The sequence below is a fragment of the Paenibacillus sp. DCT19 genome (genome assembly GCF_003268635.1).
GTDB lineage: Bacteria > Bacillota > Bacilli > Paenibacillales > Paenibacillaceae > Paenibacillus.
Genome location: NZ_CP029639.1, coordinates 4911711 through 4969381 on the forward strand (window position 1 = coordinate 4911711; position 57671 = coordinate 4969381).

The window sequence follows — 57671 nt, forward strand, 5'->3', positions numbered from 1 at the left end:
TAGATGTAGGTCCAGAAAAACTATAAAAATTCGAGTCTTTTAATTGTTCAAACAACTGATATTGTGAATCAGTAAAAAATTGATCCTCAACACCTGGAATCCTCTGTATTTCTTTTTTCACAACTTTTTCTATCTCCCTTACAAAAGGAAGCTCTACATTATGTTGCAAATTTTTTATAGCTGGGAAATTTCCTAACTTGGTCAAAATAGCGGTAGAATATGTTTTAAAGATAGGGGTATCTTTATAAGATGTACTTAAAGATGCAACTATCCTATAAGCAATATTCCTATTACTATTAGAAGTAGAGTTTGATAGTATATCACTAAACCTTAATAAGTGAACTAATTGCTTTTCATCTATAGGAGAAGGGTTGTCAATTAATAATTCTGTCGATACAATATTTTTCAATAAAATTTTATATAACTGATTAAAATAATCATCTAATAATACGTCTTTAGAGAGATCATCAAAAATCATTGTTGGCCTCCATTAAGTTTTTTATAATTCTCTTTCTAGTATCGCTTATTCCGACAAATGGGAACGCATAAACATAAAACGATATCCCATGTAAGTTATACTCCTTAATTTTCTTTTGTATATATCCATATTGACTTTCTACCTCAGATTTTATTTTTGAACGTACCAACTTTCTAAATTCTGAATTACTTAATTTTCGGGACTCTTCATCAATAGAAACCTCGAATCCCACAAATATGCCAAAAGCATTATCCTTAAATATTTCTTCTTCTCTAGCACTTGGGAATATGATCTTTTTTAAAATTTCATATAAATTTGGTGAGATACTCTCTCTTTCCAAATGTGTATTTAGTAATTTTATTTCATCACGAATATTATTTGTGCCTCTATTCAGAAAATCATTTATGGAACCAAATGCATCATACAGTGCTCTTTGTAGGGATTTTTCAAGTTTAGATTCGCCAAAGATCAATTGATATTTATTATGATCTATTTGTAAAATATGAACTCCATCAGATCCTTTTACATAGTCATTAGGGGACGTTTTTAGCTCCATTTTTGTAAATATTTTCGGAGCACGTAGATGGGACTCCAAGAAACAGTAAAGCAAAACTTCTCCTAACTCGCCGTCATTATTTTCCCATTTACGCAATTTCTGAATTGCTTTAACGTATATACCTTTATTATTTTTATATACTTCTAGTTCCTTTCTAGATAAGCAATATGTCACAATACAATCAAACAATTTGTCCACTAGTTCTGAATAAACAAAAGTATTATTTTCAATTTTCAGAGTATGAAGATTCACTTTGGTATTCAAGCCGTCCAATTCGAAACTTTTAATTTCATGATAGAATAAGTCTAAGAAGTTATCATCAATATAAGGATTGAAATCATTTAGCAATTATAATTACCTCCACAGTGCCTCTGTAGGAATTTTGATTAAATAGTCCTATTTTCAGAATGACTATTTTACAACATTCGCCAAATATATCCACATCCCTCCTTTGTACCCATTTTTCTAATGAAAATTCTTTCTCAAAAAATCTCTTTTAATCCTATTTATTTTATGGATAATCCCTAAGTCTAGCATTATTACAAAACATATATAGGTGTTACAGTGAAGCATTTTAAGCATGTTCTATTAGAAACAAAGGTACAATAATTTATGCCAAGGTTCGGGATTAAGTTTTTTTGAAATCTTCTTGTTTCACAAAAAAATGGACAAGCTCTCATTTATCACAGTAGGAAAAATGAGCTACTTATCCAAATTAAAACATAACAATTAATTAATAAACTAGAAGTAATCCATACAAATTTCATTTTTTATTTGTAGCCTACTTCCCCACTCCACTACCCACCCGCACCTTGATACCTATTCACACTCGACATCCATATCCGATAACCAAGGAAATAACATAGCGGGCCCATTATAGGTACAAGCCACATCGTCCACGACGATAGAAGCGCGGTCTCCTTCGTCAGCAGAAATGCAGCCGGATAGAAATTGATAAATGCAAAAGGAATGACAAACGTTAACAGCACTTGGATGAAGGTACCGAATACCGGAAGTGGGTACGATACGAACTCCTTAAATTTGAAAAATAAGGTGAACAGGAAGTTTGTTTTGACCCATACAAAGGATACAGCCCCGATCACGGACATAAAGCCCGCCTGAATCATGGCACCGCCAATAATGCAGAGGATCAGGTACACCACTTCCACCCAACTCAGGCTCAAGTTTAACTTAAACAGCGCCCACAGCAACACTGATCCCGAGATCGCCACATGCGCAAGGTAGCCCAGGTTAAACCCTCGGCATACGATGTAAAGATACGGATTCACAGGTTTAATCAGGATTGAATCAAACGTCCCATTCTTGACCTGACTCTCCAGCTCACGCATTTGTACAAATGAAAACGACGCGCCGAGTGCGTAAGTGAACAGCCCCAGACTATATAAGAGCGCAATTTCAGGCCAAGACCAACCTGCCAATGTATCGAATTTACGTAGGAACAGCCAAATAATAATATAATCGCCAGTATAGTTGATGATTTGCGCAATTACGGCAAGCAGGAAGTCCCGCGATATTCCATTCGTTCTTTGGTTAACAAATAGACTAATTTCCCGAACAATTTGAAAGTCATTTAGATCAGCCTCTCTACTTTATCCACCTTGTACAACCAGACGTTTGATCGCTCTATTCCATAACCAGCACACGAGGATCGTAAGTCCAGCAATCCATGCCAGACCTGTAAGAATCAACATCGATATTTCTTGAAGTGGGATTGCTCCCAAATAAACTGCAGCAGGAAGATATCCCAAATATAAGAAGGGTAGTATCTTGGTCACGGTCACCCACGAATCCGGAAAGAACCACAAGGGTAAAAAAGAACCCGAGAAGATGGTAATAAGACCGCCCAACATCCAGTTCAGTGCAAAATGATTCATTAGCCAGAATGCCAGTAAAGATATGAGATACCCTAACAAGAAAGAGATCGCCAAGGCCAATAGCAACGCAATCAAGAATAATAACAGATGGGTCGCAGAAGCTGGCGGAAGAAAACCGAAAAACACCCATGCAATGAGTAATGAAGGAATGGAGGTGAAGAGCAACTGGTACACCGAATTTCCCAGTCCTTCTGATAATAGGTGAAGCGGATAAGACATCGGTTTGATCAGTTCAGAAGCTATGGAGCCTGTTTTGAGACTGTTATCTACCTTGGAACTAATGCCAGTTAGCAGTAAGGCCGCCAGAAGTGTGTTGATAATGCTATATGTAATCATCTGCTCTACACCGATGCCTTCAATGGTTCCATTCCCTAATACGGCCTTCCATATTTCAGTCAGAATCAGAATAGCAACGAAATTCCCTAACAATCTTAACCATACTTCAGAACGATACGAAAGTTGATTGGAGAATGTTTTTACCCCGAACATAATGTACGTTTTCAACCTTAGGCTCTCCTCTCACTCGCATTCGCTCGATCTTCTTCCTCCAGCTTCTTATACAGCTTTCGAATGACTGAATCGATATCAACGCTTTCAATCGAGGCATCTTCAACGGCATGTTCACGTGCGATCTGATTCACGCAATCAAATACCGTTCTGTCGCTTTTTTCAAACAAATACGTTTTCCTTAATCCCTCGTTCTTCATTAGTTGCATGCCGGGAATTTCGATTGCTCCAGGCTCTTCCCGGAAGTCAATGATCACCTGACGCTGGTCACCAAGCGTTCTTCGTAGTTGTTCCACAGATCCGTCGTACACCATATTGCCTTTGTTCACAACAATCATCCGGCGACAGATCTCTTCGATATCCTTCATGTCATGTGTCGTCAGTACGATGGAGACTTTTTTCTCCTTATTAATCATTCTTAGAAATTCTCGGATCTGTTCTTTGGCCATGACATCTAGACCTATTGTCGGTTCGTCCAAGAATAAAATTCTAGGATCATGTAATAGAGCCATTGCGATCTCCACCCGCATTCTCTGCCCCAAACTTAATTGCCGGACTGGCTTCTCGATAAATGAGGATAACGATAGAAGTTCGGAATACATGGTGAGATTTCGGTGATACGTATCGTCTGATAGCTTGTATATGTATTTATGAAGATCGAAAGAATCCCGAACGGGAAGATCCCACCACAACTGACTTCGTTGTCCAAACACAACACCGATATGCTGCGAATTATGCTGTCTGTTCTCATGCGGGATCGACCCCAGCACGCTCAATTGCCCTGAAGTCGGAACCAATATACCCGTCATCATCTTGATCATGGTCGATTTACCCGCACCGTTTGGCCCTAGATATCCTACTGCTTCTCCTTCCTCGATTGAAAATGAGATATTGCGTACAGCTACCTCTTCCGTATATTGCCTAGTGACCAAGCTTCTCAAGGAACCGATCAGTCCAGGGAATCGCTTGTATTGCCGATACACTTTCGTGATACCGCTTACATCAATAATACTCATGAATCACACCTCGTCTGCTTCTTTAGGAGTCATGTAACAGAACTCAATTTATTACAATTTTCACCAATCAACTCTTTAGAAACATGTTAGCTTTTTGCTTATGAAATAAGTACCAACATTATTAGATTATTTTTCATATCATAATTAGACATATGTTCTCAAGCACCTTATGAAGTTCCATTTGACAACCTCTCCAAAAAGGTCTAACCTAATAACGAATCATCCATTCACTATTAAGGAGTCGTTCCCGATGGTGCAAGCCAAGAAAGACGAAGTTAGGAAAGAGATTGAATACGCGGCGCTCAAAGTTTTCTTTGAGAAAGGCTATGTGGATGCCAAAATGAGCGATATTGCGAATGAGATTAACATTTCCGTGGGTAATATCTATACCTATTTTAAGAATAAGAAGGATCTATTCTATGCAGTTGTGCCGCCAGATCTGGTAGATTATCTGAAGAAAGTGCTGGTGGAGACGATTCACTTTGATAACCAAACCTTGTTCGAAGAAACGGATAGCGCGCGTAAGTCTGCACTGTTGCAGGAACAAGTGGATGTGTTACGGAAGTATCGGAATCAGATCGTTATTATCTTTGAGAAAAATAAAGGCACCATCTACACCAACGCCAAGAATGAACTTGTTGAGCTAATGATCGAGACCAAGAAGGCTTATCTCAAGAATCAATATAAACGGTATGAGATTGGCACCGAAGAAAACTTAATCTTGCTCGAGATTCTCGCCCACAACGTGATCGACATGAACCTGGACTTGTTAAAACGCGAGATGAGTGAGGACAGCCGCAAACAGATATTTGAAGCGTTGTATGTATACAGACTCTACGGGATGAAGAGCTTGAACGAATAACAGCCCCTGACCCGTCATCCCCTATGCATGAGTAGAAAACAATACAAAACGTGCAGATTAGATCGATTTAACTTCATCTAGTTTGCACGTAAAAAATCCATATCAGAAGTCACCCTATTTTTTTAACCCAAAAATGAATTAATAATTCACTTTTAACACATTCAAACCACATACAAATACCCATAATTCAAGGAGAGACATCACATGAAACACAACATGAACACCGCTTATGCATTGAAAAACGTCAATCTGATCCACGGAGATGCGAACCGTAATCTGCAAAAAAATATGACCCTTCTTGTCAATGAGCACGGACTAATTCAGGATATTGGTCAAGATCACGAGCTACCAATCCCAAGCCACTACACTACAATGGATCTCTCAGGAAAATATGTGATGCCAGGGCTCATTAACGCACATGTGCATCTGTTTGCCGATGGGAAGCCGTTCAGTCTCTCGGTTAGTGAGGGGATGCTGCAGTTTGCCTATGATCGGATACTGAATACCACATTCGGTAGACGTATGTTGAAAAAAAGAATGAAACGCAACGCTCTCACCGCACTTCATGCGGGGGTAACGACAATGCGCAGTGTGGGAGAATTCTTTTACACCGATGTTCAGCTTCGGGATGAAATTAATAACGGTGAATTTGTAGGCCCTAACCTACTTGTCTCGGGGTTCTTTTTGAGTGTGACGGGTGGGCATGGTGCTCCTTACCTGGCACTGGTGGGCGACTCGCCTTGGGAGGCACGAAGAAATGTACGAATTAATGTGAAGCACGGCGTCGATCTGATCAAAATCTGCGTCACAGGTGGTGTGACAGATGCCAAGATGGTTGGGGAGGCTGGTCGTCTACAGATGACGGTGGAAGAAGTTGCGGCGATCTGCGATGAAGCACACAAGATTGGTATGCGAGTTGCAGCCCATGTGGAAAGCACAGAAGGAGTTCGAGTTGCGTTGCAAGGTGGCGTCGATACGATTGAACATGGCGCAGAGATGGACGATGAGATTATTCGTTTGTACCAAAATAACCCTAATGCTCTGGATGGTTACACCGCACTGATTCCAACTTTGCAAGCCGGTTACCCCTCCGCTTCATTGGATACAAGTGTGACCAAGGTTAGTCAAACGGTGAAGGAGAATTCCAGATTGGTCTATGATTCCATGCTCCAAAGTATGAGACAAGCAGTTCAGAACAACATCACGGTTGGGATTGGCACGGATGCCGCAATGCCTTTCGTGACTCATTATGATATGTGGAGAGAGATGGATCATTATATGAGACAGACCCACCTGAGCAACAAGCACGTTATTGACATGGTGACCCGTACAAATGCAAAAATTCTAGGCATTGACGCCGTTACAGGTACGCTGGACATTGGCAAACAGGCTGATCTGATTGTGCTTGAACAGAATCCGTTAGAACAGATTGAAGCCTTGTCAGACATCTCGATGGTTATGGTCAAAGGCAATCTCATTGATAAACCATCCTTGACGAGAATTCCAGAAGTTGACGCTGTTCTAGACTCTGTTTGGTGAGTTATCGCAAAAAAAGACCCATAGACAATCCTATGGGTCTTCTCATCTCAAGATTCAACCGCTACCTCGCTCCATCTTCTCCATCCACCGGATGGACTAATGTTCTCTGCCCCTTCTCCGGCATAGGCTTCACATACGAATCCACTTACGGTACGCCCATCGATCAACTGCACTTTGCCAATGCCAAGGGGAGCAGGAATCGATGCTGTGAATGATCCAAATGAAGCGCGTGGCATATCCCACAGTTCAACCAGAATGGATGAACCGCCATTGGATACTCGCACCAGACCCGGTTTGGCCGGGATCGTCGGAAGCTTATACATTTCATATACGGGAGCTGTTGAAGTCTCCTCCCGAAATACAGCGCCTAAACCAGTCATCTGAGGTTCTAACGGCATGCCGCGCATATGCAGTCCACATACCGCCACCGTAATGACATCCTCCTGCTGGATTAGTAATTCGGATGCCGGGATCAGATTCGCTTCTTCATCTGGACGTGTGAACAGAGTCACGCCAAAAGGAACCCCTTCCTCTGCCCAGCCTGCGGGAACAGCGATTGCACTGAGATCAAGCAAATTACAATGGTTCGTATATAAGCCCATCTTGCTATTGGTCTCAATCGGATTCGCCATCACCTGCTCCCGCGTCCAAGTTCCTCCACACGTCGGCAGCACCAGCACAGCATCCTCAAGCACCATTGCAGCGTGCCGCCGAATTGCCGCCAATCGATGCTGAGCCTTGAATAAGGCCGAGGCAGTGAAAGTTTCTTTTTTACCAGATGAGAGAACCGTCTTCGTTACAGGAAAGATTGCTGCCTCATGTGTTTCCACAAATTCATCTAGGTCAGACCAGCGCTCAGCAACCAGAGGACCTTCGTATAGAAGCGCCGCCGCTTCCTGAAGCAACGTAATATCAACCTCCTTCACGGCTACGCCGGAAGCTGCAATAGCTTGTTTCTTCCTATTCCATGCTTCTTCGTATGCTGTGGCATAAGGCCCATAGAACTCAAGCGGATGGTCAGGGAGCAAAAATACCTTTGGCAACTGCCCTCGCTTCAACGGACGATGTATAGAGTACGGATCTTCTTGCTCCAACCCTCGCACAACATCGTCCACTCGCTGGGCATCGACCAGTTGGTGGGTAAATACGGTCACACAATCAATGCTGCGACAGGCCGGAATAACCCCCGTCGAAGGCCACGCACCGACTGCTGGCTTATATCCGATGAGATGATTTAATGCTGCGGGCACACGACCAGATCCTGCCGTATCCGTTCCAAGAGCAAAGGCCGCCTGACCAGAAGCTACAGCTACTGCAGACCCTGAACTTGACCCGCCACTAATTAGCTCCGAACGCAGCGCATTATGAGTATCCCCATATGGACTTCGAGTACCGACCAGTCCTGTAGCGAACTGATCCAGGTTGCATTTGCCAACTGGGATTGCACCAGCAGCAATTAAACGCTCTACAACCGTCGCATGCCGATCTGGAACATAAGCGAATTCAGGGCAAGCTGCCGTCACCGGCCAAGAAGCTACCTCAATGTTATCTTTGATCGCAAACGGGATGCCCCATAACGGACAATCCTCCGGATTCATCTGTTCCAGTTGATCAAGGTAAGGCTGAATTTGTGTTAGTGATGGTGGCAAAATCCAAATATTTTTCTCCTGCGTATGCTCTGCTCTATAAATAATGGCTTCAATTACATGCTGCGGTGTAAAATGCCGATGACGATATGCCTTTTGCAGATTATCTACGGTTAATTGCTCCGGCACCGATTGCCTAGTCATGATGCAGCCTCCTCCTCTACAGGATATATAGCCGCAATGCAGTCACCTGCTCGAACGTGATCACCGGATGAAACATAGAGTGAGGCAATCACACAATCGTATGGAGCCTTATGCGGGAACTCCATTTTCATACTTTCTTCTATTATAATGTCTTGCCCTTTCAACACCTTCTGCCCAACTTCTACGAGCACCTTCCATACACTGCCGGACATGGTACTATTGACCTCCACACTTCCCTCTGGCAGAGCTTCCTGCTCTGTCGAACTCACGCCTTCCGGTTCAGATACATGCTCAGCAATACCAAGCTCCTTCCAATACTCCCGTTCTTGCTGGAATGCAGCCTGCCTTGATTCACGGAAATGAGCAGACGGCTCCTGAATCTGCTCCAACCAATCCAGATAGTCTCCCAGGTTAAACGTCGTCTCTTCTACTTCAACCACCATCTGCCCTCGCGGGAAATCCTCTCGCATCTGTAACAATTCCTCTTGGGATACAGGATAGAATTGAATCTGGTCGAAGAACCGCAATAACCAAGGTTTGCCTTGTTCAAAATTGGTTGTCTCTCTGAACTTGTTCCACATCTGAATCGTGCGACCTACAAACTGATAACCCCCAGGGCCTTCCATACCGTAGATGCATAGATACGCGCCCCCGATGCCTACTGCATTCTCAGGTGTCCATGTCCGCGCAGGATTATATTTGGTCGTGACGAGTCGATGACGTGGATCAAGTGGTACAGCTACAGGTGCTCCAAGATATACATCGCCAAGTCCCATCACCAGATACGAAGCATTAAATACAATCTCAGCGACTTCTTCAAGCGAACCAAGTCCGTTAATTCGGCGAATAAATTCCAGATTACTTGGGCACCATGGGGCGTCTGGACGCACATTTTGTTGATAACGTTCTATCGCTTGCTGCGTTGCAGGATCATCCCAAGATAATGGCAACTTCACAATACGGGACGGAACTTCAATGGAATCCAGCGACGGCAATTGTAGATCCAGTTCCATAATGATCGCTGCAGCCTCTTTCACCGTCATTTGCGTACGATCCAAGTGAATCTGCAATGAACGAATACCCGGTGTCATCTCAATGAATGGAATCAGACCACTATCTTTCACTGCTTGCATCAAGACATAGACCTGGAATCGATATAGAAGATCAAGTTCACGTTCACCGTATTCAATTAGAATGTTCTCATCACCTGAACAACGAATGCCAATCTTGAAGCGTCGCCCTTGCTCCTCATAGGCAAGGATCGGCATATATGCACCAGAAGATATATCCAACACTTTAGGCAAAGGCAGACGTTCTCCATCTCCAATTAATGTATCGAGAAATGTTTGTTGTGCATCCCTAAGTTCCTCGGCTTCCTCCACCGTAATCAGCTTAAAGCGAATTTTGTCACCCGGTCGTAACTGTCCAACCTTCCAAAATTCTGCCGACGCCGTTGTCACCGGACATACAAATCCCCCAGACTCGGCCCATCAGGCCCCAGAAGAATCGGCATATCTCCAGTCAGATCAAGTGCCCCAACAGCATAGGCATTGTCATGAATATTGGACGGATGCAATCCTGCATCACCACCGTCCTCCCTCGCCCACAGCGGTGCTGGCCCAATTAGACGTACGCCTGTACGGGAGCTATTAAAATGAACCTCCCACTCCGTTTCGGTCAGTTGTTCCAGATAGTCTTGTAGCAGATATTCTTCCGTACAATGCGGACCTGGAATGACACCGATTGTCCATCCATGGGTTAATTCCGGCTGATGCTGAACGGAGAGCGGCTGAAGTGGTATACCTGACTCTGGATGAACCTTCAATACGGCACCTGTTCGCAGCGCACTACCTGAATGTCCGCCAAACTCACCCAAGGTGAAGGTCGAGGCACTACCTAGCGTCAGCGGCATATCCAGTCCTCCAGCAATCAGGAGGTATGCACGCATTCCTACCACGGACTCGCCAAGGATTAACGTAGAGCCTGAAGGAGCTAGTGTAGGTGTATAGAGCGGCACAGGAGTTCCATCCAATGTAGCTGTCATATCTGCTCCCGCAAGGCAAATCATCATCTGATCTCTGAAGCGGTAGGAACCCCCGCGCAAAGTCATCTCTAATCCAGCCGCACTCTCGTCATTACCAAGCAACCGATTTCCCATTCGGAATGCGAGTGAGTCCATCGGTCCGGATGGAGGTACACCGATATCCCAGTACCCTTTGCGACCTGGATAATCCTGAACCGTGGTCTGAATCCCACCATCGAGCACTTCAATGGTATGTTCTACCGGATTGAAACCGCTCAGCATATTGGTGTATACCAAACCTTCTCGAAATAGCTCTGTGTCCAAAAAGGCATGAATGTATGTCTGATTGGTTGTTATGCCATATACACGCAAGCGAGCAAGTGCATCTATCATTTTCGCAATGGCTGCTTGCCTTGATTCCGCATGAACGATCACCTTAGCGAGCATTGGATCATATAGCGTGGTGATTTCAACACCACTGCGAATCCATGTTTCAATACGTGCCTCTTCCGGCCAAACGACAGCATCAATACGACCATCACTTGGACGAAAATCATGGAAACAATCCTCCGCATATAGACGCACCTGCAAGCTATGACCTTGAGGCGGCTCCACAAGCTCGGTCAAATTGCGAAGCTCACCAGCAGATTCTCGCACCATCCATTCCACCAAATCTATGCCCAGCACTTCTTCTGTTACACCGTGCTCCACCTGAAGGCGGGTGTTCACTTCTAGAAAATAAAATTGCTCCGTCTCGGGGTCATACAGAAATTCTACTGTACCTGCGCTACGGTATCCTGCTGCGGCTGCAAGTCTCTGTGCACTTTGATGCATCGCACTTCGCGTTGCCTCTGGCAGGTTCGGCGCAGGTGTCTCTTCAATGATTTTCTGATTCCGCCGCTGTACCGAACAATCTCGCTCTCCCAGCGCAACCGCTTCGCCAAAGGCATTACCAAAAATCTGCACTTCAACGTGTCTTGCTCTGGCAATGTATTTCTCCAGAAACACACCACCATCGTTAAAATTCGTAATCGCGAGCCGCGTAACGGAGTCATATGCTTCTCGCAGTCCCTGTTCATCCGAACAGATTCGCATCCCGATCCCGCCACCGCCCGCCGTGCTCTTCAGCATGACGGGATATCCAATCTCCGTAGCTCGTTCCACAGCCACGGTCAGGGACGGAACCAGTCCCGTACCAGGAAGCAGGGGCACATGAGCCTGTTCCGCGATGGATCGTGCAGTATGCTTCAGACCGAATAAATCAATATGCTCTGCGGTCGGTCCAATAAACGTGATTCCCCTTTCTTCGCACGCTCTGGCAAAAGAGGCATTCTCACTTAGAAACCCATATCCCGGATGAACCGCATCCGCACCAACGTTTACTGCTGTCTGCAGGATAAGCTCTGCATTCACATAGCTTTCTTTGGCTGGACCCTCACCAATTAAAATGGATTCATCAGCGAGCTCTACGTGAAGGCTATCCCGATCAGCTCGGGTATAGACAGCTACAGAGGCAATGCCCATCTGACGTAATGTGCGAATAATTCTTACAGCAATCGCTCCGCGATTGGCAATGATGACTTTGTTAAACATGTGATTCGCTCCCTTCCGTATCCCAGATCAGCACCTGTGCAGGTGTTGGATTATAGGCATTACATGGGTTGTTAAGCTGCGGACAATTGCTAATTAATACAGTAACAGGAGCCAGAGCAACCAACTCTACGTACCGCCCTGGACCAGACACACCATCTGCGAACGTAAGCTTACCCTCAGGCGTGACCGGTACATTCATGAAAAAGTTGACATTAGGCGCAAGATCCCGTTTGGAGAATTCCGAGCGTGTGGAGAGCATCAGCATGAACGTATCTCGGCAATTATGCATATGCAGTGTGTCGTGGGAATAACGAACGGTGTTACTCTGTGCCGAACAAGCTCCACCGATCGTATCGTGTCTGCCGCAGGAGTCCGCAGTGATCTTCAGCAGCTCCCGCCCAGATTCAGCAACCAGTACCGACCCCGTTGTCAGATACAGGTTCTGCTGTCTAGTGATTGTTTGAATTGCACTATAGTGATCGCTTGGATCTTCCGTAGCGTAGAAAAGTGTATCCACCGCCTGATTCCCTTCCAGATCAATGATGCGAAGGACTTGACCTGCCGCAAGGTCATGAATCCATCCATCCCCGGCAGGGATGACTTGATCATAGATTGCCTTCGCCGGTTCCAATGTACTAAGGGTAGGTACGAATGCTTGTGTCGTCATATTAATGAGCTCCCTTCAATAACGCGTATGCTTGCCAGGTATTTTCAAAAGCTCTTCGGTTCTCATCGCAGTGCACAACGCAGCGATCATCTAATGTCACAGGTTCAGCTTCGCTAAATGTCAGTTCAATGGCGGAATCAGGATAACTTGTTTCAGGGTCTAGTGGATTAGGCGTGTTGGATACAACGAGAAGGAGGTCCATTTCTGTTCGGAGCGTTACGGATGTGCCCGCTGTAGGTTGCTGCTCATATCGCATCGTACCATCGAGTTCACAGATCACTTTGGAGAAAAAGTTAATCGGTGTACCCAGATCACGAGGCGTTAGCTGGTGTCGATACATCTCCACGATCAGATTTTCGTAGCCGCTGCGGTACCAAGCATTACGTTCATTCTGATACGAGGTGAGTCCATATTGGTGATCGGTACTTTGACGAGTAGTGTAACCAGACAAGGTGTCATGCCAGCCTGTCGTATCATCTGTGATGGAGGCAAGAACGCGCCCTTGATCACTCATTAACACATGACCTGCTGTCAAGTAAGCTGTATGTTGAGCTTTCAGCGAGTCCGGCATGTTATAACGCTCAGTAGGATCTGAAGCGTGGAACAGAAGGGTGGTCAGATTGGCTCGATCCATTGTTGCTGTCATTCGAATGTTCTTCCCCCGGCTAATGTAACCAGACCACTTGCCACCTGCTTGGATGCGAATTGAAGTCATATCAGTACCTCCTGTGTAGTAAAAAAAATAAAAAAGCCCGGGAGAAATACCAAAAATGAATTTTGGTACATTCTCCCGGGCTTTTTTCCCGCCGTGTACATGGTTGCCGTTTACACTGCATCCATGCGTTTTCTCTCGGACCAGACAACGACACGAGCCGTTCGGAACCCTAGAAAACATTTTTATTTGATTTGATGTTAACAATCCTAACACACAATAAAAAGTGTGACAAGAGCATTTTTATTTGAAAATATTCACTTCAATATAGCGATCTATTTTACGTCATTATTTTTGACATTTAAACTCGTTTTCACGAAAAAAAAGCTTGTGCTTTCAGAAATTCCTTGGTTAAATGTGAGGTGTCATGACAAAGACCACGGTATATCATCGATTCATTCCGAAACCAGGAGGAGATTTTATGTCAGATAAACTAACTTTGAAGAGAGAACTCTCTCTAACTCACGTCGTGACCATGGGGCTATCTTGGATGTCACCAATGATCTTTTTCACAAGTTTCGGTGTGTTACATGAAGGATCTGGGGGCATGCTGTTAGCCGCATATGTACTCGCATTTATCGCGATCTTATTCACTGCATTGAGCTATGGTCAGATGGCTCGTGCGTTCCCCGTATCTGGATCAGCCTACACGTACACGACTAAATCCATGAATCCATTTATCGGTTTCCTGGTGGGGTGGGCGATCCTGCTCGATTACCTTTTCTCATGCATCATTGCTGTGCTCATGTTCGGTATTAATCTACATGCACAATTCACCTCGGTGCCTGCCTCTGTCTGGATTGTGTTGTGCACACTTGTAGTCATGATCATCAATATTATCGGGATCAAGACATCAGCCAATGTTAGTAAAATTTTTGTGTTGATGCAGATTTTGTTCATCGCTGGTTTTTGCGCTCTATTGGTGTACCGAGCGTTTCAAGGCGGGATCACCGCAGGCTGGAACCCTTTGGCTGTTCAGGAGGGAGTGTCATTCTCTACGATTCTTGCCGGAGCTTCCCTCGTTTGCTTCTCATTCCTTGGCTTCGACTCCATTACAACGATGACTGAAGAGACCAAGCAACCCAAAAAGACGATTCCACGTGCTATCCTTATTATCGTGTTGATGGCAGGCTTGATGTACTTTGTTACCGCATTTCTGATTCAGCAAATGTACCCTTCGTTTACGTCCGGCAATGTGGACTCCGCAGGATTTGAACTCATGCAAGTTATTGGTGGTCCTTTGCTAGCCTCCATCTTTACGTTTGTCATTATTTTCTCCGTTCTTGCTCAGGGCATGTCTTCCATGACTACTGTTACCCGTCTGATGTTTGTGATGGGAAGAACCTCTTTGCTCCCGCGTATGTTTGCATCCATTCATCCAAAATATCGTACACCAACTTTCAACATTATTCTGATGAGTATTATTTCGTTATCTGCCATGTTCATCAGCCTTGAAACAGCCATTAAATTCGTTAATTTTGGCGCATTAACCGCCTTTCTGTTTGTCAATTTATCCGTGATTTCGCACTATATTATTCGTGAAAAGCAGCGCTCGCCAAAGGACTTGTTCGTCCGACTGGTATGTCCACTGATCGGTGCAGGATTTGTATTTTATCTCATCATGTTACTGGATCTATCTTCGTTGCTGCTTGGCGCTGGATGGCTCATTGCAGGATTAATTTATTATGTCATCAAAAAAGTAAAGCCAGCAACAGTGAACATGGCAAAGGTGGATGAAGCTGTATAATAAGAACAGGATGTAAATGGAACCAATGAGTTCGTGTATGGAGTTTGCACTGGAAAGGAGGGATCTGATGACGTTAGATCGAATTAAAGAAGCTTCCCTGCTGTTATTTTCCAAGCATGGCTTCGAGGGCACTTCTTTGCATGAAATTGCGACTCAGGTGGGTATTAAGAAACCCTCACTTTATACTTATTTTTCAAGTAAAGACGAACTATATCTTGATCTTCTGAATGATGCACTCCAAACCGAATTAGGCTATGCCCGTCAGTTGCTGGAACGTAGACATGGACATGAAGGGTCACTACAAGAGGTATTACTTCGTTACTTGTCCCACTATATGGAACGGTATGAGCAGGAATCAAGCGTTGCTTTTATCATCCGAACATGCCTCTATCCGCCGCAACATCTGCGGGCTCAAATCCATGAACGGCGCACCTATTATATGCAATCGCTAGATCAGCTATTGTTTACTCTGTTCGAAAACGAAAGATCGGGTTCTTTACCCGTACCTTCTTCAGCCGTAGAGATCTCCATAGCCTTCTTCAGGGTATATCTGCAAGGGTTGTGGGTTGAATTACTGCGTAGCGGTAGGGAGTATGCCTACGCCAGACTGCAAACGACATGGCCTGCTGTCTCAAATACCTTGTGAATGAATGTTAGTGGAGGTTACGTTCATGAAAATCACACGTAAACGCGGAATTACAATTGTACTCCTTGTGTTAAGTTTATTCGTTGCAAGTGATCTGTTCCTATGGTCTTCCGGGAAGGTCGGCATCTTCAACACGGCAAAGAGAGTTTTGTCAGGCGCACCTCATGTCACGCTTAACGGTCAGACTTTATCCTATCAGGGAAAGGTTGATTTTGAGGGTATGGATACGCTTGAGGAGTATGCCGCCAGCGATGAGGGAATACCGTTATACAAAGCATTGCACACTCCCCCATCACCGCCCTGGATCTATGTTAAGTATGAACATACAACCTTTTTGCGTTATAACATTCCGAAACTTCCTTGGAAAATGTGAAAATAAAAAGTCTTTCAGAACAGCTCTGAAAGACTTGCATCTGATATTTGATATAGCTGTCATAAATATAACTTGTAATGCGCTTGCTTGATCAGCCGAATCGACCACTAATATAATCCTGTGTACGCGAATCGACGGACTTGCGAATAGATCTTGAGTTGCGCCGTACTCCACGACTTCACCATTGAGGAAAAATACCGTCTGCTGGGATACCCGCGCTGCTTGCTGCATATTGTGGGTGACCATGACGATGGTGTAGCGTTCCTTCAATTCATGTGTCAGCTCCTCAATCTTGAAAGTTGAGACGGGATCAAGGGACGCTGTAGCCTCATCCATCAGCAGAATATCCGGCTCTACCGCCAATGCGCGTGCAATACAGAGACGTTGTTGCTGCCCTCCAGATAGACTTAATGCGGAACGCTTCAAGTTATCCTTCACTTCATCCCATAACACAGCCGAACGAAGGCTCTGTTCAACGATCTCATCTAGCTTTTTCTTGCCATGAATCCCATGTTGTTTTGGTCCAAAGGCTACATTCTCGTAGATGGATTTTGGGAAAGGATTGGGCTGCTGGAAGACCATTCCGATTTTTTTGCGAAGGGATTCCACATGCACTTCCCCATGGTAGATATCAGTTCCTCCTACAGCCACTTTCCCCTCAATGCGTGTACCGGGAATCCGATCATTCATTCGATTGAGCGTACGTAGCAGCGTGGACTTCCCACATCCAGACGGCCCGATAAATGCAGTAATGGCCCGTTCCGAGATGTCCATCGAAACCTCTTTAAGCGCTTGGAATGTACCATAATATAAATTCAGCTTATTAATTTCGATAATAGGTTGCACAAGGTGCCCTCCCAGTGGTGAATTGAATTACGTTCTTTATTGCTTATGCGAAGGATAAACCAGATAAACGATATTGTCGTAAATTAACCTATACATTTAGATTCAATATTTACGTAAGCATAAGCTCTTCCTCGCATTGCCTCTTCAAATTAGACTAGGCATACAGCTTCAGACTTGAGTTTTGCGTGCATTCAACCACAGTGGCACACGGAACAGAATATTAATGAGCAAGGCTACGAAGATCAGTACAGCCGTCGTTTTCTGTGCAATCAGCTCGGCATCCGGTACAATCGCTTCGGATTGGATATACCACAAATGCACGGCGAGGGTTCCCCCGGCGAGAACAGATTGAAATCCCACATCTCCCCGAAGTGGACACGCCTGCGGTCAAAATAATAACGGCACTCTCACCGAATGCCCGACCTGCGGTAAGGCAGATCCCTGTCATAATCCCGTTCAGGGCAACAGGCAGTAATACGCTACGAATCGTCTGTAGATGCGTTGAGCCTAGTGCAAACGATGCATTGCGAAGTTCTACCGGAACCGCTCGAATCGATTCTTCGGTCACCCGCGTCAGCACCGGCAGATTCAAGAAAGCAAGGCTGATCGCTGCACCCAAGATGGTTAGACCAATTTCGAAGAACTCCACAAATAAGGCAATCCCAAACAATCCAAAAATAATCGACGGAACAGAGGACAATCCCTCCACACAGATTCGTACAAACTCAATGAGTCTATTGTTCGGAGCGAATTCCGCCAGATAGATTCCGGCTGCCATGCCAATAGGAATAGAGACGAGCAGCGAGATGATCAGCACATAGAATGAATTAAATAGTGCCGGCCCTATCCCACCGCCTTCTTCAATCTCACTTGGTAAACCATATAAGAAGTCCCAGCTCAGCTCTGGAAGGCCTTTTTGCAGCAGAAGAAATAGCAGTCCAATGATAAATAGGATTACAGCGATACCTATGCCCCAGACCGTGCCCGTAAACAGCCGATCCATCAGCACGGAAGCTTTTCTACGTTTACTGAATAAATAAGGGGAACCAGCGCTTACCTCTTTTCTCATACTCATGAGCCTTGTACCCCTTTTCTCTGAAACATTCTTACGGCAACAATCATCAATATGGAGATCGCGAGCAAAATAAAGCCCATCATGTACAGACCCCGATTCCAGGTCGAATCGAACTCTACACTTGAAATTTGCATAACGATATTACTCGTCAACACCGATGTTGGTGTAAACAGACTGTTTGGAAGCTGTGCTGTATTCCCAATGACCATCACCACAGCCATCGTTTCCCCAATGGCACGAGTCATTCCGAGAATGACCGCATAGGTAATCCCACCTCTCGCAGCTGGTAAGACAACACGGGTTATCGTCTGAAAACGGTTGGTACCTAGCGCATACGCTGCATCCCTGTATTTATTCGGCACGGCTGATATCGCATCATCACTAATCCGACTGATCGTAGGCAGAATCATAATGGTCAGCACGATGGAGGCTGCGAGCAGGCCGTCGGCGAGATCGTTGCCACTTATCTCTCTAAGCCATGGGATGAGGATCGTCAGTCCCAGGAAACCATATACGACCGAAGGAATACCCACCAGCAGATCCAGCACAGGACGTAACACTTGTCGAAGCCATTTCGGAGTCATCTCCGCCAGAAATACTGCAACGATGACCGAGATCGGGATGGCAAACAGCATGGTGAGCCCTGTCAGAGCCAGCGTGCCCAGAATGAAGGTCAGCGCGCCATAGTGCTCATTTTCGGGGTCCCAGTTTGTGGAGAAGAAGAATTCCTTCAATGAAACATCTGCAAATGTGAGGACACCCGTCCGAAGCATAAGAACCAGTATTGATAACAAAATCAGACATACCAATAGTGCACTGCTAATACAGATCACGCGAAATAGTTTGTTAGACCACCTTAGGCGGGCCTTCCGGTCAAAGCGTGTTCCCGAGCCGGGAGCCTTACCCACACCTGAGCCAAGCTCATTTGGCGCGGAGCTGTTGGCAGGTGCATTCATATCCATCATGACGGACTCTTCCTTTCACATAGAGAAGCCAGCTTGGCGACCACGCGCGGAAGCTGGCTATCCCTTGCCTTATGAAATGTGGAATTAACGAACACGCACTATAAGTTATTTAACAGCTGCGAGTGGAATGAATTTCAGTTTTTTCAGGGAACCATTCTGGAACTTGCTGCTCTGAATATACTCGATGAACGCTTTGGTTGCTCCTGTTGGCTGACCTTTCGTCATATAGTATCCAATGCCCCATACTTTGTACGTTTTGTTCAGAACGTTTTTCTCTGTTGGTGCTACACCGTTAATGGAGACAGCCTTCATTTTGCTCGTTACATACGGAAGGTCGATATACCCGATTGCATTAGGTGTCGTTTCAATCGTTGTTTTCATATCACCGCTGGAGCCAACCTCTTTGTAGTTGTCCCCTTTGCTCATGAAATCCTTGCCATCCAGTGCTTTTTGTTGGAAGTTAACACGTGTGCCTGATCCGAATTTGCGGTTAACTACAACAATGTTTGCATCCGAACCGCCTACCTCTTTCCAGTTCGTAATTTTGCCAGAGAAGATATCCTGCAATTGTTTCGTTGTCAGGTTGCTTACACCGACATTCGTATTCACAACCGCCGTGAACACTGTTACAGCTACCGGATTCGCTACCAAGCCATCAAATTTCTTGAAGCCAGGTACGTCCTTGGAAGCATCCCAGTCTACCGCGCCAATATCAGCAATGCCTTTACGAACCGATTGAGGGCCTGTGATGGAACCCGCTGCGGAAGCAGAAATTTTGACCTTTGGGTTATCTTTCTTGAATTCACTAGCAGCTTGAAGTGTAAGTGGCAGCAACGCCGAGGAACCGTTAATTACGATTTTGCCTTTCTCCGTGCTTTTGGCAGCAGATGCAGTCGTAGCGCAACCAAGTCCACCAATTAGTGATACCGCCATAAGCATTGCTGTGAAGGGTTTGATCCATTTTTTCATGGGAAAATAAGCTCCTCTCAATTTAACAAGCATTGTTAATATTTGATTTTTTCAAGTCTTACTTTGTTACAGCTCTCCAGCCCTGTCCTGAACTCACCAGCACCTGACCATTCTCCACCACTGCAATCTGAGATCCAACAACCGCAATGGAGGATACGTTCGAGGATACCGTGAATAGCTTCGTCTGGTTGCCTGTGATCGTATCGATGGAATAAATCACGCTGTTGTTATCATCTTGAGCGGCAAGTACAACCAATTTTCCGTTCGATAAAATCGCTTGCTCTACGTCATAATCTGCATACACAAAGCTCACCTTTTGGGATGAATCAACAGACATCAGTGTTGCCTTACCCTCTGTAGACGGTACGCTAACGTAATAAGCCTTCTGTCCATCTGCAGACCATACAAACAGCTTGTCATCCGTTGTTGTTGTGAGTTTCACCGCTTCTGGTTTTGAATCACCGATGTTATACGAATAAATTTGCTGTTGATCAGACGAGAAATCAATCGATACATTATCTTCGTCAACATTCGTTGAATCCGAAGTGACTTTGCTAAGTGACGTTACTGTATAAACAAATTTCTTGCCATCTGCGGAAACGTTCAAATTCTCTTTATAATCCACCTTGTCTTCCACCAGCTTGGTAATGGCTCCGTCAGCCAGGTTCAGCTTGGCAATGACCGATCCTTTTTCCCCTTGCAAAAAGTAAATCGCACTACCATCTGCTGCCCACACCAGATCGGACTTGATGCTGTTATCACTCGTAATTAATTTTGAATTTTGGGTAGTGAGGTCAATGGTGTAAACGGCGCCTTCGGCATTGGTATAGACCGCTTTGTCACCGTTCGGGGAGATAACGAGATCTGATCCGCCGTCTGTCGTGAACAACAATTTATATTTACCGTTCGTTGCATTCACGAGATAGTCGGATCTGCCCTTGTCGTCATTTTTGGATACAATCAGCTTGTCCGTTCCAGCAAAACGTGGACTCTCGGCTTCTGCCAACAATGGGATGGTGCTAACCTCAAGTACACCCGCTCTCTTCACGAGAGTACCGCCAACTCCAGCAATGAGCGGACGAAGTGCTACGTAGCTTGTTCCCCCAATCAGGGTAACCGGTTGTGTCAGATTCGTTGTTGTACCATCAACTACGAACTGTTTGGAATTCTGTTGAAGTTGCACAGTATGTTCATTTAACTTGATCGTTGTGGTTCCGTTATGTACCTCTGTCTGTGCACCGATGGCTTTGGTCACATCACGAAGGGATACCAACGTCTCACCGTTCTTAACGATCGATCGAATCGTGACGGTACTGCCGTTTATGGTAAACGTGGAATGTTGGATCTGAGCTGCATTGGAGACAGGTTTCACGGCAGGAGCAGCCGAGACCGCACTTACAACAGAAGTGCCTAACGCTGTGGCTACCATGGACACTACTAACGCCTTTTTCATTAACATTGGCTATGTTCACCCTTCTTTTCCCATATAATTTGCCTTGTTTGTCGTGTCCTGCTGTTCATGTACTACATATCATTGCTCGGATCTGCATTTTGCATCATTTGCTGCAAGAATCACCTATTGAATTGATGCAAAATGACCGTTAACAACCAGCTTGCTCATCCCCCCAGACTTCCACGTTTCTACTCAAAATCACCTTGTACGATTGCTATTATAGGAGCGATTTGTAAAAAGGAAATCTGTGGATTGTGCATGAATTGTAAATAATTTCATATCACCCCAAAGAGCGCGTAGAACGTGATCTGTGACGCATGAAAAGCGTTGAATATCACTTCATATGTTAGATTAATTTGTCGCTTTTGCTCAATTCGATCGCTTACTACATTAAGCGCTGTTATATGAATGTAAATTCATATCGTCATTTAACGAAACTCTTGATTTTCGATCAACATAAATCGCTTAATCTACTTATTTATTTCCTCGTATATTGCTCCAGATCGCTCCCACACAACACCTAACAACAGTACAATCCGACAAAATCCCGCCTAAGACTCAAGACCGACGATAATGTCACACCAGCGTACGATTTGAAATGATCACCGATCAAGTAACATAAGGGTATACATTCATGAGCAACTAACACATGGATAACTTTGAAGTAGAAAGGTACATCCCCTATGAAAAAGGTGAAACAAACGATGTTGTTATGCTTGAGTATTACAGTGTTGGCACTCAGTATTACCGTTCTTTATTTTCCAACATGGACATCCTCCATAGAAGGTTCTAACAGTATCCATATACTAGAGCAAGTGAACATCAATGGCACAGATCATGAGATCATGATCCGGGGCCAGGATCTGAATAATCCGGTTATTCTATATATCCATGGTGGACCTGGTGCATCTGAGATTCCTTATGCTAAGGAGGTTCAGGATCTATTAGAAACGAGATTTACGATAGTCAACTATGATCAGAGAGCAAGTGGCAAGTCCTATCATTTTTTTGAAGACTACTCCAATCTCTCCGCTAACTTGTTAGTACAGGATGCACTAGCCATCACGGATTACATCACTACACGTCTGGGAAAAGAGAAAGTGATCTTGATGGGTCATTCCTACGGCACGTACATCGGCACGCTTGCTGCACAGCAAGCACCGGACAAATATGAAGCCTACATCGGGATTGGACAAATGGCGGATATCCAGCAGAGCGAGACGGACGGATGGAATCATGTGATGGAACAAGCCCGATTGGCTGGTCATGATGAGGACGTACACCAGTTGCAGCAGATGTATGCAGCCATTACACAGGGGAAGGCCTTTGTACCGCGTGATATCGTGAAGCGATATGGTGGTGCTTCAAGGTTGATCGACAGTCCTGAAGCCACCTTCTTCGGAATGACTTTCAGCAGTGAATATACGATGCTTGATGCCATCCGCTACAATAGAGGAATTACATTTTCACAAGAGGTGCTGATCGGTGAGGCTATGAATCATCCTTTACCATCCAAAATTACGAAGCTGGATCTGCCCTTTTATTTCATTATGGGAGATTACGATTTTATGACTTCATCCCATGCAGCTCAGTTGTTCTTCGACAGCATTGAAGCAGAGCACAAAGAATTTATTTCTTACAAGCAGTCAGCTCACTATCCCCACTATGAAGAAAAGCAGAAGTTCTTCAATTGGATGGTTGATACTTTTAATAATTAACATGCGGTATAAGCATCCAGCCCACTCGCTCGCGCCAGAACTCGTAAAAGCTCTGCAAGTCATGGAACGACTCGCAGAGCGATCTATATAACTTGAACTAAAGAATATTTACACTTGCCACTCCAATGACAGAACAACCTTACGATCGCTGTTATCCCCAGATTTTTTTGATTCCCTCTTTAAGGGGAAAATCCGGGGATAGCTTATGCTTCCGATGTAGCTTTCTTGCAGAAAGCTTTCAGGCGACCGCTCCGCTTCTTCAGGTTATTTCTGTCCTCTCCGTTTCCGTGTAAATGTTTAGTTCAATTTATATAGCATTGGATATGAATGAGCAGACTGGCTCAGAAGGTACGGTATAACCTATTTTGCAAACAGGATTGAATCCGTCTCTCCATCCAAGGTCAACGTAGCATACTCGTTAAGAACGGGCACAGCGTCATTGAACTCAATAGGTAACACGACATAACTGGACTGAAAATAATCCGACCCATTCCAGCGATCCGAAAAATAAAGGTACTCCTGCGCTGATCGCTTCAGTACAAAAGCCGGCTGTGTACGATACGTCGTCTCATCACCGAAGTCATGGAGCATGCTCCACGAACCTTGCATTGAATCCGCGATTGCATATTTCCCTTGGTTCGGATTCCATCCTGTGCAAAAAGAGGTAACCATATAATACTTCTCATTTCGCTTGAACACGGCTGGGGCTTCCCGATATTCTCCCTGCCACAGCTTCGAAACTAAACGTTCCACATTCAGATAATCTTCCTGAAGACGATAGATATGCAGATCCGCATTGTCTCTGGCAGCTGAGATAAAATAGGCTGTTCCATCATTATCCTGGAAGAGTGTGCAGTCTCTCGACATATACCCGTAAGGATTGAAACTGCCATGATAGACAAATTGACGATCCGGATAATCAGAGGTGGCTACAGCACATGCCGCGTCATTGTAGTTCTTTCCATTTTCATAGTGCACCCAGAGCACAAATTTCTTAGTCACGGAATTAAACAGAACTTTGGGACGCTCAAGGTTTACCTTCCCACCCTCATCATTCACTAATTCCAGCTTGGTGCGGACTCGAATGGATGCCGTGGGAGTCGAAGTCGTCAGGATGTGATTCCGAAACTCCCACTGGAATAGATCCTTGGATCGGTAACAACTCACATAGTTATCATCTCTTCGGTCTTCACCGTACCAATAATAGTAACCTTCATGATATAACATATGCCCACCATGAGCATGAATGGGTTCACCGTTGACATCATTCCAGAGACTACCGTTGACTAATGTTGTCTTCATGACGTTACCTCTCTTCTGTTGTCATTCACGATTGGAAAACATCATTAATTAGTACATCGTTAATCAGGTGACTGACTCACAGGATTACTCGATGTCCTCTCCAAACACTTTGACTTCCCATAGTCTTGGTGTGTACCAGTTGTTAGGATTATTGTGAAGCGTAGCACCCTGCATATTGATTCGCACATATCTAGCCGTGCTAGAGAGGGTGTCCGAAGTAAATCCGTAGGATTTATTATCCGTTCGATCCAATGCAACAGTCCAATTCACATTATCGTTGCTCGTCTCGATTTTATATTTATAGAATCCTTCGGAGCCCTTTTGCATCCACCACGAAATCTGTACATTATTAATCTGCTGTTCTGATCCGAGATCTACCTTCCACCAATGTGGCCACGCAACGCTAGTACCCACCCATTCGGTTTGATAGCTGCCATCATTGGCGTAACTTGCTGGTCTCGTTCCTGTAGCCGTTTGTGCGGTTGCCTCTTTCCCTTGTGACAGCAGTTTTCCATGCTGTACAGGCACGACGACATCATTGTCCGTATCGTAGAGAACCTGATCAAAATAATCATAGAATGCGTATCCATTAGAGAACCAAACAGGTAACAATCGTTCCTCTGTGGTTCCATTTTGCGTGCCTGCCCATCCGAACATCCAGCGATATGCAACCATCACAACATTGTCACCTGTATCTGGCGTTACCCGCATAACTGAGCCAGACTGTGCCGAGAAGGTCGAGGTATTGCCAATTACGCGTAGTTCAGACCACTGTCCATCGAGGCTTGTGGCAGATGAGTACATCGGTATGCTTGGATACCAGCCCGCAGCTTGGGAGGAAAATAAATAATAGATACCGTCTTTCTTGATTACCTTGGGCAGTTCCCGGTGCTGGTTCTGATAAATAGTAGACACTTGATGATCGACATCTAGCCAATCGGAGGTTAACTGATACAATATCGTATCCGAATTATTATTCGCCGTTGAGATCAAGTACGCTGTCCCATCATCATCTTTGAAAATAGAGATATCTCTGGATTCATTTCCACCTGGTCGGAAGCTCTTATGAAATGTAAAATCTTCTCCAGGCGTGGCAGATGCCACCGACACTCTGGCAAGTGTATAGTCTGTGCTGTTCTCATAGTGAGCCCAAAATACAAACTGATTGGTGGACTCATGATATAAAATATTGATGCCTTCAAATTTGCTATCCGCTAAGTCTGGATGATCGGTATAAGATAACACTACTTTATCGTTACCATAGGTAATATCATCGGTTGACGTCTGTTGGATCATCTGACCGAATCCACCTGTAGGCTTTTGCACAAAGTTGAATCTGTAGTAGGTATCCCCGACTTTCAGCTCATTCGGCAGGTTCAGCGTTGACTTAGTGGTGTTATCAAACGTCGTAAGATTCGCTGGAAGCACATATGGCGTATATTCGGGTGAAACCGCGGATGTTATCACGGAGCTTCCCCCATATGCCTTCACTTGATAGGTGTATGTGCTACCTAGTTGAAGACCATAATCATCTGTTGTTGTCCCGGTTAAGGTCTGTAATAACTCATAAGCTCCATTGTTCTCGGATCGAAGCAATTCGTACCCGGTTGCTCCGTCAACAGGCGCCCAGTGGATCTTGGCATTGTTCACCTCAGATTCGTTCTTTAGTACAAACAGCGTTGCAGCAATATTCGTCTCATCACCCGCAGCTTGAGTGGTTGGTACAACAGCAGAGAAATGGTATGCCAGCAATAGAAATGCAACAATGATTGCTATTCTTGATTTTTTTATCATCACGCTGAGTCATCTCCTTATTATTTCAGATTCATCAATGCCATGACATCTGTCTTGCTCGCTTGATTGTACCAATCGTTGACTTCCTCGGTTACTTCATCGCCGCCCTTCTCATGCCATTGCTTAACAAAGGTATCGAACGCTTCGAGCGGTTCATTGCCATAAATGATTTTGGTGAATATCTCCTGTTCCATCGTGGTCAACTGTTCCCATATATTTTGCATTGTTGGTGTAGGTGGCCCGTTAAAATCATTGGGTATCAAGGAATCCCGGTTCTCATAAGAGATTCGATATCCGTCTTTGGTCGTTTGATCCCTTGAAGCACTCTGGAGAAGAACACCTGTATCCGGTTCTACGCCATTAGCCAGATCATAGTAAGACTGACCAGGGCCGTCGACGCTTGGTGTGTTTTTCGTAAAGGCCATTTTCCCGACCCCTTGCACGGCTTCTAACGGTGTATTGAATTGCTGTGGGTCAAAAATGACTTCTTCGTTGACGATATCGTAGTCATATCCCTGCGCGTAGCCGTATTTAAATTCTCCTGTGCCAAACGCCGCATCGTACATTTTATCGTAGTACAGGAAGAAAGCTTCCATGTTCTGAAAGTCTTTGTTAAACATAAATACGCCATCGTTCAATTGAGCAGTCTGATAGGTTCTATCCCCGTTCACACCTTGGATGGTTGGATAGGGAACAACTTTGGCACCCTCAATATTTTTCTCCACATCCTTCACACTGCCGTATAACCAAGGTCGACCGACGATAATGCCTGCCTTGCCTTCCGTAAAGTCTGACAAAGCGTCCCATGCTCCCTGCGTAGCCAGCTCTTTGTTCAAATATCCTTTAGCGTACCAATCACGCAGCTTGCCAAGTGCCTCCTTGTTGCCTGGAGCGACCGATCCATAGGTCAGTTTGCCATTATCATTAACCCATTGTCTTGGAAGATGTTTACCTGTATATGCACTGAAAATCATGACCGGATCACTCACCCAGCCTGTGTTGTACGAATCTTTCCCCGAGAAAGTAAAGCCATATGTATCCTGCTTGCCATTACCATCCGGGTCATCATTCGTAAATGCCGCAATAACTTGCTCGAACTCCTCCAGTGTTGTTGGCGCTTTCAATTGCAGTTTGTCGAGCCAATCTTGGCGAATCAACATGACTTCACCTTCTGTGAGATTTGGCGCAATCGCCATACCATACACTTTGCCGTCGCGAACAACCGGATTGAAGGTCGATGGATATTGTTTGTAAATTTCCTTGATGCGGTCAGGCATGTATGTTGCGATATCTTCCGTAATTTCCTTTACCTGTCCAGATTCGATCAAGTCGTTAATCAGCATTGTGTCATAGACCGGTAGAACGTCTGGCAGCTTCTCTGAACCCGTTAGTGCAAGCCGTAACTTGGTATTATATTGTGAAGCATCACCCCCAAGCAGCGTAGTTTCGATCTTAATGCCGAGCTTTTCCTCTCCCCAGCGAGTTAACACATTGTCATTCAGGCTTTCGCCGTTGATGTATTTGCCCGAATTCTCATCCTGTTGTTTGGCAATCGTCATGGTCAATGGCGGATCATACTTTCCATCCTTCAGCACGGATTCTGGCGTAGCAACGTTATTGCTCTCTCCACTGCTACAACCAGCGACAACAAGTGCTGACAACATGATTGTACTTAACATTTTCCACATCACATTTTTTCTGTTCACGGAACTATTCCCCTCTGCTCGACTGGTGTTGCTATGAATACTATGGAATCCAGACCATGTAAGCATGAATCCCGAACATATACTTACCTCTTGTACCTCTTCTTACTCTTTGACAGCCCCCAGCACAATTCCCTTCACGAAATATCGTTGTAAAAAAGGATAGACCATAATAATCGGCAGTGTGCTCACGAAAATTTGGGCTGCCTTGATGCTCTGTTCCGACATCGCTTCTACTTCCGACTGGCTCATCGCCATGTTCTGCATGTTGCTCTGCACCACTACGGTCTGTAGGAAAGAAGCCAGCGGATACTTACTCGCATCCGACATGTACAATATACCGTCAAACCAGGAGTTCCAGTGCCCCACCATAATAAACAAGGATACCGTAGCTATGCCTGGTAGAGACAACGGTAAATAAATTTTGCTAAGGATTGCAAAAAAGGAAGCTCCATCGATAAATGCTGCTTCTTCCAGCGCTTTCGGAATCGTTTTGAAGAAGTTAACAAGAAGAATCAGATTATACGCTCCAAAAGCTCCTGGCAAGACCAACGCCCAGATGGTATCCTTCAAGCCAAGACCTGTGACCAAAATATAAGACGGAATTAATCCCCCAGAGAAGAGCATCGTGAAGATAAAAAACCACATCAGCGCGTTGCGTCCCCGGAATTCCTTGGACAGCGCATATCCTGCGCAAGTAAGAATAAACATGCTGATGGATGTTCCGAGAACCGTTCGAAGAATCGAAGTCCACATGGAACTGATAAAATTGGAATTGCTAAACGTTTTGACATAAGCGTCCGTATTGAAGCCGACTGGCCAAAATGATACCAGATTACCGCTTACTGCCGCTTTACTACTGAGGGATTGCGCGAGCAAATGAAGCAGTGGAAGAAAACACACCAGTCCAGCCAAGATCATAAATGCATAATTGAATACGGAGAAAACTCTATACCCTGTCGTCTTATGGTACATGCTGCCCCTCCCTCCCTGTTAAAATATTTTGTAGTTGGCATACTTATAGGCCAGCCTATAGGATACGACGATCAAGATTAGACTGATCCCCGATTTGAACAACCCTACCGCTGTACCGAATCCGTATTGCCCATTCAACAAGGAAGAACGATAAACATAGGTGTCAATAATATCTCCCGTACTGTAGACAAGTGGGTTGTAGAGGTTGAATACCTGATCAAACCCTGCGTCCAGAATATTTCCCAGACTGAGCGTAGAAATGACAATAATCATTGGCAACATACTTGGCAGGGTAACGTATAAAATTTGCTGGCGACGTGTCGCACCATCAATTTCGGCCGCCTCATAATACGAAGGATTGATGCCTGCAATGGTCGCCAGATAGACGATCATGCCAAACCCGAAGCTTTTCCATACATCGCTGACCACCACCGTATATCTGAAGAGATCTGGATCACCCAGAAAATAAATGGGAGAGATACCGAACAGCTGAGTCAACACTTGGTTAATACCGCCATCCAATCCAAGGATGTTAATCATGAGCCCTGCAACCGTAACCCATGACAAGAAATGAGGCAGATAAACGAGTGTCTGCACACTTTTCTTAATGCCAACATTCCGCAGCTCGCTCAGCAAAATAGCCATGATGATCGGAACGATAATACCCACGATAATTTTGGAAACGGCGATAATTAACGTATTGATAATGGCTTGCGTTGCTTCGTCATACCGGAAGATCCTTTCGAAATTGTCCAGCCCGATCCAACGGGAACCTGAGATCCCGAGCCATGGTTTGTAATCCTGAAAAGCCATAAGCAGACCAACCATCGGACCATATGAAAAGATACAAACAAATACGAACGCGGGAACACACAATACATACAGTGGCCAGCTCTTCTTCAATTCCTTTTTCCAAGGCGTTCGCCGGGACACCCTGGGCGTTATATTCGAGCCTGTTTTTACGGAACCAATCTCATTAATGGTGCATACCTCCTCTGTGATGGCTCTGGGGACGCGTCCTCGTAATGTAAGCTTAACAAAAGCGCTTTCATGTCAAAATGCCAAAATGTGAAGATCATAACCTCAATCTGAATCACTTTTAAACCGCTTTCATTTTAAAGTCCGATCACTCTTCCGCTTTGATCCAGATTGGCTTATGATGAAAATGAAATTGCAATCCGTCGCACTTTAAGTTATACGTGTAGGAAAGGAATACACATGATTAGAAAAATGTACATGAAACGTTTTATCTATTTCTTTGTTTTTTTCTGTTATTAACACTGAGTTTATTCTTCGTGATGAATCGATTGAGTTCGAAGACTTTGGAGGAAAATTTGATCACAGCCTCCAAGAACCAGCTTGATTATGTAAAGGGCATTCTGGATGGAATTATGTATGAGGCTAACATGTACGGGGTTCAGTTTGCAGCTGACAGTGACGTCAGGTTTTATCAGAGGCAAGTGCTGGAGCTGAGTAATTACGATTCCCAGATGAAGAAAAATGACATTGTTGATCGCTTACGCCAAACCCTTCTGTCTAGCCGTTCCATTGAATCTATCGGGATCTATTGGAAAAATGAAGGAACGTTTCTGTCTACCAGCAATTCGCTGGAGGCGCGACTTCCATTTAACGAGATTCAGCGAGCCGGCTGGCGTATTATCGATGATAGCTTGTATTATTTTGCAGCCTACCCTTATATCCAAAAATCCGAGCAATTGAAGCCCGTTCAATATGTTGTTGGCGTTAAGCTGAACAATGATTACCTGAAGAGCCTGCTTCAGAAGGCTGTTAACAATGATAGCTCGAACGCTTTTCTATGGTTTGACGACCACCGATTATGGGACGAGAAGGAAGTAGATAACGATCTATTGAAAGCGATTTCAGATCTTCTATTACCGCAAGAAGGAGCCACACTAAAATATGATTATCATACGAATTCCGAAAACTATTATGTGCTTTCCCGTTATATTGAACAGCTCGACACCTATCTGATCACCTATACACGTACCAATGATTTCCTTAAACCACTTGATCATAATCGAAAGGTATTCCTGATCAGTATTATAGCCGTTCTGACACTGGGGCTGATTGTCATCTTTACGTTCTACCGGAATTACGATCGTAATATCCGCTTAATGGAAAGAAAATTCTTGCAGGTTGAGCAGGGCAATCATAGTACACGAATTACAGAAAATACGGATAACGAATTTTACGTCCTGTTTCGAAGTTTTAATCACATGGTAGCTGAGATTCAGGATCTATTTGTCTCCTTGAAGACCGAGACGGAATTGAGAAGGAGTGCGGAGCTGAAGCAACTACAAGCCCAGATTAATCCTCATTTTCTGTACAACAGTTTATTCTTCATTATGTCGGTAGCCAAATTCTCCCCTGATGCTGTCATGCGAATGAGCAAACATCTCGCTGAATATTATCGTTACTTGACCAGACTGGATAAACATGAAGTCACGTTACAAGAGGAATTGCAGTTTGCGGAACACTTCTTAATCATCATGACCCTGAGTAAAAAAATAGAGTATGCCATCGATCTTCCGTCCGAACTCGCCTCCCTCCCAATCATGCCACTAATCATCCAGCCTGTCGTGGAGAACGCCATTCAGCATGGTATTGAAGGGCAACAGGGAGCCAACCGGGTAAACATCGATGTTAAACAGGCAGAAGAAGTCATTTTCATTCGGGTATCGGATGATGGAAAAGGTCTTACACCGGATGAAATCCGAAAGGTGGAGGGACAGCTTGATAGTGACACCCCGCCTGAAGGAACCCGAGGTGTGGGTCTGTGGAATGTTAATCGGCGTCTCAAAAATACGTATGGCGAGCGTAGTGGGCTAGCATTTTCAACCAATGACTGGGGCGGACTATCTGTCCTGCTGATGATTCACGTTCCGACAGAGAAAGGAGAGAGCATATGAAGCTGTTAATTGTTGATGATGGGCATTATGTCGTGGAGTATATGAAGCATTTGGTGGATTGGCGTTCCTTCGGTATTCATCAGATTGAGACAACGACCAATTCCATTGAAGCGAGAGAAATGTTGAATGGAAGTACGATCGACGTTTTGATTACGGACATTCGCATGCCTGAGGTTTCGGGAATCGATCTGCTGCACCACATTCATCAGAACAACTTGGCAACCAAAGTCATCATCCTCTCCGGATATTCCGAGTTTGATTATGCACAGCAAGGAATCCGTCTCGGGGCTTTGGACTATTTACTTAAACCAGTTGATAAAGACGACGTGGAGAAAGCGATGTCCAAAGCCATTCAAAAAATTCAGAAATCACGCCCTGTTCACGCCGTCAATTGGGAACACTTCAATGGTATGGGCTATCTACTCTCGCTACTTTCTCAGAACGAAACTTTAAAGGAAGAGTATGATGTATACACAGCATGTTTAGGAGAAACTCGTTATTGCTACTTCAAGCTTGAGCATTACACGGAAGCAGATGTAGCACGTATCAGGCACACTGTTGCCGAACCATCTAATCCATTCGTTTGGACTTCAGGATCACATCTGGTCGCCTGTATACCCGAAGAAGCAGCACGAAGACTCGCTACCGAGTTGAAGCAAGCGATCATGTCCTCACCGTTCGCATTGACCAACCGGAATGAGACACGGGAACAATTCTATCGTTTTTTCCTGAATGAAGACGTTAGCTCTAGCGATTTTGTTGGGTTAGGGGCCCTTTCTTCGGTGGAAAGTGATTCGGAATCGATGGGCAATATCATACATACGTATGAGCGAATCGCTGATAGAAAACATAAACGAATCTATCTAATGGAGATCATCACGTCGATCTATCTTAAGGACAAAAATCAGGATACAACAAAAATAGCCGATTGGATATTCCATCGGCTTCAAGATCCCGACAAGTTCGGGCCAATTCTCATCGATACATTCAGCAGAATCCGTATCAACAAACAAATGTCCATTCAAACGATCGTTGATAAAGTACGAAGATACATTGAAGACCACCTTTCCCACGGTCTTAGCCTGGATGAATTAGGAAAAGTTGCTCATCTTCATCCGGTCTACTTTTCCAAGCTGTTCAAACAAGAGACGGGAGAGAACGTGTCCAACTACATTTCGAGAAAACGGTTGGAGAAGGCTTCCCAGCTGCTCCAGGATTCCGAACTCCGAATAGCTGATATTGCGCAAATGATCGGTTACCGTAAGATTCAATATTTCATTCAGTTGTTCAAACAGGAGTACGGCGTCACGCCATACCAGTATCGGAGAAACATGACTCACCAATAAAGACGTATTTCACTAGCACACGGGTCATTTCAAGCTTTTAACATGCAACATTCAACATCGAGCTTTCATGTTAATCATCTCACCGTTCCCAGCCTTGGAGCGGTTTTTCTTTTATTGTGCCGTTTCAAGTGAATATCGATTATGTGGAATCGGAAGACCCAGGTTACCCCGCAATGTATCCTGCTCATATTCTGTGCGGAATAAGCCCCGCTCTTGTAATACCGGAACGACTAGATCCACGAAATCCGCCAAGCCATTTGGAACAACGGTACGAATGTTGAAGCCATCCGCCGCGCCACCTTCGAACCATTCCTGAATTTGGTCAGCGATTTGCTCGGGTGTGCCGATGAAGGATGTTCTTGGCGTTGAAGCAAGCAGAGCTACTTCGCGTAGGCTCAGCCCTTGCTCACGAGCCTGCTGCTTGATTTTGTCCGTTGTACTGCGGAAGCTGTTGCTGCCCAGATCACCAATATCAGGGAACGGTTCATCCAGTGGAAATTGAGAGAAATCATAATGCTCAAAGTACCGTCCCAAGTAATTCAGCGCCTGATCAATACTGACCAGTTCAGCACTCTCTTGATACTTGCGTTCAGCCTCCTCTTCCGTTCTGCCTACGATAGGCCCAATGCCAGGGAAGATTAGCAGTTCTTCGGGGTTGCGTCCATAAGCTGCTGCTCTTGCCTTCACATCCTGGTAGAACTCGCGCGCTTCTTCTAACGTCTCATGTCCCGTATAGATTGCATCAGCCGATCGAGCAGCCAGATCCTTACCGGATTCAGAAGAGCCTGCCTGAAAAATAACCGGTTGTCCCTGCTTGGAACGTGCAACGTTCAGCGGACCTTGAACAGAGAAGTGTTTTCCTTTGTGATGCAACGTATGTAACTTCGCCGGATCGAAGAACACCCCGTTCTCCTTATCCCCGACAAAGGCATCATCCTCCCAGGAATCCCACAAACCTTTGACAACTTCGAGATGCTCCTCAGCGATCTCATAGCGTAACGCGTGATTCGGATGCTCACCTTTGCCAAAATTGAGGGCAGATCCTTCCAGTGGTGAAGTCACCACATTCCAGCCTGCACGCCCTTGACTGATGTGATCCAGTGAAGCAAACTGTCTAGCCACCGTAAACGGCTCACTGTATGATGTCGACAATGTGGCTACGAGACCAATGTGAGAGGTTGCTCCCCCCAGCGCAGACAAGAGCGTTACAGGCTCAAATCGATTCAGAAAATGAGGATTGGATTTCTCATTAATAAAGAGACCGTCTGCAATAAAAAGCAGATCGAACTTGCCTTCTTCTGCTTTGAGTGCTTGTTTTTTATAAAAATCCAGGCTTACACTCGCATTAATCGGAATATCCGGATGTCTCCAGAATGAAATGCTGTTGCCAACTCCGTTTAGATTCGCTCCCAATCTCAACTGTCTTTGCGCCATATCGAAGCCCTCCCTATAATTTGTTAAGTGTTGTCTCACGATCACTCGTCACAACCTGCCGAACAGTTCCTTGCTTGAACTCCTTCGCCCTAACCACCCAAGCCGCAGTGAGCAGTACAATTCCCGTGAGTAGGAATATAAAAGGAATACCTGTCCACCCTCCCAGAAAGCCACCGAGAAGTGGTCCTAGGACAATACCGAACTGGCTTGCACTCTGACTTAAGCTAACGGCTCTACCTCGAAATTCCTTAGCAGCATATTGAATAATGAGTGAATTAAGAGCCGGGTACACAGCCGCGAAGAAAAGCCCATACACAAACCGCAGACTACCGAAATAAATGAGATTCGTCGCAGTCAACTGCAATAGGCTACCGATGCCTCCACCCAGTAGACCGATAAACAACGTTTTCTCATATCCGATCCTTCCACCAATCCGTCCCCAACGAGGCCCCATAATCACCGTTGCTATGCCGATCGCGGAGAAGACAATTCCCGCACTAAGTGTCGCACGGCTGACATCCCCACCTATCTGCACAACGTACAGCGTCAGCACAGGTTCAATAATTAACACTGAAGTGGAGACGAGCAAAATCAACCCATAGATTCGCATAAGACCTGGTGTGCTCGCTGCTTGCTTCACGTCATCTAGAATGCTGGAACGAGCGATATTACGAGGCTCACGTGATTCCTTGACACCCAGCACCATGAGAGCAGATAGCAGTGTAATGATCCCTGAGGCAATGAAGCAGCCACGTAGACCTACCCATTGACTAAGAATTCCACCTGCCAGCGGACCAAGAATGCTTCCAGCAGCTGTAGCTGTTGAGATGACTCCTAGTGCATAACCCACATGTTTCTCTGGCGTGTTGGTACCAACCAGCGTAAGCGATGCCGGATTGAAGCCAGCCATTAGTCCCTGGAAGACCCGAACAGCAATAAAGGTAAAGGGATCGTATACCCAATAGTTGGCTAAATGTGCAATCGCCAGACCGACCCCTGAGCGAATCAGCATCAGCTTGCTACCGTACCTGTCCGCTAGTGATCCCCAGAACGGGGCACAGAGTCCACTGATCAGAAAGCTAATGGAAATGGCGATGCCAGCCCAGACCTCCACCCCCTGATGGATGCCAAGATCATTTTGCAGAAACAGTGGAAAGAACGGGACAGATAAGGTGTATGCCATATGATTGAAGAACAAGCCCAGCCACAGAATATACAGATTCCGTTTCCAATGAACCATCGACATTCCTCATATTCAATAATTCCTATATAAAAAGTAGGTTATAGAGTATATTAGAATATCTCACCGTGAATGTATAATAGAAAAGTTCAATAGACCCATTCAACAATTAAATGAATGGATCTATGTTCTGTTTAACATATTTAATGATTATGGTTAGACTCCTGTGGAACTAGCTTGGACATAAACACATCAACCTCATCTTCCGTATCCAGAACAAACCCTAGACGCTCATACAATCGCCGCGCTGGACTTCCTTGCAGCACATTTAAGGTAACTCGTTTGCCCCGAATCTCTTCCCGATCCAGTAACATGTTCAGCACCTGCGTTCCAATTCGTTTGCCCTGATGGTCTGGATGAATATAAAAATGTTCTAACAAATATTCCTCTGCTCTAGGCTTAAATGCAATACATCCCACCATAGAGCCTTCAGCTTCAATAATCCACGTATAGGCGGGGTCGAATGTTGTACGGAAACGTTCACGTACCCTCACCTCATCATACCTCCCTAATCGCGTTAGATCATCGTACAGAACTAAGGCTCTTAATTCTGCAAGCTGTTCCTGGTCTTCCTGATGTGATTGTCGCATCGTAACTGGAACCACCTCAACACCCCTCTCTAGAACCTCACTATACATCTTTGAAAACAAAGTTACCTTCATTTTTTTGCTTACTAGGACAACAAAGTCATTGAATGAACTACAAGTATTCCCATTAAGCTGCTTCTCGTAAGTAAAGTACTCTTCATTTACGTAGGAAAATGTGGGAGAGAACCGTTGAAATATTTGTGTTGTAACAAACATAATAGTTCGTATATAATAAAACAAATTACTAGTTCTATAAATATAGAACAAAAAAAAGATAGATTACATACTGAAAGGAAAGGAAGCACAATTATGAACTACCAAGTAGAGGTTGATTTTGCACCCATTTATGAATGTGTAAGCAGTCTGTCCGCTTTTATGGGCAAACAGAATCATTCGGCTCTCGATGCGGGTAAACAGTGGATTCGTGATGTACAGGATCAATTTGCACCAGCCAAGCTGCAAAACATGCGAGATACGATGAAAGCCACGGATAACTTCAGTCTTGCGCCATTTATATGGCATTGCCCTGGGGATCGCTCGGTCAATAGTTTTTTGGATTGGCTTGAAGATTTGTCTACAGGACAATTGTATGATATCGCTGCTGGCTTAAAATTGTCTGTACCTTCTAATCTGCCCGATCTTCGCAGTAGGACATCTGAAACGATACGTGAATGGGATGAACAATACTTTAAGAACATTAATCCGGCAATTATCGATGGTCTCTCGCATGAAGCAATGACTAGACGTGCCAGTTTGCAGGGAGAAAATGACCCAGAGGTCTTCGAGCAAGCCACACAGGGCATGCGAATCTATCCTAACGACGTGCTGAAAAAGGTCATTCTTATCCCTCAATACCATGCGCGTCCATTTGTCACGTCATCGATCTTTGACGAGATCATCTTCACCAGTTACTCTTGTGACGTCCTTCCCACTGAACCGGGAAGACCGAACCCTGGATTACTGCGCTTAACCCGTGCGCTATCGGATGAAACTAGACTGTTCATTTTACGATTACTCGCTGGTCAACAATTGACCTTTACTGAGATCGTACGTGAGGTAGGACTATCGAAGAGCACGATACACTACCATCTCATTGCCTTGCGAGCAGCCGGACTAATTATCGTACATTATGATCAGAAGAACACGGAATATAGTCTGCGCTTGGACGCTTTGAACAGCCTGCCACAGCAGATTGGAGCTTATATTGAAAGTTGAAATCAAGCAACTCCCTCTGTACAAATTGCATGATATTATGCTGCGGAGGAACCTCTATGCTCAAACGTAGTTACTATGGCTTATTAGCTACCGTTACACTTAGTTCACTAGGTGACGTATTTGGCCTGTTGGCTATGGAATGGCTGGTCTATGAGTTAACTGCCTCGAAGCTTGCTATGGGGGCTATGGCACTCAGTTTCAGCATTCCCGAGGTGACCTTCAGGCTGCTTGGGTCGCCCTTATCCGACCTTCTGCATCGTGGAAAGTTTATGGCTGGACTAGCCTCAGTAAGGCTTTTGGCTCTTTTGCTTCCACTGAGTATGGGGATTACAGGACAATTGCAACTCTGGCATCTGTTCGTTGCCGCAGCGCTCAGTGGAGCCTGCTCCGCTCTATTTATGCCCACAGCCATGGCTGTTGTACCGGGTGTCGCTGGTGAACATAAACTGTTACGGGCATTTGCAATCATTGATGGTTGTCGTAACGCCGCTGCTTTGCTTGGGCCAGCCATCGCCGGTGCGCTAACGGCAGCTGCTGGTGCGTTGCCTACGCTTGGTATCAATGCTATATGTTACATTGCAGCAATTACTGCACTGCTTTATCTACCCACTATGCAGAAGCCAACATCATCACGAGCCACCTTCTCACTTCAAGCTTATGTTCGGGATATTAGAGAAGGCTTCTCATTCTATCGGAGATTCCCAGCGATGCTCTCGATCATGATTATGGTTTCCATCAGCAACATGTCGTCGGTCGCCATCTGGACGATGATGATACCTTTTGTCCGCGAAGTGCTACACCGAGATGCTGCCGCTATGGGGACCCTTACCACTGCTTCAGCATTTGGTACCCTAGTGGGTCTAGCCATAATCTCATGGATCGGTGAGATCAAGAAAAGACGAACCGTCATGCTGTGCAGCCTAGCTGCTATTGGACTCTGTAATGCCTTATTGGGGTTATTTCCAAGTTATCCATTTGCACTTATTGCCTTATGTATCGCAGGATTAGCTGGTCCTTTCTTCGGCTCTCTCAGCTCTTCGTTACACGGTACACTTGTACCTAGTTCCATGCAAGGTCGAGTCAATTCTATTCGTTTCTTAATTGGTGGTGGACTTCAACCCATAGGTGCTTTTGCAGGTGCGGCCGTTGCAGAAAGGTATGGTCTATCCTCCCTATTTGTGTCTCTAGGACTTCTCCCTTTCATCTGTTCGATCGCTGCGGCGTTTCTCCCGAACCTGAAACATTTGAACGGTGATCTCTCTGATCTACAACATAAGTCTTTGAATGAAATTCATATAACAAGGTAATAAAAACATCAAAAAAAAAAAAACACTTAAACGTTTCCTTCCAAGGACGACGCTTTAAGTGTTTTGGTCTTTTTATGTTTTGTTTTGGTACTTTTGTTTTTCGTTGTTTCAAATTGGTGCACGCCCGAGGTTTCTAATCGTCGGCCTCTTCCTCTATACATAGCTCCAAAAACGCAAATAACCCCGAAGCCTCCACAGAACGTTTCCCCCAATCATGCCAAAAATACAGGACTTGACCCACATTTCCTGAAGATGCAGGATCCGTGTCCAGACATAGATAATCTCCCCCACCATTCTCGGCAATAGGAATCCATTTGGCGTTCCAGAGCAATGGTTTAATCTCATCATCAATGTCAGGTTCCAACTCATCGGGTTCAAACTCTTCCTGAAGAAAAGCCCAATTCTCCTTCACTTGCACAAGAGGGGTTAACGTTAGATTTCGGACAAAAGCAGCACCGCCGATATCCCATATCTGTCCATCATGGATACGATATAATGCCTTCATCTCTTCAGGTAATATCACACCCAACTCGTGCTCTACAGAGCGAAAATCTTCCTCCTTCGCTCCCGGCTGGAGATGAAGTGCCACTTCAAAGCCTGGATCAACGCTCGTCCCTTTGGCAATGATACGTTGCCATGATTGCTCAGCTTGTCTACTCATTCCACCTCATCCTCCTTATGATTGGGTCACCTCTACCTGAGACGCAAAGGCTATACTTCTCGCTTCTCCTCTGGCGAATATATAATTCGCTGATAATCCATATCTCGGCTATCCATATCGCCCAAATACATCCGTTGGTGCTCGGGTACCCGTTCATATTTTTCCTTCAGCACAGCTCGGTTGAATTCACTCGGATCTTCCAGATACATGTGGTAGGCATGTCGACACGCTTCAAACGTTGTTTGTTCTCCCGTCAGTTTCTTATACATATCCAGCAGTTCCTGGTACTTATCCTCAACATTCTCGGCATATTGCTCTTCTGAGAACGTCACTTCTCCCAGATCCAGTATTCGTATAGCTACCGGGCGATCAATCGTTGTAAAGAAGGTTCCATCCTGAAACCACGCTGCCAATTCGTCTATAGCCATCTCGACATGATTAGGTAACTGATAGATCACCACCTTACCATTCTCATATACCACCAGATGAACCAGGTAATGCTGCCCTTCGTATTTCATGAAAATAGAGAAGCCATCGCCTTGAATCGTCTCATAGAACAGTTCCTGCACTACTGCAAAATCAACGGCTTGCGGCGAAGGTGACACCCTTCTATTCTCCTTCAGTTGTTGTAGACGTGGTGTGACTTCGAATATATTACGAAATTCGGGATTAAGCGCTCTGATCTTACGCTCAATATGTTCATAATAACTGCTATTGTTATGCGTCCAGTTCGCTTGCTGCACTCGGTAAGCACCTAATCCATGGATGGAGATCGTCTCTCCAACAGGTACATCAGGGCCTAACCAATACTCCTCAATTTTCTGCTTCAGCTCTTTCAGATCAACCAGTTCCCAGCAATTAATCATGCCGTCTTCATAAATCTGCACGGGTATGAGAAAATGATGTCCGCCATTATGTATGATGCCAGGTGTTGTTGTGCCTTCAATCTGCTTCGTTCTTCTAATGTTCTGCACTTAAGATACCTCACTTTCATGGATCTTCACGTTCCCATATCCTACAACTGTACAATAGGAGAAGTGAAAACACGAGTGAACTTCCGCTCATTTTGCTATGCAAATGGACTCATCATTTATGTAAACTTTTTTCAATAAAAATATGCACATAAAAGCATTGCCCAGACAGATTCACTCCATCTTGGACAATGCCCTTATAATCACCAACTTACAATATTGGGAGAGATGCAGCTCTTCCGATTACATCTCTTGCAGAATACCTTTGACAAGTCCCGTGAACGTTGTTTTTACTTTGGCAGCAACTTCGATGACTTCTTCGTGATTAAGCGGCTGATCCAAAATACCGCAGGCCATATTAGTAAGACATGAAATACCCAACACTTTCATGCCCCATGAACCGCAATAATGGCTTCAGGTACAGTCGACATGCCTACTGCATCTGCACCCATCGTACGGATCATGCGAATCTCCGCTGGGGTCTCATAGGCTGGACCACTCCACCAAGCATAGACGCCTTGCTGCAAGCTAACCTTCTGCTCATCTGCGACACGCAGCGCAATACTACGCAATTCCGGGTTGTACACTTGGGACAAATCTGGGAAACGTGTGCCCAGTTCCGGATTGTTTGGCCCCATCAGTGGGTTGTTACCTACCAGGTTAATATGATCTGTAATAATCATAAGCTGACCGGGTTCGAAGCTTGTATTGATCGCGCCGCAAGCATTGGTGATAATCAATTGCTCTACACCTAATGCTTTCATCATACGTACCGGGAACGTCACTTCCTCCAGTGTAAAGCCTTCATAATAATGAAGACGTCCCTTCATCGCAACAACGGTTTTGCCCATCAGTTCTCCAATGACCAGTTCGTTGGCATGACCCACAGCCTCGGATTTAGCAAAGTATGGGATTTCACTATACGGAATGACCGTTGCGTTCTGAATTTCATCAGCGAGAGCGCCCAGTCCTGAACCGAGTATCATACCTACAGTTGGCTTGGAGCTGGTTCTGCTTAATATGTAATCTCTAGCTTCTTGAATATGTTCAGTTTGATGCATGGATGGATTCCTCCTGATGATATTAATTTGCGTAAACAAGTTACGATACCTCAAGTGTAATCAACTACAGAGTTGATGTAAATGGAAGCTCGAAAAGTAAGCTCACTATGTCACTTTCCCCACTACATTTAGGGTTTGCACCCCGACTTCAATGCTTGGAAATATTCCTGCAAGAGCTCATCGAAGTCAACTTCATGATCATGGTCACGCTTCTCCACATACTTCCACAAAATCAGTTCTTCCGACTCAATATTCAAAACCTCATACTCCATCTGTCTCGATTCCCAGACAGTCACTTGACCCATAGCAAGTCTCGACTCATGCCTGAATCCCGTGGAAGGATCAAGTATGAGTCGTTCATCTACATTATCCTTTTGGACCTGTTCCGTCCTAATCTGCTCGGTTTGCAGCGTAACTGCTCGACGCTTGACCCATTGTTCAAAACGATGTCGAAGCAATTGACAGCACACCTCCTTGGATGCAAAATATCGACCCATATATAGTCGGTCATCTTTGTTTATTTTACTCCACATAGATTGTCTCTTCTTGATCTCGGTTCCACTGAATGTGAACCGGAATCGGAAGCGTCTCAGATTCATAATCATTCGAATAACTCTTAAATGAAATTTCCTTATAAGGAGCACTTAGCTTCTCCATTGAACCACTCGGTGAAATCGCCTGTCCAGCAAATTGATAACGGACATTTCTCGGCTGATCTTCTTCCCCTATGTATCGAATCACGAAGCTTATAGGGCCATTTTTATTTTCATTGCTAACACTCACGTTCCAATTCACACTTTCTCCATGAAGCGATAACTTCTCACTGGAGCATCCTACCAACAAGAGCAACATCATCACGATAGGCAAAATTTTTCTTCTCATATATCGTTTCCTCCTGAGCTGTAAAAGGATAATTATCATTTATATAAATTTTACCATATTATCCATGCATGAGACACACTCAATGTCCTTTTGTTCCAAATTGCATGAGCTATCTTCATCCATTAATCAATATAGAAACTAAATAAACTCAAAAAAAACCGGTCATCCGATGACCGGTTTCATACTACTATTCTTTAGCTAGAACTTTTGCTAGAACCTCTTCAACGCGTCTACATGTACATGTTACCGTTCGACTATTCTTTCACGCCTCCAAGCTGTAGTCCATGAACAAAATACTTCTGCAAGAACGGATACACCACCAAGATTGGCAGAGCTGCTACGATGGTAATGGCCGCACGAATCGATACAGGTGTAACCATATTCCGAGCTGCGCCGAGATCTGCTCCGTTAGCAACAGCAGCACTGCTATTGGAGTTCATTGACGAGGATAACAGCTTCATCAATTCGTATTGCAGGGTACTCAGATTCTGTTTGGATGATGCATACAAGAACGTATCAAACCATGAGTTCCATTGACCCACCGCGATGAACAGCGCCACCGTAGCAAGTACAGGCTGACATAACGGCAAGATAATCGAGATAAATGTTCTGAAATCACCGGCTCCATCAATCTTAGCGGATTCAATCAGTCCTTCAGGCAGTGTCTGAATATACGTCCGAATTACGATCATGTTAAATGCACTGATCAAACCCGGAATGATATACACTAGAAAGTTGTTGAGCAAATGCAGATCCTTGATTAGGAAGTAGGTTGGAATCAGACCTGCACTGAAGTACATCGTCAGCACAACGATAATCGTAATCGGTTTACGCAGGATATAATCTCTGCGGCTTAGCGTGTAAGCGAGCATAGAGGTCAGAAATAAGCTGAGCACCGTGCCTAGCACGGTTCTCGCAACAGAGATCCCGAAGGCTTGGAAGATGGTTCCCCCAGCAAATACGGCTCGATAGTTCTGTGCTGTCCACTCCCGCGGCCATAGATAGATGCCTCCACGGATCGTGTCATTACCTGCATTGAACGATATGGCAAGTGTGTTCAGAAACGGATACAGGGTCACGACTGCAATAAAAATCATCAGTGCGCCGTTAAACGTATGGAAGACAATCGGCTCAAGCCGAGACTTGTTTATTCCCATCGATATGTCCTCCTCATATTAATCGGTCCTCACCGAAGCGTTTGGAAAGCGAGTTAGCTGCAAAGATCAGTGTGATACTGACAATGGTTTTGAATATACCCGCAGCGGTTGCGAGTGAATAGTTACCGATCTGCAAGCCGTATTTCAGAACGAAGATATCTATGGTCTGGGACCAGTCCACAACGACCCCATTCCCCAGTAAGTACTGTACTTCAAAGCCTGCTTCCAGAATCCATCCCATGTTCATGATCAGCAAGATAATGACGATGGACTTGATTCCAGGCAGTGTGACATACAGCATTTTATGATAGCGATTCGCTCCATCGATCTCAGCCGCCTCATAGAGCGAAGGGTCAATGGAAGTAATGGCTGCCAGATAAATAATGGCGTTCCAGCCGACCTCTTTCCACACATGGGAAGCGCCGACAATGCCCCAGAAGTATTCCGGTACACTAAGCCACATAATGGGTTCGTCAATAAATCCCAGCTTCATCAACGCAACATTGACAATCCCGCCGTCTACGGATAACGAGCTGGCTACAATGCCCGTAACGATGATCCAAGATAGAAAATGGGGCAAGTACGAGATCGTTTGAATCGTCCGTTTATAGAGCTTGTGTTTGATCTCATTCAGTAACACCGCAAATAAAATGGCTGTCACAAATCCGAGAATCATATTGATCAAACTCATTGCGATCGTATTGCGAAGCACGTTCAGAAACGCGTCGTCCGTAAGCAGAAACTTGAAGTGCTTAAGTCCGACCCACTCCTGCTGCGCGAAGCTCTTCGCTGGACTGTAATTCTGGAATGCCATGACCCAGCCCCAGATTGGATAATACGAAAATACTAGAATATACGCGACGATCGGCAAAGACATAAACATGAGCTGCTTCTGGCTACGTAAACGCTTGAACATAGACGTCTTGGCAGCAACGGTTGGAGCTGATTGATTCTGTATGGCTCTAGGCGTGTTCGCCATCCTTCACTCCTCCTATTAGGCTACAGCGATTAGCAAGAGTACCCCGGAAGGCTCGTAATAAACGCTCCTGCGTTCCAATTACGCCTCCCGGAAGACTCTATTTCACTTTTTCTATTTTTCCACGGTCCAGTTCTGAATCCGCCATTTCAATTGCTCGTTAATTCGGTCTTCATAAGCCTTCACATCGATTTTCTTGTATGCATCCTCATATTCGCTCCAGACAGAATCGAACTCATTTGCTTTGGACATGATCGCTCTAGGCAAGAACTTAAGGGAAGTATCGGTCATTTGCTTATTCGCAACTGAAGCATCTGAACCTTCCTGCAGATCCACTTGCCATGCTGGATAATACACTGGGTTCTCAGGTGCAGGAGAGAAGAAATCACTCCATGTTTTGTAACCGTAAGCATCGAGCAACTCTTTATCATCTGGCTTCAAACCGTCATAGAATTCCTCTGGCTGATTCGTTGCTCCGATCGCATTGCCGTCTTCAAAGGTTCCTTCCATCTTGGGTGCTGCACCGTAAAAGCCTTCCGCTTTGTTAGCCAGTCTCCAAGCTGGGTCTTCCTGCTCTGTGCGCTGCTCTGGTGTGCGATAGAATCGACCTTCCTCATTCACCATGTAATCCACGCCTTCTTCACCCCAAGACAGCAGCTTCTGATATTTCTCATCCATGAGTGCATCAAGGAACTTGAGGATTGCTACCGGATCTTTGGCATCTTTACTAATACCAAAGCCGTTATTCAGGTTAATGACCGGACGATCTAAATAGTGATCCTTAATGCTTGTATCGTATACAAGCGGTAAGCCGACATAGGTTTGACTGATTTTGCCCTGAGCTACGAGCGGGTCTTCACCTTGCTGGAAGTTCCAGTGCTGGTCGAACATGCCGATAACCCGCCCAGAGGAGATTTTGGCCAAGTATTGGTCATAGTTCTGTACAAAGGCTTCCTTATCAAGCAAACCATCATTATATAGACTGTTCAGCTCTTTATAATAACGTTTGGAGATATCCTTATCCGCGAATACACTTGCTACCCCATTGTCATCTACAACAACACCGCCATCATTCGGATGACCCGTCAGATGCTCTGGTGGGTTAAGCAACGGGAACGTTCTCCAGTCGGATGCAAGTGTAGTGAATCCGATGGTTGGCTGACCATCCTCCGTTGTTGGGTGCTTGGCAGCATAATCACGAATCAGCTTCATATATTCATCCAGTGTCTTAGGTGTTGGATATCCGGCTTCTTTTAGAACCGCCTTTTGAATCCAGAAGGCAGGACCGGAGTAATAGTTACTAATGAATTCGCCCGTATAGACGCCATAGTTCGGTAACCAATAAATATGTCCATCGCTTGAATCCTTCATTCGCTCCCAATCTTTGGCGTAATGCTTCTTCAGGTTAGGTGCATGCTCCTCAATCAGTTCTTCCAGTGGAATAACGGCACCAGCCGCAACCAGTTTCGTATCTGCTGTGATTAGATCGGGGAAATCTCCACCTGCAATCATAACCCCCAATTTTTGCTGAAGATCACCCACTAGGAATTCCATGTTCAGCTTAACGCCAAGCTCTTCTTCGATCTGTTTGTATATCCGATTATCCTGAGCCGGCGCCTGGTTAGGCGTACCAATAAAAGCCGAGATGTTCAAAACTTCCTTGCCGTCCACCGTTGTTGTCTTGGCTTCCTCACCGCTGCAACCTACCAGCGCCAGGCTGATTGCCAGAACGAGTGAAACGGATCCCCATAATTTTTTCCTCTTCAAGACCCCCATGTATTGCCCCTCCTTGGAAGTTGGATTGCTTACAGGTCTTATTATGATGAAATGTATGCGTTTCCAAAATAGTTAAATTTAAGGTCCTTCCCCCTTAATTTCAGATGTTAACGACGAACAAGTCGTCTTTATCACGTTCAAAGCGTAGATTGCAGCCTGTATTCTGCTGGTTTCATGCCCACCCTTTTCTCAAACTGTTTCAGAAAATGCTGATAGCTGCGGTAGCCTACCTGTTCAGCAATAATATACAATGCCTGGTCAGTCTCTCGAAGCTGTTGCATCGCTTCCTCCATTCTCAGATCATGCACGAGATCAAGCACCCCTTTGCCATATTTACGCATAAAGGATTGGCCTAGATGAACCGGATGAATATAGAATTGCTCGGCGAGCTCTTTAATCGTGATGGTTTCCTTATAATGATTGTGGACGTATTCAGCTACCATAGCCTGGGTTCCACCCACACGTCGTTCTCGCAGCGTCCCGATCTCCGATTGGCATTTGAGACAGAACGCTTCTAACATCCTGGCTGTCTCCTCAATATTCTGATAACGCCGTTCATGGAGATGGAGCGCTGAGTCCTGCATCAATGCATTCGGTTCTCCGCCCAGTTCCTTGAAGAGTGAAAGTCCGCGAAACATAATCTGGGTTGCAAAAATATGAACCAGCTCTGGTGCAGCCATCTGATCTTTGAATGTATTGAACGCTCGCCAGATAGACGTCGATAATTCTGCCCCGGAACCGTTTTCGATTAGCTCCATAATGAGATCTGCTTCCCTTAATGTATCTGGATCAAACAGCAAATGCTGCTCATTCATGTCCTCTGCGTACAGAAGCGGGGTATCATCAAAAAATAAAAAACGTCCTGCTTCTGCGGCAGCACGGTAAGAGACCGTTAATTCTTGCACTTGGCTGACAGGGCAGCCTACAGCTATTTGCACCCGACTTTCTCCTGCAGGCTGATCAAGAAAGTGCTGGTCTAGAACGTTCAAGAGTCGCTCTGCAAATTGCCGTAAATCGTAATCCGATTCAGTAAAATCCTCGCTAGAGCCACCCCAAACTATGCCATAAGGACTCCATTCGGCATCCAGCAAATATCCGCAAGGCTCGCCCTCCATAAATTGTTCGATTACCTGTTTGCCACTTGCGCCATCCCCTTGAATCATCACAAGCAAGTAGACCCACTTCCTTGCTTTGGCAGATAACTCATGGACAACCTCATCGATCTCCTCACCCAGTTCTGCCTGATCTTGATTCGTGACCATCGCAAGCAAGGCTTGCTTCGTTCGCTGAATATGAGCCTGATGCAACATGAGATCGTGCGCTTCCCGGTTCATCAATTCTTGTCTTAATCGTTGCAACACATCGTCCGCTTCAGACTCGATCACCGGTTTGGTCAAATAATGGGACACGCCGAGCCGTATCGCCTGTCTGGCATAATTGAAGTCACTGTACCCACTCGTGATGACAAACAACGTTGACTGATGACCCAGCCGGCGAGCTTCCTCAATGAGTTCTAACCCATTCATGACTGGCATCCTTATATCAGTTACAACCAGGTCAGGTTGCTCACGGGAAATTGCATCTACAGCATCCTCCCCGTTGGCACATACACCGTTTATTTCAAATCCATGCTTCTCCCAATCGATCAACAGTTGTAGCCCCTCAATCGCAAACGGTTCATCATCCACAAGAAGAACCTTATACATGTTCATTCCTCCTAACCTTTCGTTTCCATAATCGAGAATGGAATGAGAAATCCTGCTTCCGTTCCTTCATCTAGTCCACTACGAATGTTAAATATAGCCGCTCCCTCATAAAAAAGCTCAAGCCGTCGGTAGACATTACGTATACCCACATGACCGTCCATCACGCGATCGGAACGTACGTCCCGCATGAATTGATTCAGCTTCCCCTCATCCATGCCAACCCCATTGTCGATTACTCGAATATCCAAACCAGACTTCGTCAGCCTGGCCGTTACTCGAATTAGCCGACCATTCTTCCGAGCCTGTAATCCATGCTTACAAGCATTTTCTACCAGAGGCTGAATGCTCATGCGTGGAATTCGAAGTGAGTCCGCTTCAGGATCGATCTCGAAGAAATAATTGAACAGATCACCAAACCTAAATTTTTCAATCTGCAAATAGAGCGACGTGAATTGCAGCTCCTCCTGCAGGGGTACAAGGTTGTCTGATCTACTGAGTAATTGCCGCATGAGCAAGGATAAGCTTTTTATAATTTCAGTAACTTCCGTATAACCATTTTTCGTGCTGACAACGAGTAGTGCATTCAACGTATTGAACAAAAAATGGGGATTCATCTGACTTTGAAGCATAGACAACTCCGTTCTAACCCGATCAAGTTCCAGATCCTTTTGTCTAATTTCTAATTTGTAGACATCGTTAATGAGGGAATGAATTTTGCCAACCATCATATTAAATGTACGGATCAATCCACCAATCTCATCACGGCCCTCTTGAATTTCAATCACATCAAAACGATCATTGCGCACTCTCTTCATATGCTTAGACAGCTTCTGAATGCGATAATGATACGAACGAAGAATAATATAAATCAGCACTGAAGGAATAATCGTGCTAATTAATGCGAGCCATAAGATCGAGTTACGTGCTTCTGCCAGCAACTGATCCAGATGAGCCGTGTTGGCGACCCCAATTAATTTCCATCCCTTTAGATAATCAAGGTTGCCTAATGTTTGCTCTAAACGATATCTGGAGTTCCCCTCATCTGTTGATGAAGACGAACTTTGGATTGCAGCCTGCTGGGACTGATCGCTAGACACGACAACCCGATTATTCTCGTCAACCAGACGAAGCTGCAGACTATTCGTTTCACGATTCAAAATGCTGTACACTCGACTGAGCTGCAGATCGATTTTTGAATATTTGGCATAGGTTGAATACGACGTATATGTATCCATTTTGCCAATCACACTAATGCGTTTGCCTGGATGAAACAATGTGGTTTCATCATAATCCACAACCAAAATTCCGCCTTTGGTTTCCTTCAAGCGCTCCATCCCCGGAACCGCCCGCTCCCCCTGCCCAATGACTGCGTAATGACTGCCCGTCTGAATGGTGTCGTTATCCGTTAATATGCGAACCTCCAGAATGTTGGCTGACATATATCGTGTCAACTTGTCGCGAAGAAATTCGTCATATTGATTGTAATACTCAACAGGCGAGTCATACGTCTGATCTAGCGCCTGATATAACGTATCATCGGCTGCAATAATCCGGCTCAAGGCCACACTCTCATCAATCATGCCCAGCAATTCTCCTGCCGCCCGTTCAATTGATTTACGTAAGTTTTCTTCTTCCCGTATTTTGATATCCGAAGAGGTCCGCTGATAGAAGAATACATTAATGATTATGACTGGCAGAAGAATGCTGAAGATATAGATCAACAGTAGCTTTGATCGAAGCGGAATATCATTGACCTTGTGAAACATCCATCTATTTCTTCGCACATGATCACCCTTGATTTTTGTTTTTGTAGACAGATGGGAGCTCACCTGTAAGCGCTTTAAATTTATCCGTAAAATATTCTGCATCGTGATAGCCAAGCTTGGATGCAATATCCGAAATTTTCATATGGGTTCGGCGGAGTAATTTACGCGCTTCCTCAATCCGCAGCCTATGAATATATTCGCTGAAGCTTACGCCTACTTCCTGCTTGAACTGCTGACCGAGATAAGCCGAATTCACATGAATTCGCTGGGCGATATCCTGTAGTTTTATTTTCGTACAATAATGCTCATTCAAATATTTAATCGCTTCGGCTACCGGACTTCTCATGGAAGACTTCTTCGGTAAGGACTGAGAAAGACGTTCTGATAATTGGATGCAAAGCCCTTTTAATTTGCCAGATGTCCAGCTCTCGGCTTCATGCCATGCTCTATCCTGGAGCAACAGCATACAATCTTTCTTTTCGCTGAACTTACGTAATAACTCACCATGCATATATCGGATGACGCTTTGAGCCTGGCTCAGGGACATTTCAGATCTCACGATCAAACGTAGTATCTTATCCACCACAGCTTGGATTTCACTAACTTCACCTGCTTCGATCGCACCCAACAGATGTCTCGACAAAGAAAGCATCCCTTCATGATCGTAATGCTCTGGCGCGTCTAATCCCATGGATCTGTGGGTAGTCACTTCATTCCCGGAATCAATTGTTCTGGTGTATTTTTTCTCATCTCTACGCTTGTTTAATGGTGTAATGAGCTCCAGCAAAATCTGATGAATCTCTTCGGTAACCAACGGTTTGAGCACATACTCGTCAACTTGATACTGGATCGCCTGCTTGGCATAACCAAATTCGGAATACCCTGTGGCAATAACGATTTTGGCATTATTTTTCATTTCCTCACGCATCGTTCGGATTAGACCCAGACCATCCAGCACAGGCATTTGAATATCGGTTACAACCAGATCCGGTTCAACCTGACCGATTAAGGAAAGTGCCTCTTCACCGTCCGTCGCCGTACCACACAATTCATAGCCACAAGCCTGCCAGTCAATCATCGTTCTCCAGCCTTCCAGTGTATACGGCTCATCATCTGCCACAATGACCTTGTGCATGAACCCACCTTCCATTTCCATTTTTGTATCCAGTATGGCATCATGTGACCCATGCGACAATAGATATTTTTCTACAGGAATCCTGAAAAGCCTTACCTCCACAACCTTAATAAGGTCTGGATGAGTAAGGCTCTCCGTTATTCAGAACACATTAAGCACAACTATTGATAACCTCGTTATGTGAGACTTACCTGGTCTAAGAGATTCCCCTACTTGTAGGTGCACTTCCTTTTGCCGCGTTTAACAGACGCGAGAACGATTCCTTGGGCTGTCGCTGTTGATCAAATACGAATGGCCAGTTCTTGCGTCCACGTACAGGAAAATTGTCTAACCATGTGTAGTGATCCGAAGTTCCCCAGAAAGTCACCGAGGTAATCGAAGCCTGATATTCAAGGAACAGACGGAAAATCTCTTCATAGCGTTGCTCCTGTAATTCCATCATTTCAGCGGTTGGTTCGATCAGATCGATTCTTCGATCTTCATGGCGGAATACAGACAAATCCAGTTCGGTGATATGAAGCTGCACATTCAGTGATGCGTAACGTTCGATCGCCATGCGAATATCCTCAATGGATGGACCATGAATATTCCAATGCCCCTGCATGCCAATACCATGAATAGGCGCACCCTTTTCCAATAAACCTTTGACCAGTTCGTAAATCTTTTCCCGTTTCACCGGATCAGTCTCATTGTAATCGTTATAGAACAGCAAGGCTTGAGGGTCAGCCACATGAGCTAAGCGGAACGCTTCGAGCAGATAGTCCTCCCCCAGAATCTGAAGCCACTTGGTATCCCGCATCATCAGATCTGTCTTATCTTCAATGGCTTCATTAACAACATCCCAGGCGCTGATATGGCCTTTGTAACGTCCAACCACTGTATCGATATGTGACTTCAGGCGTGATAGCAATAATTCTCTAGACGCCGTACCACCAGCTGGATCTTGAAAAACCCAATCTGATGTCTGGTTATGCCACACTAACGTATGTCCACGAACGGACATCCCGTTACGAACCGCAAAATCAACGATTTCATCGCCTGCCTCAAACGCATAACGTTCCTCTTCTGGATGGATCTCTTCAAATTTCATCTGATTCTCTGCAGTGATGCTGTTATAATGATGGGCAATGAAATCACCTTCTGTGCGTATAAGGCCTGTATGAACAGCGGCACCGATTTTGAAATTGTCTCGGAATGCATGGTGCAAAGATGGAATCTCTTTCGACATGTTTCATTCCTCCCGAAGGTTTTAATCTCATCATATCTCTTTATGAATGCGCTTACGATGAACAAATTAAACTTCTTACCCCCATAGATTGAACCAATCGTCTGTTCATACAAAAATACGCCTCTCCTCATTCGTCGCTATTAACGACAATGGATGTGGAAGGCGTTTAGCTCATTTAAATCGCTTTATTGCTTCATTGGTCACATTCGTTTCCTTGTGACTTACAACTTGTCCACCTGTAATAAGGTGACTGGCTTCACAGTAACTGCCGAGCTAATCTGCTCCTCGGAGAGCACATTGAGCTTGAGCAGACTCTTGAGCTTGTTGTTGTCCACTTTGGACAGTAAACGCCAGATTTCCGGATCTGGAAGAGCTGCGTATAGCTTCTGATCGTCATATTCTTTCCGGTGCTGCAGCACCGTTTTTACAACATACCCACCAAGCTCTGTCTCATACACACCTTGCTCCGCGCAGTACCCCAAGATGTCATCCCGCAGAACAGATAGACGTTGCTCGATCTCCTTTTGCTGCTGCTTCAACTCAAAATAATCCCTTACGTTCTGTTCCATCCTCATCACGCTCCTTCTATACCATAGGTATGCGAGACATGAAGATTTAGGACAGGTTGTTGAGGATTACTCGCCAGGGCGTAGGTCCGTACTCTTGAGCATGAAGAACGATTACGATTATTTTTCAATGCTTACAATATGAGTCCTAGGAAAATAGTGTAAATTTTTTATCGTATCGTTGTAGTGGATTTTTTAACACGTTTAAAAAAAGATCTCAATTCTACTCCATTATTTATGGTCGTTGTTTTAACACCACAAGCGAAAATGTTCTCGTGCACTTGTGGAAATAATCCCTCATTTGTTTTTTTGATATTGAGCATATGGTTATAATACTCTGTTCCTAAGTCAAACCCGATTAATTCAAACCATTTTGTAGCTAGTATAATGTTTTTTTCAATTTCACCTTCATAGCAGAATATACTTAGTTCATTTCCTTCATCGTAATCTTCTTTCACTATAGTCTCTAAAGGAGCTTTCAAATAAAATTTAATAATTGGATCACCAGACATATATTTAAACCAAATTGTATGATTGTTCGATGAGTCAACGATTACGTTATTTTGATTAGCAAAATTATCAGCCAACTTTAACAACTTTTCATATTCTTCTGAGACTTTCAAATATTGAAGTGAGTTTTTTGATTTCATATCTAACAATGAGTTAGGAAATAATATAGATAGACTTTCGAATACTTCTATTTTTTCCTCTGTAGTTACGTCAGTCTCCTCACTTAACAACAGATAATCACAGTATTTCTCAACCGACCTATCATTTTCAATTTGTATCAATCTATTATCGAACAAATCAAAATTATAGTGAGTTCCTGTGCTTGTTAAAGTCTCATAATCATCTGCTGTCCAATCACCTTCATGAACAGAATTCCAGAATGTCACATCGTTCAGTTCTTCATGATCGGTACTACTATTCGTTGAGTTTCTAATGTTATTCGTAGTTAAGTCTTTATTCTGATAATAAATTAATAAAACTTGAAGAATTGGAGATAGAAAGTCGGCATACCGTGATTCTTTGTAGGCTTCTTCCGCCATCTCCAGTGTGGATTGACTTTGGATCATTTTGAGTGCGATATTCAAATCTTCAACCAAGTTAATCTCACTAAAAATCGTGTCCTCGAAATCGTAATCTAATGTCACAATTCCCCTCCTCATACATATTAATCACTTCTTACAGTATCAGATTATCCGCCTAAACGAAAAAAAACGCGTGCTTCGCGGTCACTGTTTCACACGAGATGAAGCCCATCTGTTTTTAATGTACAGGCCAACGTGTATAAAGAAATAGATAATTAGAACATTAATAATGAACGTCCCTAGCCCGATGGATACTCCTTCCATAAACCATGGATACCCCGTTGTATGTCCCAGATGATATTGCGTAAAAAATTGAAAGGGGAACCCGTATTCTGTCCGCGATATTCCTTCGTTGTCTACTTTTCCAGGAAGGAGCAGTACAGATAAGACCGTTAACCATGTTGATATATTAAGAACTCTATAGTTGATCTTTAATTATTGATTCGGATACTTCTCTTGCAAGAAACGTACCGATTGTGTAATCAACGTTTGTAATACAAGTACGTCAATGTCTGCAACTTTGTTAATGTAGACACAAGCTTTTCCTGTTGTATGTTTACCAAAATCCTGTAATAGTTCCTCTCGCTGCGTATCTCCTGTGGCGAAATATAAACTGATCTTAGCTTTGCGGGGTGAAAAACCAACCAGCGGTGCATCACCTTCATGTCCTGATTCATATCGATAATGATAGCTACCGAATCCGATAATACTCGGTCCCCACATCTTGGCTTCATATCCCGTCGTTTCTGTAAAAATATCTAATAATTGATATGCATCCTCACGTTTCTTCGGGCTCTCTACACTTTCAATAAACTCAATGACACTGCCGTCGGTTTCTTTTGTTTTTGGTTGTACCATGGTGATTTTCACTCCCTTCATTTCCACTACTTCCTATTTACTGCTATTAATTATACACGAAGTGACTACATATTTACCTTAATTATCCTCATTCAACAATTTGGTTGTTCAGTGTAAATTTTAATTTAGTTCCTTCCTTATCAGCTTCCAGTGTGTCTTGTTGGTACTTGCCAAGTGTATATCGCTCCAATGTCTTTTTCCAAAATTGCTGAGCCCTAACATTGATTTCCGCTGCATTCGTCTGCACCTCCCACGAACCTCGGTGCTGGTTCATCACATGAGTAGCCAAATGCTCAGCAATCCCCTTCCCACGGTACGGCCGCAAAATAAAAAATTCGTTCATATAAAAGTCGCTGCCATGAGGTGTGTATGGTGGTGTCGCCACCAAAGCAAATCCTGCCGGGATACCCTCTACTCGTACTAGATATGGATACAGTATGCCTGGCTTCGACCACCAGATATCAAAAACGTTATTCTGCTCTGCTAATGTCTTCGTCTCATCTTCTTCAAAGATTCCATAGGTGTTAGGTTTGAATCCCCATATTTCAGACAGATCGTGTAAGTACATGGGATATAGATTGTTAATGATGAATTTCGTTTGTTCATTGGTTAATTCAACAGTAATGTTCATTGATGTTCCATCCTCTCGATATAAGTTGTATATTAAGCAGTTGACGATTCAGTATCAGTATAAGGACATTCAAATGACATAAATAGATAAGGATTGAGTAGGACTCATTCTTTACATACTGAAAAATCCACATTAGAGGTGGCTCTAACATGGATTTTCATAATTTAAGCTTTATTTTTGCGAGAGTATACAATCTTTTTGATACTGTCCGAAGATAACGCGTATTGATCGATCAGCTGATCTACCGTAGCTCCTTCGGCAAACTTCTCACGTATTTCGCGATTTCTTAGGTTCAGCATAACCCGGGTGCCCGATTGTTCTCCCCACTTCGAATGGGTATCCTTGCGCTTGGGAATATAGATCATCCCACCATGCACATATCGTTGAATCTCTTGTAATAACTCTTCTGGTAATAATGAATCAGCATTTGTATATTTCATCTGGCTCGCTCCTTAAAAAAATTGATATTTAAGGTAGCAAAGTCAACCGATGAACTCTTTTTCGTGCAGAAAATGAAGGCGGACTATAATTTAGGCTCCATGCAAACAACCGCCGTTGTTCATACGTACTGACTTTGCATAGAGCAGATCGATAAACCTGTTATGACAAAATACATGGTATCTCCCCTTTCTGGAACACTACTAGATAACTTGAATCAAAGAATATTTACACTTGCCACTCCGATGACAGAATAACCTTCCGATCGCTGTTACCCCAGATTCTACAAATACTTCTTAAATGCCTTACTTCCTTCGCCGTCATAACCTAACTTATCATAAAATTGATGCGCGTCTTGCCGCAATGCATTACTGGTAAGGAACACTTTAACGCAATTTTTCTCCTTGCAGACTTGTTCCAGGTGCTCCATTAATCTCGAACCATATCCTCTTCCCTGCATTTCCTGCGTCACGATCACTCGTTCAACTACACCGAAGGGTCTCGTTCCACTCAGGGCATCCAAACAAACATGTAAATGCGCCGTCCCCACAAGACTTCCATCCACATCATATACAAATAAGTAACTGTTCGGGTTGATTCGAATCTCTTCCAATCGTTCAGGCAATACATGAATTCCAGAATGATTCGGTAACAATTCTTGATATAGACGTTCAACTGCAATCGCATCCTTGCCCTCGGCTTCTCGAATCATTTGCATCACCTCTGTTCGTTATTTGCATTCCGTACTTGGACTAAGCCCTTTATCCCTACATCAATCAAGAAAAATAACACCGCAGCAATGATGCCATATAAAGTCATGAATAAGACTTCTCTAACTTCTATTACTTTACCGATATTAAGCGCAAAAAGGTATAAATAGGTACCCAGGAAACCAACCATCGCATAAGCGATCACATGTATCCCTATGAAGTAGACTTTGTTCTTATCGGCAATTGGGGCTAACCACTTGTCTAACAGGATAGAGCTTGGGATACCAATCAGGAAGATAGGCGGTGTACCGAATAACAGAAATACGATCATATAGACTCTGAAACCCTCTATATCATTCACTGAAGGAATGCTCACAATGAAGGCAAAACTAAGAGAGGTTACGAGCGCAACGAGGAGTTTTCTCGTCAGATTTATCCGCCTTCTACCTTGACCTTCTTGATCGACATAGATCATCCTGCGTATAGACCGTGTTCTTTTCATACGTTGTTTCTCCTCTGAACTAGCATATGTTCGTTCATATCAACCCCGATGATTCGTTCCAAACCATACGAGATGAGACAGTTCCTCACCTGAGAGGAATCCAACTTTAGTATACAAATGCTCGGCGGGATTACCCTGTGTAACGAACAGACGAATGACAGGATAGATAGGTGCTAATGTCGTTATCGCATGATGTAACAAGTAACTTCCAAGTCCCTCTGATCGATAGGCTGGGGTCACAGCGATATCATAGATTAGAGGTAAATTTTCCCACAGGGTTACAAGACAGAAAC

The 57671-nt window shown here is 44.5% G+C and carries 48 protein-coding genes, 4 pseudogenes and 1 riboswitch (2 of these 53 cut by a window edge); of the genes and pseudogenes, 10 read left to right on the top strand and 42 right to left on the bottom strand.

All coding sequences use genetic code 11. The annotated features are described in order from the left end of the window. The 5 genes from DMB88_RS22500 to DMB88_RS22520 all read right to left on the bottom strand — a co-directional run. Positions 1–478, bottom strand: the start of a protein-coding gene (locus tag DMB88_RS22500; RefSeq protein ID WP_128103142.1) for a DEAD/DEAH box helicase. The gene continues 2093 nt to the left of window position 1, outside the view; the window shows 478 of its 2571 coding nt (coding positions 1–478); the start codon lies at positions 476–478; the stop codon falls past the left edge of the window. Continuing rightward, positions 468–1382, bottom strand: a complete 915-nt coding sequence (locus tag DMB88_RS22505; RefSeq protein WP_217363756.1) for a HamA C-terminal domain-containing protein — start codon at positions 1380–1382, stop codon at positions 468–470. Before DMB88_RS22505 ends, DMB88_RS22500 begins: the two co-directional genes overlap by 11 nt. A gap of 449 nt (positions 1383–1831) precedes the next feature. Then, positions 1832–2614 carry an ABC transporter permease gene (locus DMB88_RS22510; RefSeq protein WP_128103143.1) on the bottom strand — a complete coding sequence of 261 codons (783 nt, stop codon included), beginning with the start codon at positions 2612–2614 and terminating at the stop codon, positions 1832–1834. A gap of 30 nt (positions 2615–2644) precedes the next feature. Then, positions 2645–3433, bottom strand: a complete 789-nt coding sequence (locus DMB88_RS22515) for an ABC transporter permease (protein ID WP_128103144.1) — start codon at positions 3431–3433, stop codon at positions 2645–2647. Positions 3434–3435: 2 nt separating this feature from the next. Continuing rightward, complete coding sequence (locus tag DMB88_RS22520; RefSeq protein WP_128103145.1) at positions 3436–4452, bottom strand: ABC transporter ATP-binding protein; 1017 nt, start codon at positions 4450–4452, stop codon at positions 3436–3438. A gap of 250 nt (positions 4453–4702) precedes the next feature. On the opposite strand from DMB88_RS22520, the gene DMB88_RS22525 reads away from it, so the two are divergent. Together DMB88_RS22525 and DMB88_RS22530 are read left to right on the top strand one after the other, a co-directional pair. Beyond that, positions 4703–5314, top strand: a complete 612-nt coding sequence (locus DMB88_RS22525; protein ID WP_128103146.1) for a TetR/AcrR family transcriptional regulator — start codon at positions 4703–4705, stop codon at positions 5312–5314. A gap of 204 nt (positions 5315–5518) precedes the next feature. Next, a complete protein-coding gene (locus DMB88_RS22530) occupies positions 5519–6853 on the top strand; it encodes an amidohydrolase family protein (RefSeq protein ID WP_254438310.1) in 1335 nt (444 codons plus the stop codon). 47 nt (positions 6854–6900) lie between these two features. Here the strand turns inward: DMB88_RS22530 and atzF are convergent, their stop codons facing one another. From atzF to DMB88_RS22550, 4 genes and pseudogenes are all read right to left on the bottom strand, one after another. After that, positions 6901–8643, bottom strand: coding sequence for an allophanate hydrolase (gene atzF / locus DMB88_RS22535; protein WP_128103147.1), 1743 nt, complete (start codon positions 8641–8643; stop codon positions 6901–6903). Next, positions 8640–12259 (bottom strand): annotated as a pseudogene (gene uca / locus DMB88_RS22540) (urea carboxylase). The gene atzF and the pseudogene uca overlap by 4 nt, the downstream one beginning before the upstream one ends. Then, the gene (locus tag DMB88_RS22545; RefSeq protein ID WP_128103148.1) at positions 12252–12926 is read right to left on the bottom strand and encodes an urea amidolyase associated protein UAAP2; all 675 of its coding nucleotides are present in this window, start codon (positions 12924–12926) and stop codon (positions 12252–12254) included. The pseudogene uca and the gene DMB88_RS22545 overlap by 8 nt, the downstream one beginning before the upstream one ends. A 1-nt stretch (position 12927) precedes the next feature. Beyond that, entirely contained in the window at positions 12928–13641 is a 714-nt protein-coding gene (locus DMB88_RS22550) for an urea amidolyase associated protein UAAP1 (RefSeq protein ID WP_128103149.1), read from the bottom strand. 70 nt (positions 13642–13711) lie between these two features. Next, positions 13712–13825: riboswitch (guanidine-I (ykkC/yxkD leader) on the bottom strand. 234 nt (positions 13826–14059) lie between these two features. Between DMB88_RS22550 and DMB88_RS22555 the strand changes: the two genes are divergently transcribed. The 3 genes from DMB88_RS22555 (at position 14060) to DMB88_RS22565 (ending at position 16404) form a co-directional block, all read left to right on the top strand. Then, entirely contained in the window at positions 14060–15385 is a 1326-nt protein-coding gene (locus DMB88_RS22555) for an APC family permease (protein ID WP_128103150.1), read from the top strand. 67 nt (positions 15386–15452) lie between these two features. Then, positions 15453–16031, top strand: a complete 579-nt coding sequence (locus tag DMB88_RS22560) for a TetR/AcrR family transcriptional regulator (protein ID WP_164848772.1) — start codon at positions 15453–15455, stop codon at positions 16029–16031. Positions 16032–16056: 25 nt separating this feature from the next. After that, positions 16057–16404, top strand: a complete 348-nt coding sequence (locus DMB88_RS22565) for a hypothetical protein (RefSeq protein WP_128103152.1) — start codon at positions 16057–16059, stop codon at positions 16402–16404. 91 nt (positions 16405–16495) lie between these two features. Here the strand turns inward: DMB88_RS22565 and pstB are convergent. The 5 genes and pseudogenes from pstB to DMB88_RS22590 form a co-directional block, all read right to left on the bottom strand. Beyond that, positions 16496–17250: pseudogene (gene pstB, locus DMB88_RS22570) on the bottom strand (phosphate ABC transporter ATP-binding protein PstB). Positions 17251–17418: 168 nt separating this feature from the next. Beyond that, positions 17419–18253: pseudogene (gene pstA, locus DMB88_RS22575) on the bottom strand (phosphate ABC transporter permease PstA). A 68-nt stretch (positions 18254–18321) separates the two neighbouring features. Then, on the bottom strand, positions 18322–19290 hold the full coding sequence (gene pstC / locus DMB88_RS22580; RefSeq protein ID WP_128103153.1) for a phosphate ABC transporter permease subunit PstC: 969 nt from the start codon (positions 19288–19290) through the stop codon (positions 18322–18324). A 105-nt stretch (positions 19291–19395) separates the two neighbouring features. Then, positions 19396–20259 carry a phosphate ABC transporter substrate-binding protein gene (locus tag DMB88_RS22585; protein ID WP_128103154.1) on the bottom strand — a complete coding sequence of 288 codons (864 nt, stop codon included), beginning with the start codon at positions 20257–20259 and terminating at the stop codon, positions 19396–19398. Positions 20260–20317: 58 nt separating this feature from the next. Next, a complete protein-coding gene (locus DMB88_RS22590; protein WP_254438311.1) occupies positions 20318–21718 on the bottom strand; it encodes a stalk domain-containing protein in 1401 nt (466 codons plus the stop codon). A 677-nt stretch (positions 21719–22395) separates the two neighbouring features. Here DMB88_RS22590 and DMB88_RS22595 point away from each other — a divergent pair. After that, positions 22396–23430 carry an alpha/beta fold hydrolase gene (locus DMB88_RS22595; RefSeq protein ID WP_128103155.1) on the top strand — a complete coding sequence of 345 codons (1035 nt, stop codon included), beginning with the start codon at positions 22396–22398 and terminating at the stop codon, positions 23428–23430. Between the two features lie 360 nt (positions 23431–23790). Here DMB88_RS22595 and DMB88_RS22600 read toward each other — a convergent pair whose 3' ends face one another. The 5 genes from DMB88_RS22600 to DMB88_RS22620 all read right to left on the bottom strand — a co-directional run bounded on the left by DMB88_RS22600 (position 23791) and on the right by DMB88_RS22620 (position 30107). Continuing rightward, the gene (locus DMB88_RS22600) at positions 23791–24732 is read right to left on the bottom strand and encodes a family 43 glycosylhydrolase (protein ID WP_128103156.1); all 942 of its coding nucleotides are present in this window, start codon (positions 24730–24732) and stop codon (positions 23791–23793) included. Positions 24733–24816: 84 nt separating this feature from the next. Further along, the gene (locus DMB88_RS22605; RefSeq protein ID WP_254438665.1) at positions 24817–26526 is read right to left on the bottom strand and encodes a galactose-binding domain-containing protein; all 1710 of its coding nucleotides are present in this window, start codon (positions 26524–26526) and stop codon (positions 24817–24819) included. A gap of 20 nt (positions 26527–26546) precedes the next feature. Continuing rightward, positions 26547–28232, bottom strand: coding sequence for an extracellular solute-binding protein (locus DMB88_RS22610; protein WP_128103158.1), 1686 nt, complete (start codon positions 28230–28232; stop codon positions 26547–26549). A gap of 102 nt (positions 28233–28334) precedes the next feature. Beyond that, positions 28335–29204, bottom strand: a complete 870-nt coding sequence (locus DMB88_RS22615; protein ID WP_128103159.1) for a carbohydrate ABC transporter permease — start codon at positions 29202–29204, stop codon at positions 28335–28337. Positions 29205–29222: 18 nt separating this feature from the next. Beyond that, positions 29223–30107 (bottom strand): ABC transporter permease, encoded by an 885-nt coding sequence (locus tag DMB88_RS22620; RefSeq protein WP_128103160.1) that lies wholly within the window; start codon positions 30105–30107, stop codon positions 29223–29225. Between the two features lie 431 nt (positions 30108–30538). Here DMB88_RS22620 and DMB88_RS22625 point away from each other — a divergent pair, with 431 nt between their 5' ends. Together DMB88_RS22625 and DMB88_RS22630 are read left to right on the top strand one after the other, a co-directional pair. Then, a complete protein-coding gene (locus DMB88_RS22625) occupies positions 30539–32134 on the top strand; it encodes a sensor histidine kinase (protein ID WP_254438312.1) in 1596 nt (531 codons plus the stop codon). Beyond that, positions 32131–33480: a response regulator transcription factor gene (locus DMB88_RS22630; protein WP_128103161.1), complete on the top strand. Its 1350-nt coding sequence runs from the start codon at positions 32131–32133 to the stop codon at positions 33478–33480. The genes DMB88_RS22625 and DMB88_RS22630 overlap by 4 nt, the downstream gene beginning before the upstream one ends. Before the next feature lie 111 nt (positions 33481–33591). Here DMB88_RS22630 and DMB88_RS22635 read toward each other — a convergent pair whose 3' ends face one another. The 3 genes from DMB88_RS22635 to DMB88_RS22645 form a co-directional block, all read right to left on the bottom strand. Next, entirely contained in the window at positions 33592–34914 is a 1323-nt protein-coding gene (locus DMB88_RS22635; RefSeq protein ID WP_128103162.1) for an LLM class flavin-dependent oxidoreductase, read from the bottom strand. Positions 34915–34927: 13 nt separating this feature from the next. Further along, positions 34928–36154: an MFS transporter gene (locus tag DMB88_RS22640; protein ID WP_128103163.1), complete on the bottom strand. Its 1227-nt coding sequence runs from the start codon at positions 36152–36154 to the stop codon at positions 34928–34930. 143 nt (positions 36155–36297) lie between these two features. Continuing rightward, positions 36298–36744 carry a GNAT family N-acetyltransferase gene (locus tag DMB88_RS22645; protein ID WP_254438313.1) on the bottom strand — a complete coding sequence of 149 codons (447 nt, stop codon included), beginning with the start codon at positions 36742–36744 and terminating at the stop codon, positions 36298–36300. A gap of 306 nt (positions 36745–37050) precedes the next feature. On the opposite strand from DMB88_RS22645, the gene DMB88_RS22650 reads away from it, so the two are divergent. Both DMB88_RS22650 and DMB88_RS22655 read left to right on the top strand, forming a co-directional pair. Further along, on the top strand, positions 37051–37956 hold the full coding sequence (locus DMB88_RS22650; RefSeq protein WP_128103165.1) for an ArsR/SmtB family transcription factor: 906 nt from the start codon (positions 37051–37053) through the stop codon (positions 37954–37956). Between the two features lie 56 nt (positions 37957–38012). Next, positions 38013–39263, top strand: a complete 1251-nt coding sequence (locus DMB88_RS22655) for an MFS transporter (protein WP_164848773.1) — start codon at positions 38013–38015, stop codon at positions 39261–39263. Between the two features lie 133 nt (positions 39264–39396). On the opposite strand, the gene DMB88_RS22660 is transcribed toward DMB88_RS22655, so the two are convergent. The 20 genes and pseudogenes from DMB88_RS22660 to DMB88_RS22755 form a co-directional block, all read right to left on the bottom strand. Beyond that, positions 39397–39924 (bottom strand): SMI1/KNR4 family protein, encoded by a 528-nt coding sequence (locus DMB88_RS22660; protein WP_128103167.1) that lies wholly within the window; start codon positions 39922–39924, stop codon positions 39397–39399. Positions 39925–39974: 50 nt separating this feature from the next. Next, entirely contained in the window at positions 39975–40898 is a 924-nt protein-coding gene (locus tag DMB88_RS22665; RefSeq protein ID WP_128103168.1) for a DUF7638 domain-containing protein, read from the bottom strand. 240 nt (positions 40899–41138) lie between these two features. Next, positions 41139–41956: pseudogene (locus tag DMB88_RS22670) on the bottom strand (purine-nucleoside phosphorylase). Positions 41957–42084: 128 nt separating this feature from the next. Then, on the bottom strand, positions 42085–42414 hold the full coding sequence (locus DMB88_RS22675; RefSeq protein WP_128103169.1) for an immunity protein TriTu family protein: 330 nt from the start codon (positions 42412–42414) through the stop codon (positions 42085–42087). Positions 42415–42478: 64 nt separating this feature from the next. Next, complete coding sequence (locus DMB88_RS22680) at positions 42479–42838, bottom strand: hypothetical protein (protein WP_128103170.1); 360 nt, start codon at positions 42836–42838, stop codon at positions 42479–42481. Positions 42839–43092: 254 nt separating this feature from the next. After that, complete coding sequence (locus DMB88_RS22685; protein ID WP_056701450.1) at positions 43093–43995, bottom strand: carbohydrate ABC transporter permease; 903 nt, start codon at positions 43993–43995, stop codon at positions 43093–43095. Positions 43996–44008: 13 nt separating this feature from the next. Then, a complete protein-coding gene (locus DMB88_RS22690) occupies positions 44009–44911 on the bottom strand; it encodes an ABC transporter permease (protein ID WP_254438666.1) in 903 nt (300 codons plus the stop codon). Positions 44912–45085: 174 nt separating this feature from the next. Further along, positions 45086–46747 carry an ABC transporter substrate-binding protein gene (locus DMB88_RS22695; RefSeq protein ID WP_128103172.1) on the bottom strand — a complete coding sequence of 554 codons (1662 nt, stop codon included), beginning with the start codon at positions 46745–46747 and terminating at the stop codon, positions 45086–45088. Positions 46748–46884: 137 nt separating this feature from the next. Next, positions 46885–48453: a response regulator gene (locus DMB88_RS22700; RefSeq protein WP_164848774.1), complete on the bottom strand. Its 1569-nt coding sequence runs from the start codon at positions 48451–48453 to the stop codon at positions 46885–46887. Between the two features lie 11 nt (positions 48454–48464). Beyond that, positions 48465–50237, bottom strand: coding sequence for a sensor histidine kinase (locus tag DMB88_RS22705; protein ID WP_254438314.1), 1773 nt, complete (start codon positions 50235–50237; stop codon positions 48465–48467). Positions 50238–50241: 4 nt separating this feature from the next. Further along, positions 50242–51354 carry a helix-turn-helix domain-containing protein gene (locus tag DMB88_RS22710; protein ID WP_128103174.1) on the bottom strand — a complete coding sequence of 371 codons (1113 nt, stop codon included), beginning with the start codon at positions 51352–51354 and terminating at the stop codon, positions 50242–50244. A 196-nt stretch (positions 51355–51550) separates the two neighbouring features. Continuing rightward, positions 51551–52582 (bottom strand): endo-1,4-beta-xylanase, encoded by a 1032-nt coding sequence (locus tag DMB88_RS22715; protein ID WP_128103175.1) that lies wholly within the window; start codon positions 52580–52582, stop codon positions 51551–51553. Between the two features lie 221 nt (positions 52583–52803). Next, positions 52804–53157, bottom strand: coding sequence for a hypothetical protein (locus tag DMB88_RS22720; protein WP_128103176.1), 354 nt, complete (start codon positions 53155–53157; stop codon positions 52804–52806). A gap of 161 nt (positions 53158–53318) precedes the next feature. After that, positions 53319–54302 (bottom strand): hypothetical protein, encoded by a 984-nt coding sequence (locus tag DMB88_RS22725; RefSeq protein WP_128103177.1) that lies wholly within the window; start codon positions 54300–54302, stop codon positions 53319–53321. Between the two features lie 372 nt (positions 54303–54674). After that, positions 54675–55097 (bottom strand): DUF1801 domain-containing protein, encoded by a 423-nt coding sequence (locus tag DMB88_RS22730; protein ID WP_128104568.1) that lies wholly within the window; start codon positions 55095–55097, stop codon positions 54675–54677. Between the two features lie 88 nt (positions 55098–55185). Beyond that, positions 55186–55728 (bottom strand): GNAT family N-acetyltransferase, encoded by a 543-nt coding sequence (locus DMB88_RS22735; RefSeq protein ID WP_128103178.1) that lies wholly within the window; start codon positions 55726–55728, stop codon positions 55186–55188. Between the two features lie 164 nt (positions 55729–55892). Next, complete coding sequence (locus DMB88_RS22740; RefSeq protein ID WP_128103179.1) at positions 55893–56168, bottom strand: CD3324 family protein; 276 nt, start codon at positions 56166–56168, stop codon at positions 55893–55895. A gap of 281 nt (positions 56169–56449) precedes the next feature. Beyond that, a complete protein-coding gene (locus tag DMB88_RS22745; RefSeq protein WP_128103180.1) occupies positions 56450–56878 on the bottom strand; it encodes a GNAT family N-acetyltransferase in 429 nt (142 codons plus the stop codon). A gap of 5 nt (positions 56879–56883) precedes the next feature. Next, complete coding sequence (locus DMB88_RS22750) at positions 56884–57378, bottom strand: hypothetical protein (protein WP_128103181.1); 495 nt, start codon at positions 57376–57378, stop codon at positions 56884–56886. Positions 57379–57417: 39 nt separating this feature from the next. Next, a protein-coding gene (locus DMB88_RS22755) for a GNAT family N-acetyltransferase (RefSeq protein ID WP_128103182.1) crosses the window boundary here: on the bottom strand, positions 57418–57671 show its 3' portion. Its footprint extends 505 nt past the window's final position; 254 of the gene's 759 nt are visible here — the last part of the coding sequence; its start codon lies off the right edge, out of view; the stop codon is at positions 57418–57420.

What these genes read in the sequence shown, in the direction of transcription:
- DMB88_RS22680 (WP_128103170.1), bottom strand. Translation starts at nt 42,838, where the DNA reads ATGAGAAGAAAAATTTTGCCTATCGTGATGATGTTGCTCTTGTTGGTA.
- DMB88_RS22730 (WP_128104568.1), bottom strand. Translation starts at nt 55,097, where the DNA reads ATGGTACAACCAAAAACAAAAGAAACCGACGGCAGTGTCATTGAGTTT.
- DMB88_RS22700 (WP_164848774.1), bottom strand. Translation starts at nt 48,453, where the DNA reads ATGTATAAGGTTCTTCTTGTGGATGATGAACCGTTTGCGATTGAGGGG.
- DMB88_RS22650 (WP_128103165.1), top strand. Translation starts at nt 37,051, where the DNA reads ATGAACTACCAAGTAGAGGTTGATTTTGCACCCATTTATGAATGTGTA.
- DMB88_RS22640 (WP_128103163.1), bottom strand. Translation starts at nt 36,154, where the DNA reads ATGGTTCATTGGAAACGGAATCTGTATATTCTGTGGCTGGGCTTGTTC.
- DMB88_RS22555 (WP_128103150.1), top strand. Translation starts at nt 14,060, where the DNA reads ATGTCAGATAAACTAACTTTGAAGAGAGAACTCTCTCTAACTCACGTC.
- DMB88_RS22695 (WP_128103172.1), bottom strand. Translation starts at nt 46,747, where the DNA reads ATGGGGGTCTTGAAGAGGAAAAAATTATGGGGATCCGTTTCACTCGTT.
- atzF (WP_128103147.1), bottom strand. Translation starts at nt 8,643, where the DNA reads ATGACTAGGCAATCGGTGCCGGAGCAATTAACCGTAGATAATCTGCAA.
- DMB88_RS22525 (WP_128103146.1), top strand. Translation starts at nt 4,703, where the DNA reads ATGGTGCAAGCCAAGAAAGACGAAGTTAGGAAAGAGATTGAATACGCG.
- DMB88_RS22685 (WP_056701450.1), bottom strand. Translation starts at nt 43,995, where the DNA reads ATGGGAATAAACAAGTCTCGGCTTGAGCCGATTGTCTTCCATACGTTT.
- DMB88_RS22660 (WP_128103167.1), bottom strand. Translation starts at nt 39,924, where the DNA reads ATGAGTAGACAAGCTGAGCAATCATGGCAACGTATCATTGCCAAAGGG.
- DMB88_RS22550 (WP_128103149.1), bottom strand. Translation starts at nt 13,641, where the DNA reads ATGACTTCAATTCGCATCCAAGCAGGTGGCAAGTGGTCTGGTTACATT.
- DMB88_RS22635 (WP_128103162.1), bottom strand. Translation starts at nt 34,914, where the DNA reads ATGGCGCAAAGACAGTTGAGATTGGGAGCGAATCTAAACGGAGTTGGC.
- DMB88_RS22520 (WP_128103145.1), bottom strand. Translation starts at nt 4,452, where the DNA reads ATGAGTATTATTGATGTAAGCGGTATCACGAAAGTGTATCGGCAATAC.
- DMB88_RS22740 (WP_128103179.1), bottom strand. Translation starts at nt 56,168, where the DNA reads ATGAAATATACAAATGCTGATTCATTATTACCAGAAGAGTTATTACAA.
- DMB88_RS22560 (WP_164848772.1), top strand. Translation starts at nt 15,453, where the DNA reads ATGACGTTAGATCGAATTAAAGAAGCTTCCCTGCTGTTATTTTCCAAG.
- DMB88_RS22720 (WP_128103176.1), bottom strand. Translation starts at nt 53,157, where the DNA reads ATGAGGATGGAACAGAACGTAAGGGATTATTTTGAGTTGAAGCAGCAG.
- DMB88_RS22630 (WP_128103161.1), top strand. Translation starts at nt 32,131, where the DNA reads ATGAAGCTGTTAATTGTTGATGATGGGCATTATGTCGTGGAGTATATG.
- DMB88_RS22655 (WP_164848773.1), top strand. Translation starts at nt 38,013, where the DNA reads ATGCTCAAACGTAGTTACTATGGCTTATTAGCTACCGTTACACTTAGT.
- DMB88_RS22565 (WP_128103152.1), top strand. Translation starts at nt 16,057, where the DNA reads ATGAAAATCACACGTAAACGCGGAATTACAATTGTACTCCTTGTGTTA.
- DMB88_RS22530 (WP_254438310.1), top strand. Translation starts at nt 5,519, where the DNA reads ATGAAACACAACATGAACACCGCTTATGCATTGAAAAACGTCAATCTG.
- DMB88_RS22585 (WP_128103154.1), bottom strand. Translation starts at nt 20,259, where the DNA reads ATGAAAAAATGGATCAAACCCTTCACAGCAATGCTTATGGCGGTATCA.
- DMB88_RS22710 (WP_128103174.1), bottom strand. Translation starts at nt 51,354, where the DNA reads ATGCACAAGGTCATTGTGGCAGATGATGAGCCGTATACACTGGAAGGC.
- DMB88_RS22545 (WP_128103148.1), bottom strand. Translation starts at nt 12,926, where the DNA reads ATGACGACACAAGCATTCGTACCTACCCTTAGTACATTGGAACCGGCG.
- DMB88_RS22715 (WP_128103175.1), bottom strand. Translation starts at nt 52,582, where the DNA reads ATGTCGAAAGAGATTCCATCTTTGCACCATGCATTCCGAGACAATTTC.
- DMB88_RS22605 (WP_254438665.1), bottom strand. Translation starts at nt 26,526, where the DNA reads ATGATAAAAAAATCAAGAATAGCAATCATTGTTGCATTTCTATTGCTG.
- DMB88_RS22745 (WP_128103180.1), bottom strand. Translation starts at nt 56,878, where the DNA reads ATGATTCGAGAAGCCGAGGGCAAGGATGCGATTGCAGTTGAACGTCTA.
- DMB88_RS22735 (WP_128103178.1), bottom strand. Translation starts at nt 55,728, where the DNA reads ATGAACATTACTGTTGAATTAACCAATGAACAAACGAAATTCATCATT.
- DMB88_RS22590 (WP_254438311.1), bottom strand. Translation starts at nt 21,718, where the DNA reads ATGTTAATGAAAAAGGCGTTAGTAGTGTCCATGGTAGCCACAGCGTTA.
- DMB88_RS22615 (WP_128103159.1), bottom strand. Translation starts at nt 29,204, where the DNA reads ATGTACCATAAGACGACAGGGTATAGAGTTTTCTCCGTATTCAATTAT.
- DMB88_RS22600 (WP_128103156.1), bottom strand. Translation starts at nt 24,732, where the DNA reads ATGAAGACAACATTAGTCAACGGTAGTCTCTGGAATGATGTCAACGGT.
- DMB88_RS22595 (WP_128103155.1), top strand. Translation starts at nt 22,396, where the DNA reads ATGAAAAAGGTGAAACAAACGATGTTGTTATGCTTGAGTATTACAGTG.
- DMB88_RS22645 (WP_254438313.1), bottom strand. Translation starts at nt 36,744, where the DNA reads ATGCGACAATCACATCAGGAAGACCAGGAACAGCTTGCAGAATTAAGA.
- DMB88_RS22750 (WP_128103181.1), bottom strand. Translation starts at nt 57,378, where the DNA reads ATGAAAAGAACACGGTCTATACGCAGGATGATCTATGTCGATCAAGAA.
- DMB88_RS22690 (WP_254438666.1), bottom strand. Translation starts at nt 44,911, where the DNA reads ATGTTCAAGCGTTTACGTAGCCAGAAGCAGCTCATGTTTATGTCTTTG.
- pstC (WP_128103153.1), bottom strand. Translation starts at nt 19,290, where the DNA reads ATGATGGATATGAATGCACCTGCCAACAGCTCCGCGCCAAATGAGCTT.